The following is a 57671-nucleotide window of genomic DNA, read 5'->3' as shown; positions in this document are numbered from 1 at the left end:
ACTATATTCCTATCCAAGTGCGAAAAGCATAAAAATAATTGATGGTCTCCGAATATTTCCTATGAATTAGTATATAAATGCTAGATTATCCGATTCAATTCATCAAAATCTGCATATCATTTGTCGATATAGTCATAAAGTTCCAGTGGCTATCTCCATGTGATGAATCGGAATCTGCTCAACTCCTCCAGCAGGCTGACCATGGCGCTGGACATTTGCGGATACCTGCGCCAGTGAATGGAGAGCTGCAGGCGGATGGGATCCTGGATGGGCACGCAGGCGATGTCGCGTCCAATGGTCACCATCTCCGGGCGCAGCAAGGCCACAACCTCGTTGTTGCTCAGAAGCCTGCTCAGCGTACTGGCCTGATTGAGGTAGATCTGCCGGGGCGGGGTACAGCCCGCTCTTTCAAACCATCGCTTGATTTCCTGGTTGGGAAAGGCTTTTTCGGAATAATTGGTGGCCAGCGTCTCTTCCTTGAGCATCTGGGGCGTGATGACGCGCTCCTTAGCCAGAGAATGCCGCTTGTTCAGGCACAGGTAAATGCTGTGCTCACAGAGCATCATGCCTTCAAACTGCGCGAAATGCGGATCGTTGAGCACGTTGACCGCCATATCCAGCTGCTTTTCCTGAAGCAGAACGGCGACGTCCTCAGGCCGCTTCTCGCTGATCTGTATATGAATCTGGGGATACTTGCTTTGGAACTGCTTTTCAAAACGCATGAACTCGGGAATCAGGTAGACCGCCGTGATATAGGGAACGCCGATGCGGATGAGCGTCCCCTTTTCGGCGACGCATTGCATCTCCTGCTTGACCTGCTCGATCTGCGCCAGAATACCGCAGGCCTGCGTATAAAAATATTCGCCTTCCTTGGTGGGAACAATGCGGTTGTTCTTTCGTTCAAAAAGCCGAACACGCAGCTCCTCCTCAAGCTCCCGAATCGCCATGGTGACTGTGGGCTGCGCGACGTAGAGCTGTTGGGCGGCCCTGGTGATGCTCCTGTTGATATAGGCCGAACAAAAGTAGCGCATTTGGCTGAATTTCATACGCGATTTCCTCCCGCGCCCACACTTCTTCCCTATACAGAATTCTATCACACATCGCCGCAATTGACAATTCATTGCCTAAGCGCGGAGGGTCGGCGCGCGGCAAGTTTTTATTCTGCGCTTCCCTCAAAGATGGATCCAATATCATTTCTACGGATGCGTAGAAGGCGTTCAAATCCGAATGCAGTATCACTCGCTGCCCGGTCACGGCTCTCGCTCCTCTCGGAAAAACTGCCTATTGACAAAGCTGCCTTCCCGGAATAAAATACGGGTGCGAATGCTTGTTCGGTCGCGCCCGGATTATCGTCAACCCGAGATGCCTGTCAAGAAGGGAGATACTGGGGGTTGAGATGCGGGCCTATGTGAATGTAGACGCTACGTTTGATAGGCGCGGGCGGGTTTTGCCCCGCGCGCTTGTTTGGGAGGATGGTTGACAGGCAGAAGGCAACCTTCGTGAGCGAGCGTTTCTTACCCGCACAAAACAATATTTCAGAATTGTCAAGAGCAAAAGGAATGCGACTGCTTCATCCGGCGTAAATTGGACAGCGGGCGGACCCGATTGACGTCCGGCCCGGACACCCTCTAATGGAATTGCCGATTGGAATCCTCCCGGAAAACGGGTCTGAAAGAGGTGTACACATGGAGAAGAATGGCAAGTTTCTGAAGATTCTGACCGTGGTCGGTACCGTGCTCGTGTGGATCCCTCTGGTGGTGCCCATCCTCTTATCGATCCCCGTAACCGTCTCAACGGGCACGCTGCGCTTTGACTACCTGATGCCCGCGGAGTTGTCCCCCTTCTCACTTTTCGGAGGGTTGATGCTCGCCGTCGCCGCCTTCCTGGCGCGTTCGTACCGAAAGCCCATCCTTTGGAGCCTGCTCATCTCGGTCGTCGCCCTGGTCGGCGGGCAGATTTACGCCGTGGTCAGCGGGCTCGCCTCGGGATCCGTCGCCGCGGAAGGACTGCCCTGGGCAGTGGTACTCACTTCATTGGCTGTCTACGTCGCAGCTTTGCTCGTCCTTGGCCTCGCAGCCCTGCGGTTCACCAGGAGCATGTTCAGGCAACACTGAGGAACGGCTTAAGCAGCATGCGAGATTTGAGTGAAGGCGGCGCGGCATGCGCCGTTTTTCTTTTCGCCGCCTTCGCTGAAAACCAATGCGATATACCTTGTGGGTTCGGGGGCAACGCCCCTGATGGTCGGTTACTGCTCCGGCGTCACGGCACCAGCGGCTTTGCATCTCAAAAGGCGTAATGGGACGATTGGCGGATCCGCAAGGCGTTCGTTGTGGTGTGGAACGGATGCATCTGTGGCCGGGCTTCGGCACAAACGCCGTGCGGATTAGTTGGGAAGGACTTCCGGCACCGAGTCGTAGGGCAACTCCAACCTGGTGCTTCTATGGCGTCGTCATGCCACCGATCCATTTAGGATGGTAAATGGTAGGGAGCGTATTTTCGCACGATTTTTCCCAGATTCCAGAGGTTGCCGACAATGTGATTCTTCAAACAGCAAAGGCCTCATCTTCAAATATTCTATTTTTTAGTGAGATGCCCATGCATCCATCACGGCGCTCAATTGCCTGTATAGGTCCCCGCGGTTGTCCGGAGTGATGGTAAAATTCGCCGCGTTTGGGCGCGCACGCACCGCATTCAGAAAGGGCACATCGAGTCGCGCCTTGACGGCCGCGATCACCGGGATGCGGCCGTCAAGCGCTTCAAAGACCTTTTGCACAAAGAGATCGGCTTTCGCCTCCATGAACCCCAGTTCATCCATCACAATGAGTCCGTCCTCCGGCGCATCCAGATACCGTACGCCCAATGTGTTAAAGACCTCCAGCGAAGCGCCGTGCATTTGGGAATTGCACATGCCGATGCGGTTTCCCGTCGTATAGACGCGCTCCAACGCGCCCGCCGGGTGGATGTAGATCGGGTGGAAGCCCGACGCGTCCGCCTCCATGCGCTGGGTGATGAATCCATAGACTGGGCGCGTCGTATGGGTGAGCAGCCTTTGGATCAGCGTACTCTTGCCCGCGCCGATCTCGCCGGTGATCAGGATGTGCTTTATCATGCCCTCGCCTCCGCCAGCTTTGCCCGATGGAGGATCAACTCCGCCGCGACGCTGATGGCGATCTCCGCCGGCGTCTCCGCCTGAATCTCCAGCCCGATGGGCGTATGGATACGGGGGAGTGCCTCTTCCGGGATGCCCGCGTCGATCAGGCGCTTGCGGGTGACCGCGATCTTGTGACGGCTGCCGATCACGCCGATGTAGCAGGCTTGCGTTCGCAGCGCTTGATTCAGCACTTCGAAATCCGCCTGATGGCCGCGGGTCATGATGACCACGTAGTCGTCCGGCGCAACTGAGACTCTGGAGCCGATGTCTGAAAACCGCCCCATGACGGTCCGGATCGCCGCGGGAAACAGCGCCGGATCGGCGAAGGCCTCCCTGTCTTCGTAGACGACCACATTGAACCCGATGTGGGCGAGGACCGGCACCAGCTCCTGAGATACGTGCCCGCCGCCAAACACGTAGACGTATCCCGCCTGCGTAAGTGGCTCCGCATAAAAGGAAGGCGCATCCTTTTTCAATACACCTCGCGCCTTTAGGAGCGGCAGGATGTCCGCCTCCGGGATGCCGTCCGCGAACAGAAGCCCTTTGCCGCGCTCGTAGACGCCCATGCGACGCGCACCGCCATCGGCGATTTCGGTGACGAGCCAGGTGCTTTTCTGCGTGCTGAACAGTGAGACGATGTATTCGAACAGCCGGAGCGCCGAAGGGCCCGTCCCGGAGAAGAACTGGAAATAGACGGTGACCTGGCCGCCGCAGATCATGCCTATGTCGGCGGTCTGGTTGGGTGCCAGGTTGAAGCCGTACGTGAAGGCGGCCCGTTCGGTCAGCGCTTTTTTCGCCATCAACGTGCTGTGGTATTCCACAGCCCCGCCGCCGACGGTTCCCAAAGTGGAACCGTCAGCGAACACGGCCATCTTCGCGCCGCGGCCGCGGGGGGTAGAGCCGGAGCTGGCGATGATACTGCACAGCACCAGATCTTCCCCGCGGGAGAGCGCGTCACGGATTGCAGTGAACAGTTCTTTCATGCCTTTACGCCGCGGGTGCGAGCGTCGCCTGGGAGCCGAGGGAGTTTATGACGAGCGCGTCATACTGCGCCTGGGTCAGGTCACTGTGGTAGAAGAGCTTGAAGTACTCCTGCACCGCCGGGAACAGGTCGTACTGCGCAGTCTCGGGGTAGAGTAGCTGCGCCATCCACATCATGCCCAGGTAACGCTGCACGGAAGGCGGGAAACCCATCCAGTTGTAGGGACCGAAGGGAACTTCGCAGTACGTCCCGTTCTTGATGGCGGTAATCTGCTGCCAGGCCGGGTCGGAGCCTGCGCTAGAGTAGATGCTGCCCGGCGCAAACAGGATAACGTCCGGGTTCCACTTCAGAATCTGCTCCATGTCCACCTCATTGCCCGAGCCCTTACTGGAAGGCTCGGCTACCTCGGCAAGGTTGTTTGAGAGTAGATCGATGACTTCCGCATGGAAGGACCCCTTGGCAATCACATGAAGACCCTTGTCGCCAGTGATGTAGAGGAGGTTCGCCTTCTTTGCGCCAACCGCGATTTCCTTTGTGCGGGCATAGGTCTTGTCGCAGTAAGCGGCTAGCGCCTCGGCCTCATCCGTCATGCCCAGGAGTTCGCCCAGCTTGCGATAGGCGTCGCCCGTGGCAGCGGTGGTGGCAGTGATGTGCACGAAGGGGATGCCCGTTTGCGCTTGCAGACCGTCAAGGTCTTCCACGATGGTCTTCTTGGGTTCGCCTACGTCGATGACCACCTGCGCGCCGCTGGCCAAGAGCGTCTCCAGGTTCAGTTCACCCTTGCCGCCGTAGAGTTGGCCCAGTTCGGGCATGTTATAGTACTTGGCGTCGATGTACTGCTCGGCAGCCGCGTCCCACTTGGAGGCGACGCCCACCAGCTTGTCCGGACAGAGCGCGAACAGCACGATCTGCGCCAGCGGGCCGGAAATGGCCACTTTGTCGATCTGGGCGGGTAGCGTCACCGTGCGCCCCGCGGAATCGGTGAACTGTTTGGTTGCCGCTTCGCCGAGCGCCGCCGGAGCCAGAAGGGAAACCAACATCAGGACCGCCAGCAGGAAACCAAGGCACCTCTTCATTTCTCTTCCCCCCAATTTCAAGGTTCTATGGAATCGGGAATCGCTTCCGCATCCAGCACGATCAGGCCCGGCGTACAATTGGCCGGCAGGTAATACGGGAACTCCTTTGAATCCGTGCTTTGGAGTCGCCCTATGACATCCTCCGGGTTCACGGATGCTCCCTCCGGGTCCCAGCCATATAGCTGGAAGAACCGCGCTGCGTCCTCAACACATCGGAACGGTTGACCCATGTCCAGCGGGAATGCCTCGGACCAATGGGGCACGCCCAGCGCGTCCAGTTCTTGAAGCGTATCGGAAAAAGTGAACCGCTTGAGCGGTCGGTCTGCAAGCGAAAACCGGTGCGCCGTCCAGTTTTTCTTGATGAGCACTGCCTTCCCTGGACACTGGGCCTTGACCACCCGGAGGATTTCAACCGTTCGGCCGAAGAAACAGAAAACCATCGCGTCGTACCTCTCCGCAGGTTCCATGGAGAACACGTTGCCTTGAAGGATATCCAGATTGGCGATATCCCGGATGCGGGCGTTCTCCCGGAGCACGGAAAGCGCCGCCTCCGACAGGTCCACCGCGGTCACGCGGGCGCAGCGAGCCGCCAGCGCCAGCGAAAGGTACCCCAGTCCGCAGCCCGCGTCGCACACGCGCGCGTTCTTAGGTAAATACGGCGCGATGCGCTCTGCAATCTTTTCTTCAAACCCAGTGTATGCCGCCGCATCGCGGCGGAAGCGAATCACGTCCTCAGTCCAGTCGAACATCACCGGCCCCTCCCGAAAACCACCGGCGCGATCAACGGTCCCGTTTCCGTCTCGATCATCCTTGCACGGACGCCATAGAGCGTTTCGATCAGGCCGGCGTTCACGATATCCTCCGGCGCGCCAAACGCCGCGACCCGGCTGTTCGAAAGCGCAAGCGCTGCGTCCGCGTACCACAGTGCGTGCTGGGGGTTATGGGTCGACATCACGACCGCATACCCTTCATCCGCAAGGCCGCGGACCACCTGCAGCACCCGGTTCTGGTTGCCGTAGTCGAGAGACGCGGTGGGCTCGTCCATGAGAAGCGTCCGGGCGTTCTGCGCCAGCGCCCGTGCGATCAAGACCAGTTGCCGCTCGCCGCCGGATAAATGCGCAAAGGTCGCCTCCGCCAGATGGCCGATCTTCAGCCGCTCCAGTGCCTCACGGGCCGCTTCCGCTTCCCGAAACCCCGGCACCGATACCGGCGATACGCCATGGGAGGTGCCCATCTCGACCATCTCCAGTGCCGAGTAGCCGAAGGCCTGTGCCTGCGCCTGCGGGATGTAGGCAATGCGGTGGGCAAGCGCTCGTGGAGAAAGCGCCCGCGCGTCGGCGCTGTCTACCCGGATGGAACCGTCGTAGTGGCGCAGAATCCCGAGGATACACTTGAACAGCGTGGTCTTGCCAGCGCCGTTGGGGCCCAGCACCGCCAAGAGTCCTCCGTCCGGGGCAGAAAACCCCACATCCCGCAACACGACATGCGCACCGTAGGAAAAATCCAGGTTTCTGACCTCGATACTCACAGCGTCTTCTCCCGCCGCACAATCAGGTACACGAAGAACGGCGCGCCGATGAAGGCCGTCAGAATCCCGATGGGAATCTCAACCGCCAGGAGGTTCCTCGACACATCGTCCACCACCAACAGAAACGCCGCGCCCGCTAAAAACGAGGCGGGCATCAGATACCGGTAGTTGCTGCCGACGAGCTTTCGGCATAGGTGCGGGGTGACCAGTCCAACCCAGCCGATCATGCCGCTAACCGACACGCTGGCCGCAGTGCCCAGCGTCGAGCACACGATAACAAAAAACCTCAGGAGGTTCGTGTTGACTCCGAGAGCGCGGGCCTCCTCGTCTCCCAGCGTCAGCAGGTTGATCTGCCAGCGCAGAAGATACAGCGGAATCAGCCCAAGTGCCATTGGAACGAATATGAATGCCACATCCTTCAGCTTTGCGCCAGAGAGACTGCCCATCAGCCAGTAGGTGATCTGCGGCAACTCGTTGGTGGGATCCGCCACCAGCTTGATGTAGGAGACGCCCGCCGTTAAGAGGGAGCCGATCATGATACCCGCAAGGATCAGGTTCACCACCCTCAGGCCCGGCGCGCGCTGCGCGATCAGGTATACCGCGCATACGGTGACCATGCTCACAATAAAGGCCGCGACCATGATCGTCCGGGTTGAACCTCCCAGGAGGATTGCGAGCGCCGCGCCGAACGCCGCGCCGCTGGATGCCCCCAAGATGTCCGGTGAGGCCATTGGATTGTGAAACACGCCTTGATAGGACGCTCCTGCCGCGGAGAGGCAACAGCCGACCAAGCATGCCATCAGAATGCGCGGCAAACGGACGTTGATAACCGCTATCTCCATCGGGCCGGTCCAGTTCTGCGTCAGCGGGACCACGCGGTCGATCAGAATCCTGGCGACCTGTCCGACGGGCACGCCGTAACGCCCCAGCGAGAAGGAAATAAGAATGACGCCAAACAACACCGCGGAGAGGAGCAAAAGTACCCGCCGCGGGCTTTTCAACCGTTTTGCGTTCACCGTCGCCTTTCGATCGCCCATTTTCCAACCCATACGACGAAATTCGTTATATTTGCGCAAGAATAACGTGGCAGTATTATAGCAGACACGCGGGATCGTTGTCTATACTTTTTGGTACTGTCAGTAATTTTTCGCAAATCCGTCCATGGGAAGGGAACATCGGCCTAAATCGTCCGCCTCCATGCCGGCGTGAGTTCTTTCAATCTCCGCGCCGATTTCAAATGTGCGGGAAAACGCTTCGCGCAGCACATCCTCGCACGTCAGGCCCGAGGCGTCGTTGTCCAGCTGCGCAAATTGGTTTACAGCCGGAGCCTTTATGAAGCTCGCTTGTCACAAAAAAGTCCGTATGCCTTGACATGCGGACTCTTTCTGTGCCCTTTAACTTGGGATGTGTCGTCAAAGGATGCGCAACGTCTTAATCTCGTAGGGGCGCAGGGAGAAGGCCGCGGTTCGGGTATTTTGGGCGACTTCGCCTTGGTCGTCTTCCAGCAGGTTGCATGCGCGAATGGAGGTCGCGTCAAAGCCCAGCGTCAACCGGACATCCGGCGTACGCCGGCCGAAGAACTCGTACAGGCGGATGATTAGGCCCCTGCCGTCCGCCGCCTGTTTGACGACCTCGATCAGCACATTGGGCGCATCCACCGATGCGAACGGGGGCACAACGGAGCGCCGGCCTTCGCAGGCGATCACCGGGATGTTCAGCTTAAGCGCCATGTCCTGCGTGCCCGCCTCGCGCCAGTTGCCTTCGTGGGGCATCAGGCTGTAGGTGAAAACATGCGCGCATTGGTCGGCGTCGGGGTCGGGGTGCGTGCTGCTTTTGAGTAACGTCAGCGCGATGCCCCTGTCGTCCACGCTGTGGCCGTACTTGCAGTCGTTGAGCAGGCTCACGCCGTAACCGTCCTCGGAGGCGTCCACCCACTTGTGGGCGCACACCTCGAAGCGCGCCGCGTCCCAGCTGGTGTTGCGGTGGGTCGCGCGGCGCACATTGCCGTACTGCACGTCGAACGTCGCCTCGTTGTAGAATACGTCGACCGGGAAGTGCGCCTTGAGCAGATACTGCTTCTCCCGCCAGTCGGCCTGTGTGTCGAAGTCGATGCGGCCTAAATCCCGGTAGACGGTGATCCGCTGCTCGATCATGGAACGCATGTAGCGGTAGCGCACTTTTATGCGCGCGCACACCGGCCCGCAGGATACGACTTCCACGCCGTCCACCGCGTCCACATCCCAATGGCGGCGGTCGTAGTAGATGTTGATGTCCCACGCGTCGTAGTTGTGGGGCTTGTTCTCGTAACAGACGATGCGGTTCAGCGCCTCGCCGGCCTTCACCAACTCGCGCCGGGCGCGCCTGTCGTACAGCCGCGCGATGCGCATCGCGCCGTCAAACGCCCCGATGAACGAGGATGTCTCAAAGCCGTCGGCCGAGACCGAGACGGATTCGGACTGCACCTCATCCGCGCACAGCTCGAATGGCGTGATCGAGAAGGGCTCAAGGCCGCGCACAAAGGCGCAGCATTGCCCCTCCACGCGCTGCACCGGGGTGAGCGCGCCGTCCGGCCCGCGCAGCGACCCGACCCATTCGGGCGCGTCGAACCAGACCACGTCGTCGCGGCGGTGGGACAGGGTGTTGACGAAGCTCACGTAGTTTGCGTCCGCCTCGGACAGCGCCCGCAGCGCGTCCGCGCGGATGTCCTTCAGTTCCCGGCCCAGCCGGGCGTAGGTCTCGTCGGAGTCCTCGTAGACCTTCTTGATCGACGAGCCGGGCAGGATGTCGTGGAACTGCAGCGTCAGCGCGTCCTGCCAGATGCCGTGGAGCGCTTCGGCGGGGTAGGGCAGGCCGGCCCGCGCCGCCGCCGCGCACAGGAATTCGGCGTCGCGCAGCGCAAGTTCGGTCTTGCGGTTGCCCAGCTTGTTCTTGGCCACGGCGGTGTAGGTGCCGCGGTGGTATTCCAGGTACAGCTCGCCCGACCACACCGGCAGCCGGGGATCGCCCTTCACCCGCTTCTCCAGCGCCTCGAAGAACTCACGCGGGTGCATTTGTCTCACGACCGGCACGCCGGGCAGCGGGGTTTTCATGCGCCGCGCGTTTTCCAGCATCCAGTCGGTGGGGCCGCCGCCGCCGTCGCCGTAGCCGTAGCTGACCAGGAACTCGCCGTCCAGCCCCTTCTGCTGGAAGCGCTGCCAGCCGCCCCGGATGTTCGAGGGGTCGATCAGCGCGTTATAGGTGGTGTAGTGCGCGAGGCCGTCGTGGATCTGCTCGTTGAACTCGCGCGCCGGCGAGAAGTGGGTCAGCACCTCGCTGCCGTCGATGCCCCGCCACACGAAGGTGTCGTAGGGCAGCAGGTTGTACTCGTTCCAGCTGATCTTGGTGGTCATGAAGTAGTCGATGCCCGCGCCCTTCATGATTTGGGGCAGCGCCGCCGAGTAGCCGAACACGTCGGGCAGCCACAGTACCCTTGAACGCTTTCCGAATTCCCTTTCAAAGAATTCCTGGCCGTGCAGGAACTGCCGCACCAGCGATTCGCCGCTCGTCAGGTTGCAGTCGGCCTCCAGCCACATGCCGCCCTCGGGTTGCCAGCGGCCCGCCGCGATTTGCGCCTTGATGCGCTCGTACAGCTCGGGCTGATCCTCCTTGACGTACTGATAGAGCGCCGGCTGGCTCGACATAAACTTGTATTCCGGGTAGCGGTCCATCAGGTTCAGTACCGTGGCGAAGCTGCGCGCGGCTTTGTGGCGCGTCTGCTCGATGTCCCACAGCCAGGCTACGTCGATGTGGGTATGCCCCACGCAGTCGGCCACCGCCACCGGCTGAAGCGCGGCGCGCGCGTCATAGTATTCTGTTTTCAGGTAGGCGCGCGCCTCCCCGACCGACCGCTCAAACGCCTCGCTCCAGGGCTCGCGCAGGTCGAGCCGGTCGAGCGCGCGGGCGAGCACCTCCAGCGTCACCTCGCGCTCACGCTCGCCCTCGGGCATCATGATCGCGGCGGCATAGGGGTTCTCGATGTCGTAGCACAGCTGCTCGAGCGCCCAGTCGGTGTCGCACAGGCGCACGTCCAGCACCGGGTAGACCTGCCCTTTCTCGGGCGGCTGGGCATAGGCCTCGAACCGCACGTCGAAAGCCGCGCCGGGCTGCGCTCGCTCCTGCAGCACGATCGACGGATGGCGCGTGTCGAACGCCGACTCGACCCGCCCGTTGATGGCGACCAGGATTTGCGGGTTGACCGCCTCCCACAGCCCTTCGCGCCCGGTCTTGACGCACAGCTTGACCCGGCCCCGGAAGCCTTGCGGCACGCGCGCCGTAAAGCGGAACACCTGCCAGGGATCGTCCTTCGACCACTCGGAGCCGTTGTCAAACGCCCGGAAGTCCCCGGAGCCGCGCGGAGCGGTTTCGATACCTTCGACCGCCACGCTCTCCCGCGCGATCAGCCCCTTGAGTTCCGAGAGCATGCGTCTTACCCGCGCGTCCAGTTGGTGCAACATCATATAGGTGGTTCCTCCTTTGATCGGCCCTTTACCCGTATAATTCGGCTACCCCTTTACCGCCCCGGCCGTCAGGCCGCGGATGAACTGCTTGGACATGGTCAGGTACAGCAGGATGACCGGCAGCGCCGACAGAGACAGCAGCGCCAGCAGCTTCGGCCAGTCGGTGGTGTATTGGCCCTGCAGCTTGGTCACGGCCAGCAGCACCGTCTTCTGGCTCTCGAGGTTGATGAAGATCAGCGGGAACCACAAATCGTTCCAGATGGGCACGAGGTTGTAGATGGCGACCGTCGCCAGCGCCGGGCGGATCAGCGGCATTACGATCTTCCAATAGATCTTGAAGCGGCTGGCGCCATCCATGTAACCCGCGTCGTACAGTTCGCCGGGCAAGCCGCGGATGAACTCGGTCAGGATAAAGATGGCCGTCGGGATGCCCATGGCGGTGTACACCGGGAACAGGCTCCAGAGCATGTTGAGCAACCCGAATGCCTTCATCATTTCCAGCAGCCGGATCGTGGCGATCTTGATGGGCAGCATCATGCCGATGATGATGGCGAAGTAGATGACGCGGGATGTCCGCGTCCGCCAGTGGGCGAGCGCAAAGGCGCACAGCGAGCCCAGCATCAGAATCAGCGCGAGTGAGACGACCACCACCAGCAAGCTGTTGCGGAAGTAATTGAAAAAGTTGCTGTCCGACGTAACCGACCGGTAGTTTTCGAGCGTCCAGCTGGTCGGGATGCCGAAGGGGTTGCCGTAAATGTCCTTGCGGGTCTTGAAGGTGTTAATCAGCAGGATCCACACCGGGAACATCGCGATCAGCGACCAGATGACCAGCACGATGTGCGAGGGGATGTGCAGGTTCTCGATCCGCATGGACCGGAACTTTTTTTCGCTTTTCATGTCATTCCCTCCCCTGCGTCAGGCTCAGCGTGGGGATGACGCCCAAGAGCAGCATTGCGAAGACCGAGGTGGCGATCGCAGCGCCCACGCCGGGCTCCGGGATGCCCACCGGGTGCTGCCCCGCGACGCCGTAACGGTAGAACAGCGTGCCGATGAGGTCGGTGGTGTAGTTGGGCGCGCCGTCGGGCGTCTCCATCGAGTACACCGCGTCGAAGGCGTTGAAGTTGGCGACGAAGGTCAATACGGCGATCATGCCCACCACCGGCAGGATCAGCGGCAGCTTGATCCGGGTAAACTGCTGCCAGGTGTTTGCGCCCTCGATGGACGCGGCCTCGATCAGGTCGTCCGAGATGTTCTGGAATCCGGCGACGAACATCATCGTCGGGATGCCGACCCACTGCCAGACCGACACCAGCGACACCACCGACAGCGCCGTTCCCGTTTCGCCCAGCCAGGAGCGCACCAGGAACCCCAGCCCTATCTTCTTGAGCGTCGCGCCGGCCCAGATCGGGTTCAGCATCAGTTTGAACAGGTAGCCCGTAACCAGGACCGCGATCGTGCAGGGGATGAAGATCACCGCTTGATAGAACGAACGGCCCCGCATCGTGCGGTTGGTGAGGATGACCGCGAACAGAATGCCCAGCGCATTTTGCAAAATCATGTGATAGGCGAAAAACACCCAGGTATTCTTGAACGCCGTCCAGAACCTGAGCGAAACCACGGGATCGGTGAACAGCCGCACGTAGTTGGCGAAACCCACGAATTCGCGTGCGCCGGTGGTACCCGAATAAAGCGAAAGGCGCACCGAGTCCAGCAACGGATACGCCATAAACACCAGGTATACCGTGAGTGCGGGCAGGATGTAGCGCATCCAGTATCCCCCGCTGGGGTTGATGCTGCCGCCTCCCCGGCCCAGCGCGGTGTAAGACTTCGCCGTCATCAGCATCCCTCCTATAAAAATAAGAGAGGCGAGGCGTGAGCCCGCCCCTCTCATATGTACGACCCTATTGCAGCGCTGCCAGGGTGTCGGCGGCGGCCTGCGGGGTGGTCTCGCCGCGGCAGATGGCGTTGAGCTGCTCAACCATCGGCGTGTAGTAGTCCATCATCTTGGGCCAGATGAAGCGGGCGTCGAGCGTCTTGCCCTGGTTGAGGGCCAGGATGTCGGTCACGCGCTCGTTCTTAAAGGTGATGGGGGCGTTTATCATCGGGAAGAAGCCGGCGGGCAGGTAGTCCGCGGTGATCTGCGCGCCTTCGGGCGTGGCCAGCCAGGCGAGGAAGGCCTTGACTTCCTCGGGGTGCTTGGTGGCGTTGTTGCCGGTGATGCCCATGTCGGGGTGGAAGCACACGCCGGCCGTCTTGCCCGCGGGCGCGGGGAAGGTCATGGTGCCCCAGTCGGTGTCGTATTCGTCCTTGAGCGGGCCGCAGCTCCAAGAACCGTCGATCAGCATCGCGGCGTTGCCCATGCCGAAGTACACGTTGGCATTGTCGTTATCGATCGCCTCAAAGCTCTCGGGCAGGAACGGAACCAGCTTCGCGAAATCCTCGAGAATCTCGACGAACTGGGGATCGTTGAACTTCTTTTCCTTGGTTTCGTAGGCGACACGACCCTTGGAGTCGATGTAGTTGGGGATCATGCCCAGCAGCACACACTCCAGGATGTCCCAGTTGGAGGCGATGCCGTTGGCGAACACCGTCACGCCGTTGTCCTTGAGCTTCTGGCACATGGCGATGAATTCCTCATACGTCTGAGGCAGTTCGGTGATGCCGTTGTCGGCGAAGATCGTCTTGTTGTAATAGATCGGCTGGGACACAGCCGCGAAAGGCACCGCGAACAGCTTGCCGTCGGCGGCGGTCCAGGGCTCGAGGCTGGTGGCCGCGAAGTTGTCCTTCACGCCCGCGACGTCCGAGCAATCCATTGAGAAGCCCGCGGTATAGAGCTCCTCGCCGGTGGCGTAGGAGCGGGAATAGTAGAGGTCCGGGCCGGTGCCCGAGTCGAGCTGCAGGCGCAGCACCGAGTTGTACTGGGAGGACTGAGTGGGCTCGAACACGATCGTCACGCCGGTGAGTTCCTTGTATTTGGCGAGCAGGGCGTCGACCATGGCGGCGTCGGTGTTGCGCCAGGAGCCCATGGTCAGCGTGACGCCCTCCGCCAAGACAGTAAAGGGCGCAATCGCGAGCAAGACCGCCAGCAGGAGCACGACCAGTTTCTTCATAAAAACAACCTCCTTCAAACTCTTGATACAAACGCGCAAACGCGCAGTTGCGCGCGATATCCCGCAAAGTCCCGGACAAAACGCTACTGTTGGCAGAAACTTTATTTTTTCACGCATAACAATAATATCACGGCCGCAGGAAATTTGCAAGGGGTTTTCTCAAGCGCTCGAGGTGCGTTAGCAAAGGGGGCAACGCAAGGCCCGCGCAAGACCCGCGCAAGGCGATGGGGACTCGGGCCTGAGCCCCGGCGGGGCTTGGGGCCCTCAAGAGTCCCTCCATCGCACACGCGGAAAATGCGGGGGCCTTGGCTTTATTCCTCCAGCAGGAATTCGGTCATCGCCTTCAGGTTCTTTTCGCGGTTGGGCACGTACACCGCCATGCCCGAGATGCGCTTGGCCTTGAACGAGTTGTCGATCGGGATGCGCAGCTGGCGCACCTCGCTGTCCTTGAGCTGGAAGGCGGCCGGGGCCAGCGCCATCATGTCTATGATCGACATGTCGGTCTCGACCTTGTCCATGTTGTTCATCGCCAATTGCGCCAGTTCCATCATCGACTTGCCCTTGATCTTCTCCATGCACTTGAGGATGACCTCGCGCTGGCGCACCGTGCGCCCGGCGTCGCCGTTGGGATCGCCGTAGCGGTAGCGGGCGTAGGCCTGCGCCTGCTTGCCGGTCATCAGTTGCTCGCCCGCTTCTTGGAGCAGCCCGTCCTTGGTCGGCAGGCCCAGCACCTTGTTGTCCCACTTGATGATGGCGTTCACCCGGGGCACGTACTTCTTCTCCACGGTCAGCGTCAGCCCGCCCAGTTGGTCGATCACGCTGGCCAACGCCGAGAAATCGACCGCCACGTAGTGATCGACGTCCACGCCGAAGTTGAGCTTAAGCGTCTTAATCAGCAACTCCGGCCCGCCGAACACGTAGGCGGCGTTGAGCCGGTTGTTCTTTTTCCCGGGGATCTCGACGTACAGGTCACGCTGGAACGAGGTCATCTTGATGCAGTTGTGCTCGGCGTCCAGCGTCATGAGGATCATCGTATCCGAGCGTCCGGTCTTTTCCTTGGGACGGCGGTCGAGCCCGATCAGCAGGATGTTGGTCATGCCGCCCACCGCCGCGAGCGCGTCCTGCTGCTGCGCAATGCCGTCGGCCACATCTTCCAGCGCGACCTCCTCGTCCGGGTCGTGGTTGACGTCGTCGTTTTCGTCGGGCTGATCCATATCGTACTCGTCCCCCAGGTATTCGCCCTCGACGCTGATCGGTGCGGGCGCAATCGGCACGGCCAGCGCGGCCGCGCACCCGAGCGTCAACACCACCGCAACGAGCAGCGCCACAACGCGCCGCCAACCGCTCAACTGCCTGTTCATCTGCCTTCTCCTCGCTTCTCTCGTGTGGTTTTAGCTATAAGACGCATCAAAACGCGGAGAAGTTGCGCCTGCCGCGCGCGCCGTGATGAGTTTGCGTTGAGTTTTTGCGTCCCGTCACCGCGCGTAGATCTGCGCGTCGGTGGGCACCTGGTCACTCATCGTGCCGTCCAGGTAGCTGCCGTAGGCCGTCATGTCAAAGTAGCCGGTGCCGGTCAGGCCGAACAGGATGATCTTGGCCTCGCCCGATTCTCGGCAGAAAATGGCCTCGTCCATAGCGCAGCGGATCGCGTGCGCCGACTCGGGCGCGGGCAGCACGGTCTCGAGCCGCGCGAACGTGACCGCCGCGTCGAATACCTGCGTCTGCTCGTAGGCCACCGCCTCCATGTGCCCGTCGTGATACAGCTTCGACAGGATCGGCGACATGCCGTGATAGCGCAGCCCGCCCGCATGGTTGGCCGACGGGATGAAGCCCGAGCCCAGCGTGTACATCTTGGCCATCGGCGTGATCTTGCCGGTGTCGCAGAAGTCGTACTCGTACCGGCCGCGCGTGAGCGAGGGGCAGGAGGCGGGCTCGACCGCGATGAAGCGCGTGTCGCGGCGCCGTCCGATCAGCTTGTCGCGCATGAACGGTGCGATCAGCCCGCCCAGGTTGCTGCCGCCGCCCGCGCAGCCGATCACGATGTCCGGGTACTCGCCGAACTCCTCGAGCGCCGTATAGCTTTCCAGGCCGATGATCGACTGGTGCAGCAGCACCTGGTTCAACACCGAGCCCAGCACGTAGCGGCACTCGGGCGTAGACACCGCCGCCTCCACCGCCTCGGAGATCGCGCAGCCGAGGCTGCCCGTGGTGTCCGGGTCTGCGGCCAGGATGCCGCGCCCGGCGTTGGTCGTGCCGCTGGGGCTGGCGATCACCTTTGCTCCGAAGGTGCGCATGACCTCCTTACGGTAGGGCTTCTGATTGTACGAGCCCTTGACCATGTAGACGGTGAGATCGAGCCCGAACGCCGCGCAGGCCTCCGACAGCGCCGTGCCCCACTGGCCCGCGCCGGTCTCGGTGGTGAGCGACTTCATGCCCTGCTCCTTGGCGTAGTAGGCCTGCGCCAGCGCCGAGTTGAGCTTGTGGCTGCCGGAGGTGTTGTTGCCCTCGAACTTGTAGTAGATGTGCGCGGGCGTGTTCAGCGCCTGCTCCAGCCGGTAGGCGCGCACGATGGGCGAGGGCCTGTAGATCCGATACATGTCGGCCACCTGTCCCGGGATCTCGAATTCGGCCGTGTCGTCGTCGAGCTCCTGGCGGATCAGCTCGTCGCAAAACACCAACCTGAGGTCGTCAAACGTCATCGGCCGGCGGGTGCCGGGGTTCATCAGCGGCGCGGGCTTCTCGGGCATGTCGGCGCGCAGGTTGTACCAGGCGCGGGGCAGCTTGTCCTCCGGCAGGTAGTAGCGATAGGGGATGCGCTTCATGATGTCGTCCTCCTCGTAAAGTATTTGCCGGTCGCGAGCGACAAAAATAGTCTGTCCCAATCTCATGGGACAGACTAGAAGTCTGCGGTGCCACCCGTGTTGCCGAAAATCGGCCGCTCGCTTTCGCATACCAGCATATGCGCTTCGATGATAACGGATGAAGCTCCCGTCGGATACTAGCGGGGGAATCGCCGACCAAGGCACGCGCGCGGTGACGAGCCGATTTTCGTCAGATTGGGCCTTGAGAAACCGAAGGCGCAGCAGCGCTGCGTCGAGGATTCGAAAGGCCCGAGATGGCGGAAATGCAGCCGCCATCGTGCGTGGGATTTGATCGGTGGTTCCCTTACGTTCGCTCCGCCCTCAGCGGTCCATTCGGCGCTCATCCGGTTGCCGCACTCACACCGCCGGCGGCTCTCTGGGAATCGGACGCTGCGCGTACTACTCCGCATCACAGGTTTGCGCATAATTATACCGATGCGCGGCGCGCCGTCAAGCCCTGTGCCGAAAATTTACATAAGTACTACCGCGCGTTCTCCTGTTCGAGCGCCCGTTTCATGGCCTCGATCGGGGCTTCCTGGCCGGTCCACAGCTTGAAGCCGATCGCGCCCTGGTAGACCAGCATACTCAGCCCGTCGAGCGTGTGCGCGCCGCGCAAACGCGCCGCCTGCAAAAACGGCGTGTCGGCGGGGTTCGGGATCACGTCCTGCACGATCATGCCCTCGCCGATGTCCTCGTAGCGGATATCGGGGCGGCCTGAATCAGGGTACAGCCCGACCGAGGTGGCGTTGATTAAGATGTCGCACGCCGGGATGGGCACGGTGCCGATCCAGGGGATGAACGAGGCCCGGCACTCGGTCTTTTCGTTGACGAGCCGCGCCAGCGCCTCGCCCTTGTCTACGTCGCGGTTAATCAGAATGATCTCGCGCACGCCCGCCAGCGCGCACTCCACGCAGATCGCGCGCGATGCGCCGCCCGCGCCGAGCACCGTAATCCGCTTGCCGTCAAGCGTCACGCCGTTCCGCTCGATGCCCGCGACGAAGCCCTTGCCGTCGGTGTTGTGGGCGATCAGCCGGCCCCCTTCATTGACCACCGTGTTGGTCGCGCCGATCAGCTTGACCTCGCTTTCCTGCTCGTCGACGTAGCGCAGCGCCTCGATCTTGTGCGGCACGGTCAGGTTGATGCCCGCAAAGTTCATCGCGCGCATGCCCCTGAACGCGTCCTCGAGGTCTTGCGGCCTCACCAGCAGCGTCAAGTAGCGAAAATTGAGGTTCCGTTCGCGAAACGCCGCCTCCTGCATTGCGATGGTCGGGTTCTCGTCCACCGGACACCCGAACACGCCCACCAGCTGCGCGCGATAATTCTTTTCCATAAGGCGGCTCCTTTCCTTGTCATGAAGATAAAAGGGGCGGGCGACCGCAGGCCGCCCCTACGCAATCGCGCGGATCGTTTGCAGACAGGCCCCCGCCCGGTTCAGGGCGTCGTCGGTCACACAGTAGAACACGATCTCATAGAAATGCTCGTCCCCGTCCATGAACACCGCGCCCAACTCGCCCTCGGCGCGGTACTTCAGGTATTCGACGCCGTTCTGCTCGCAAATCTCCACCCCGTCGAGAAACTCATCGTCGCGGTACTCGTCGTACAACTCGTCCTTGGTTCGCCCGTCGGTCGCGAACGTGCGCACATACAGTTCGAGCTCGTCGTCGATGGCGGCGTACACCATGCCCTCCGCGACGTCGTCCGCGGTCAGCTCCTGCGCCTCGAGCGACGCCGGGCGGTCGAGCAAGAACGCACCGCCGAACTCGACGCCCAAATCCTCCTGCGCCATCGCGCGCACCCCGAAGCACATCGTCAGCGCCAGCGCGAGCAAAAGCGCTCCCCATCGCCTCATGGATCCACCTCCAGCCTGCATTTCCGATTCAAAAGCAGTATACCACAACCGTGCGAAAAAGAAAACCTCCCTTGACACCCCTTTTGCGGAAGGGTAAAATGGGGTATCATAGGATGTCATCGCTTAAGGAGGACGCCGTCATGGAGAGAAAGACGCCCCTGTTCGATCGGCACGTGGCCGCAAACGCGAAGATCGTGCCGTTCGCCGGCTACCTGATGCCGGTGCAGTACGAGGCGGGCGTGATTGCCGAACACATGGCCGTGCGCAAACAGGCCGGGCTGTTCGATGTGTCGCACATGGGCGAGTTCATGCTCGAGGGCCCGGACGCGCTCATGAACCTGAACCACTGGCTGACCAACGACTTTACCGGCATGGCGGACGGCCAGGTGCGTTACTCGCCGATGTGCAACGAGGCGGGCGGCATCGTGGACGACCTGATCGTGTACCGGTTTGGCGAAGAGCGCTACATGATCGTGGTCAACGCCTCGGGGCGCGAGAAGGACTATGCCTGGATGAGCGCGCGCCTGAAGGGCGACGCGCGGCTGACCGACCGCTCGGACGCGCTGTGCGAACTGGCGCTGCAGGGGCCGGCCGCCAGGGAAATCCTGTCAGAGCTGACCGATCCCGATCTGCTGGCGCAGAAGTACTACTATTTCACGCCCGAGGTTGCCGTGGGCGGCATCCGCTGCCTGATCTCGCGCACCGGCTACACCGGCGAGTTCGGCTACGAGCTGTACGCCGATGCCGATCAGGCCGAGCGCCTGTGGGATATACTACTTGAAGCCGGCCGCGCACACGGGCTGATCCCCTGCGGGCTGGGCGCGCGCGACACGCTGCGGCTCGAGGCTTCGATGCCGCTGTACGGGCACGAGATGACCGATGAGATCACGCCGTTCGAGGCCGGGCTCGGCTGGGCGGTGAAGCTGGCCAAGGACGACTTCATCGGCAAGTCGGCGCTCGTGGAGAAACCCGTCCTGCGCACGCGCGTGGGGCTCAAGGTCACCGGCAAGGGCATTGTGCGCGAGCGCCAGGCGCTGTACATGGGCGAGCGCCAGGTGGGGTTGACCACCTCGGGCACGCACCTGCCGCTGCTCGGCGGAGCCTATGCGATGGCGCTCATCTCGCCCGAGGCGGCCGAGGTCGGCACGGCGCTCGAAGCCGACGTGCGCGGGCGCAGGGTGGCCTGCGAGGTGGTCGCGCTGCCATTCTACAAGCGCGAGAAGAAATAGCATCATGAATTGCATTGAGGAGGACATGCCCTATGAACATCCCCGCGAATTTGATGTACGCCAAGTCGCACGAGTGGGTGGAATTCCTGACCGAAACGACCTGCCGGGTGGGCATATCGGACTACGCGCAGCACGCGATGGGCGACATCGTGTTCGTCAACCTGCCGGCGGCGGGCGACGAGGCCACGGCAGGCGAGGCGCTGTGCGACCTTGAATCGGTCAAGGCGGTGGCCGACGTGTACAGCCCGGTCAGCGGCACGATCGCCGAGGTGAACGGCGAGCTCGACGATCAGCCCGAGTTGCTCAACACCGCGCCCTATGGCGCCTGGATCGCCGAGATCCACAATGTAACCGGCCGCGACGGGCTGATGGATGCCGAAGCCTACCGCGCGCACTGCCAAGCGGAGGAGCACGCGTAATGGGTAGCTATGTGCCGAGCACCGACCGCGAGCGCGCGCTGATGCTCGAGAAGGTCGGCGTTTCCGGGGTGGACGCGCTGTTCGCGGACGTGCCGCGCGAGGTGCGCTCGGGCAAGCTTCACCTGCCCGAGGGGCTCAGCGAGATGGAAGTGGCGGCGAAGGTTTCCGCGATGGCCGCGAAGAACACGGTGTTCCGCTCGATCTTCCGCGGCGCGGGCGCGTACCACCACTACATCCCCTCAATCGTTAACTCGGTGACCGGCAAGGAGACCTTCATGACCGCCTACACGCCCTACCAGGCCGAGATCAGCCAGGGCGTGCTGCAGTCGATCTTTGAATACCAGACCATGATCTGCGAACTGCTTGGCATGGACGCGGCCAACGCCTCGGTATACGACGGCGCGAGCGCGGCCGCCGAGGCCGTGCATATGTGCGTGGACAGGAAGCGGCCGGTGGCGCTGGTCGCCGCAAGCGCCAAGCCGCAGGCGATCGCCACGATATCGACCTACTGCGAGGGCTCGGACACCGAGCTGGTCCTGATCCCCGAGCGCGACGGTCGGCTGGACGAAGCCGCGCTCGCCGCCGCGCTGGGCGCGCGCGCGGCCTGCCTGTACCTGGAATCGCCCAACTTTTTCGGGCTGATCGAGGACGCGCAGCGCATCGCCGGGCAGGTGCACGCGGCGGGCGCAAAGCTGATCCTGGGCGTGAACCCGATCGCCTGCGCGCTGTACAAGACGCCGGGCGAACTGGGCGCGGACGTGGCGGTGGGCGAGGGCCAGCCGCTGGGCATGCCGCTGTCGTTCGGCGGGCCGTACCTCGGCATCATGGCCGCGACCCATGCGATGACGCGCAAGCTGCCCGGCCGGATCGCAGGCGAGACCACCGACGCGGACGGCAACCGCGCGTTCGTGCTGACGCTGCAGGCGCGCGAGCAGCACATCCGCCGCGAGAAGGCGTCCAGCAACATCTGCACCAATCAGGCGCTGTGCGCGATGACCGCGGCCTGCTACATGGCCGCGATGGGCGCGGCCGGCATGCGCGAGGCGGCGCGCCATTGCCACGCCAAGGCCCATTACCTGATGGAGCAACTGGGCGGCATCCCCGGCTTTGAACGGGTGCACGGGGGCGCGTTCTTCCACGAATTCGTCACGCGCTGCCCGATCGACGCGGACGCGCTGGCAGAGCGCCTGGCCGCGCAGGGCATCCTGGCCGGGCTTCCGGTCGCGGACGGCATCCTGTGGTGCGCGACCGAGTTGAACACCAAAGATCAGATCGACGAGCTCATCTTGGCGGTAAAGGGGGCGGTGCAATGAAGCTGTTGTTCGAGAAGGGCGCGATCGGCCGGGGCCTGGACCTGATCGGCAAGCTGGACGTGCCGGACGCCCCGCTGCCCGATACCCTTGTACGTGCGCGCGCGCCGCGCCTGCCGGCGCTGTCGGAGACCGAGCTCAGCCGCCACTACCGCGCGCTCGAGAAGCGTACGCACGGCGTCAACGACGGGTTCTACCCGCTGGGCTCCTGCACGATGAAGTACAATCCGAAGATCAACGACGAGATGGCGGCGCTGCCCGGCTTCCGCGCGGTACATCCGCTGCAGCCGGTCGGCACGGTGCAGGGCTGCCTCGAGGTGCTGACGACCGCGGAGGCGCTGCTCGGCGAGGTCACCGGCATGGACCGGATGACGTTCCAGGGCGCGGCGGGCGCGCACGGCGAGCTGCTGGGCCTGCTCATAATCAAGGCCTACCACAAGTCGCGGGGCGATGCCGCGCGCAAGAAGATCATCGTGCCCGACGCGGCGCACGGCACCAACCCGGCCTCGGCCTCGATGGCCGGCTTCGACGTTACGTCGATCGCGTCGAACGCCGACGGATGTGTCGACCTCGACGCGCTGCGCGAAGCGGTCGGGCCGGACACCGCCGCTCTGATGCTGACCAACCCCAACACGGTGGGCGTGTTCGACCGAAACATCCTCGAGATCACCAGGATCGTACACGAGGCGGGCGGGCTCAGCTACTACGACGGCGCGAACCTGAACGCCATCATGGGCGTGGTGCGCCCGGGCGATATGGGCTTCGACGTGATCCACCTGAACCTGCACAAGACCTTCTCCACGCCGCACGGCGGCGGCGGCCCCGGCAGCGGCCCGGTGGGCGTGAAGGCCTTCCTCGCGCCGTTCCTGCCGAACAATCAAGCGGTGAAGACGGCGGACGGCTATGCCTTCGAGATGCCCGCGCGGTCGGTCGGGGCGATCAAGGCGTTCTACGGCAACTTCCTGGTCGTGGTGCGCGCGCTGACCTACGTGCTGTCGCTGGGCGCGGAGGGAATCCGCGAAGCCGCTCAAAACGCGGTGCTGAACGCGAATTATCTGGCGGCGCTGCTCAAGGATACCTACGATCTGGCGGTCGACGGGCTATGTATGCACGAGTTCGTACTGACGCTTGCGAAGCTCAAGCACGAGACCTCCGTGTCGGCGCTCGACGTGGCGAAGGGGCTGATCGACCGGGGCATCCACCCGCCCACGATGTACTTCCCGCTGATCGTGCCCGAGGCGCTGATGTTCGAGCCCACCGAGACCGAGCCGATCGAGGTGCTCGACGAGGCCGCGCAGGCGATGAAGGAGCTGTGGACGCTGGCGCATGAGGACCCCGACGCGCTGCACGCCGCTCCGGTGACGGCGCCCATCCGCCGGCCCGACGAGGTGGGCGCGGCGCGCAACCCGAAGCTCAGGTACCAGTTCCCGGAATAGAGAACGAGGTTTTACGAAGCCGGGACGGACAAGTCCCGAACAACAAGGTGCCGCCCGCCGGGCGGCACCTTGTGTTATGACCGCTCACGCGGGAGATGGCGTTTACTCTGCACTCACCCTCGCCCTGGCCTCTTCCGCCAGGCCGAGATCCCAGAGCATGCTGCAGCACAGGTATTTGTCGCGAATCTCGCGCGCACCGGTGTAGGCGTTTTTGGCATCTTGATCGCTGATGCCGAGCGCGGCGGGCGTCATCGGCGCGCCCATGCCGCGCATCAAGTCGGCGATGTGGGCGGTATCGGGCAGCTCATCCTCGATAAAGCCGAGGATCCGGTCCCAGTGATCGACGATCTTATCCAATCGCGCCGCGTGCCTGGCCGGGTCGTTCTTGCGCGTCTTTTCCTCGATCTCCAGGATTTGCGGCGCGATCGTGCCGAACACGCGCCGGACCATGTCCGCCCACGCGGCCTCGTCGAACGCGGCCATGGCGGCCATACCCCGCTCGCGGTCGGGCACGATGGTCCTGATCCAGTCGTACAGCTTCAATGTGACCAGCGTGCCCACGCCCACCTGGATGCCGTGCAGGTCGGCGTGCTCATGCCGCTCCATGGCCATCATCTCCCACAGATGGGAGAAGTAATGCTCGAGCCCCGACGCCGGGCGCGATGTGCCCGCGAACGACATCGCCACGCCCGACAGCACCAGTCCCTCGGTAATCGCCTGTACGACCTGCGGGTCGCGGCTCGTGATCTTATCGGCATTGTCGACGATGCTCTTGACCGAGCGCCGCACCAGCCGCGCGACCTCCTCGCAGTAATACTCGCCCGTGACCAGGTTCGAGATGCGCCACTCGCACAGCGACACGTACTTGGCGATCATGTCGCCAAACCCCGCCCACAGCATGCGCATGGGCGCCTCCGCCAGGATGTCGGTGTCGGCGATGATCGCGGCCGGGCAGGCGTTGTACACCGTGGTCTTGACCTCGTTCACGTGCATCGACGACGAGGATGAGGCGTAACCGTCCATCGACGGCGCGGTGGCCACCACCGCTTGCGGCTTGCCGGCCGCGAAGGCCACCACCTTGCACAGGTCGTTAATAACGCCCGAGCCCACCGCCAGCACCAGGTCGCACGCGGGGTCCAGCGCCATCGTAATCGCGCCGACCGCCCATTCGTCGGGCTCGACCGCCTCGCGCGGGATGATAAACAGCTTGTACGGGATGTTCGCGGCCCTCAGCAGCGCTTCCACCCGCTCGCCCGCCGCGCGATGGGTGTTACGGTCGCACACCACGAACGGATGCACCGCGCCCAGCGCCGCAAGCGTCTCGGGGAGCTTCTTGATCGCACCCGCGCCCGAATGGAAGACGCGCAGTTCCGACGCGTGGCGATGTCCGCACGCGCATTCAAAACCCTTGGGGTCGAGCATATCCTCGATGGACAATTTTGAGAACTCTGTCATCTGCCTGCCTCCTTGACGTCTCTTCCCATTCCCCTCAGCGGAGGGAAATGAGGGGTTCGCGGTCTACCCGATCACGCCCTTGATCCGCCGCACGCCCGCCGAGGACGACTCCTCTTTTTGCAGCTTGAACCGCTTAAGGTCGCCGGTGTTGGCGGCGTGAGGGCCGCCGCAAATCTCCTTCGAGAACGCGCCCATCGAGTACACCTTGACGCGCTCGCCGTAGCGGCTCTCGAACAGGCCGATCGCGCCCTGCGCCTTGGCCTCCTCGACGGTCATCTCCTCGACGGTCACCGGCGCATTCGCCTCGATGTAATCATTGACCAGCCGCTCGACCTCCTTCTTCTCCTCGTCGGTCATCTTGCGCGAGAATGAGAAGTCGAACCGCAGCCGCTCGGCGGTGATGTTGGAGCCCTTTTGCTTGACCTCGTCGCCCAGCACCGCACGCAGCGCCGCCTGCAGCAGGTGCGTCGCGGTGTGCAGCTTGGCGGTTTCCTCGGTGGAATCGGCCAGGCCGCCCTTGAAGCGCTGCTCCGCGCCCGCCTGCGACAGCGCTTGGTGCTGCTTGAAGCGCTCGGCGAAACCTTCCTCGTCCACGGTAAGCGCGCGCTCGGCGGCCAACTCCTTGGTGATCTCGATCGGGAAGCCGTAGGTGTCGTACAGCTTGAACGCGCTTGCGCCGTCGATCACAGAGCCCGTAAGCCGCGCAACCGCCTTCTCAAACTCGCGCAGGCCCTGCTTGAGCGTGCGCTGGAAGCGCTCCTCCTCGAGGTTCAGTTGCTCGACGATGTGCGCCTCGTGGCGCTGGAGTTCGGGGTATACGTCCTGGTACTGGCGGATGACGACCAGCGCGATCTGCGCGCACGCGCCCTCGGGCAGGCCGATCGTCATGCCGTGGCGCACCGCGCGGCGGATCAGCCGGCGCAGTACATAGCCCTGATCGACATTGGACGGGGTCACGCCGCGATCGTCGCCCAGAATGATCGTGGCCGTGCGCAGGTGGTCGGCGACGATGCGCATCGAGCGGGTGATTTCCTCGCTCGCGCCGTATGATTTGCCCGACAGCTCCGCGATCTTTGAGACGATGTCCGAGAACAAATCGGTCTCGTACACCGATTTCACGCCCATCAGCACGCCGATCGTACGCTCGAGGCCCATGCCGGTATCGACGTTCTTCTGCTCGAGCGGCGGGAAGCTGCCGTCGGCCTGCTTGTTGTACTGCATGAACACGTCGTTCCAGATCTCGAGGTACCGCCCGCAGTCGCAGGCCGGCGAGCAGTCGGGCCCGCAGGGGGCTTTATCCGTAATCACGAACATCTCTGTGTCGGGGCCGCAGGGGCCGGTCGTGCCGGCGGGGCCCCACCAGTTGTTCTTCTTGGGCAGGAAAAAGATGTGGTCGTCGCGGACGCCGACCGAGCGCCAGAGGTCGGCCGCCTCGTCGTCGCGCGGCGCGTCCGCGTCTCCCGCGAACACCGAGAACGCCAGCCGGTCCTGATCGAGCCCCAGCCAGTCGGGGCTGGTCAAAAACTCCCAGCTCCACTCGATCGCCTCTTTTTTGAAGTAGTCGCCGAGCGACCAGTTGCCCAGCATTTCGAAGAAGGTGCAGTGGCTCTCGTCGCCCACCTCGTCGATGTCGCCGGTGCGGATGCACTTTTGCACGTCGGTCAGGCGCGTGCCCATCGGGTGCTTCGCGCCCAGCAGGTAGGGCACCAGCGGATGCATGCCCGCGGTAGTGAACAGCACGGTCGGGTCGTTCTCGGGGATCACCGAGGCGCTGGGGATCACGGCGTGCCCCTTCTCCTCGAAGAATTTCAGAAACAGACTGCGCAGCTCTTTACTGCTACGGATGTTCATGGTCGGTTGCCCCCTTCAAAAAATAGACGCCCCGCCCCGCCTCATGCAAGGACAGAAGGCGCGTTTTCGCGTCTTGCAATTCGCTTCCGATTATACCCACCCACCGCGAGCTCTGTCAAATTAAGTTTGTCCCAGCGATGTGCCCCGTCGCGTCGGCAAAAATCGAAATGCAGGAACCGAAGGGTTAAAAATTCATTTCTTGCGTTAAAACCCGGTAACCATGGCAGGATATCGCGGTTTTTCATAGAATGCTTTATCCCACGCTGCAAAACGGCGCAGGTAACGATGTTTAAAGGGGAGAACAACCATATGCCTCTGACGCTATCCGAGCGATGCCTGCGCATCGCGCCCTCCGCCACGCTGGTCATCGACGCCAAGGCCAAGGCCATGATCGCCGCGGGCGAGGACGTAATCAGCTTCGGCGCGGGCGAGCCTGATTTCGACACCCCCGAGTACATCCGCGACGCCGCCAAGGACGCGCTCAACCGGGGCGTGACGCGCTACACCGCGTCGGCGGGCACACTTACGCTGCGCAAGGAGATCTGCGAGAAGCTTATGCGCGACAACGGCCTTACCTATGACCCGGCGGATATCGTGGTCTCGAACGGCGCGAAGCAGTCGCTGTTCAACGCGCTGTCGGCCCTCGTGAATCCGGGCGACGAGGTGCTGCTGCCCGCACCCTGTTGGGTAAGCTACCCCGAGATGGTTCACATGGCCGGCGGCACAGGGGTCCCGGTGCCGGGCGAGGAGAAGGACGGCTTCGTGGTCACCGCCGCGCAGTTGCGCCCCTATGTCACCGAGCGCACCAAGGCGCTGATTCTGAACTCCCCGAACAACCCCAACGGCTGCGTCTGGCCGCGCGCGCTGCTTTCAGGCATCGCCGAGCTGGCGGTCGAAAAGGGCTTCTACGTGATCTCGGATGAAATTTACGAGAAGCTGATCTACGGCGGGCAGGAGCATGTCTCGATCGCGTCGTTGGGCGAGGCGATCAAGCGGCAAAGCATCGTGGTCAACGGCGTGTCGAAGGCGTTCGCGATGACCGGCTGGCGCATCGGCTACGCGGCCGCCCCGCGCGCGGTCGCCAAGGCGATGGACGCGTTCCAGAGCCACTCCACCAGCGCGCCCAATTCGATGGCGCAGTACGCGGCGGCGGTCGCGTTAACAAACGGCGAACAGCAGATCGAGGACATGCGCCGGGAGTTTGACATCCGGCGGCATCTGATGTACAATGCTGTGAGCCGTATCTCCGGCCTGAGCACGCACATGCCCGAAGGCGCGTTCTACATGATGCTGAACATCTCGAAATTGCTCGGCAAGCGCCTGAACGGCCGGGAGATCACCGGCGCGGACGATTTCGCGGAGCTTCTGCTGGCCGAGGAAAAGGTGGCGGTGGTACCGGGCACCGCGTTCGGCGCGCGCGACCACGTGCGCGTAAGCTACGCCACCGCGCAAGAGACCATTCGATTGGGCCTTGAACGCATCGCGCGCTTCGTCAAGAGACTCGAATAAGGGGAACGCAGATGAGACTAGCCGTTTTTTCCGACATGCACGCCAACGAAATCGCCCTCGCGACCTGCCTATCCTATGCCGACCATGTCGGCGTCGACGGCTATGTTTTCCTGGGCGACCACCTGACCGACTGCCCCTACCCGCGCCGCACGCTCGACCTGATGCGCGCCGCCGCGCGGCGGCTGCCCACCTGGATGCTGCGCGGCAACCGCGAGGACTACCTGCTGGGGCACCACGACGATCCGGACGACGGCTGGAAGATGTCCTCGAATACCGGATCGCTGCTGTACACCTACCAGAACCTGACCGAAGAGGATTTGCAGTTCCTGCGCGCCATGCCGATCACCGACGTGATCGCTCTCAAGGATTGCCCGCCGCTGGCGATCGCCCACGCCACGCCGATGAGCAACAACGTGCTGATCTATCCGGGCACGGAGGCGCTCGAAAGCGTGCTGCGCGAGTGCCCCCAGCAGACGATCCTGTCGGGGCACAGCCACTTCCAGTTCCGCTACGAGTCGGGCGGCAGGCAGCTGGTCAACCCGGGCGCGGTGGGCATGCCGACGTACGGCCAGCCCAAGGCGCAATTCGCGCTGGTGACCTGCCTGGGCGGGCGCTGGAGCGCGCGGCTGATGAACGTGGACTACGACAAGGAGGCCGAGCTCAGGCAGTTCGAGGAGAGCGGCCTTATGGACATGGCGCGCGTGTGGGCGCTGGCGGTGATGAAGACCATCCGCCAAGGCGGCTCCTGGCCGACCGACTGCCTGGCGCTCGCCCGCAAGCTCTGCCCCGGCGACCAGGAAATCCCCGAAGTCTGCTGGGAGGAAGCGGCGTCGCAGCTGGGGATTGGGCGGTGACAAATCATAAAAGGTAAAAGGGCTGTGGCGTCATGACGCCGCAGCCCTTCTTGCTACCCCTCCAACCACCCTACGCCCACGCTGCCGGTACCCAGGTGCGCGCCGAGGACGGGACCTACGCGGCGCTGCTGAACGCGGTAGCCGGCGGATTCGAGCTGGGCGGTCAGCTGGGCGGCTTCGTCGTCGGCGAGGAAGCGCTCGACGAGCAGCCCGCCCTTGGCCTCCTTGACGAACTGGCGCAGCTTCTTCATCTGCTCGACGCGGCCGCGCGCGACGCCGCAGGACACGATCGAGCCGTCGGTGACGGTCAGGATCGGCCGGATGTTGAGGATGGTCGAGATCGACAGCCTCACGTTGCCGAGGCGGCCGCTGCGCCGAAGCGGCTCCATGTCGTCGACCGAGAAGGCGGTGTGCACGCGTTCGCGCAGCGCCTCCAGATGCCGCGCGGTCTCGAACAGCTGCGCGCCCGCGTGGATCACCTCGCGCGCCTCGCGGATCAGCAGGTACAGCCCGCCGGCGACGGACAACGAGTCGACCACGGCGATATGGTGGCCGTCCATCTCGCGCGCGGCCAGCACCGCGTTGGCGTAGGTGCCGCTCAGCCGCGAAGAGATGGTCACGCACAGGATGTCGTAGCCGGCCTTGCGCAGCCGGGCGAACGCGTTCATGAACGCGGGCAGCGTGGCCTGGGAGGTGTGCATCGTTGAGATGTGCCTCGCCACCAGCCGCTCGGCGTCGTCGCTGTCCTCGATGAAGCCCTCGCTCACGCCCTGTTCCCCGCCGACCGTGTAGCTCATGGGCACCATCACCACGCCCAACTGAGCCGCCTCTTCGCGCGTCAGATAGGCCGTGGAGTCGGTCACAATGGCGATCATAGCGCGTCCCCTCCGATCCTGCGGAACTTGTGGTAGCGGCGGTCGAGCAGCGCCTCCGCCGGCATCGCCCGATAGCGCTCGAATGTCTCGATGATCTCGCGTTTGAGCAGCGCCGCGCGCGCCTCAAACGCGCCCTCTTCGGGCAAGATGCGCTCGATCACGCCGAAGCCCCTGAGATCCTCGGCGGTCAGCTTCAGCTGCTCGGCGGCTTGCGGCGCGCGCGCGGCGTCCTTCCACAGGATGCTGGCCGCGCCTTCGGGCGAGATCACGGAATAGTAGGCGTTTTCCATCATCCACACCTCGTCGGCCACCGCGAGGCCCAGCGCGCCGCCGCTGCCGCCCTCGCCGATCACGATCGACAGGATCGGCGTCTTGAGGCCCATCATCTCGCACAGGTTCTCGGCGATCGCCTGGCCCTGGCCGCGCTCCTCCGCGCCGATGCCGCAGAACGCGCCCGCGGTGTCGACGAGGCACAGCACCGGCCGACGGAACTTCTCGGCCAGCTTCATCTGGCGCAGCGCCTTGCGGTAGCCCTCGGGATGCGCGGAACCGAAGTTGCGGCGAATCTTATCCTGTATCTCGCCGCCCTTTTCTATGCCGATCACGGTGACCGGCATCGGCCCGAGCCAGCCGAGGCCCGCGACCACCGCCGGATCGTCCTGATAGCGCCGGTCGCCGTGCAACTCGATGAAGCCGTCGATCAAGGCGGCGATGTACGAAAGCGCGGTCGGCCGCTCCTTGGCGCGCGAGCGCTGTACGCGGTCGTATGGCTTCATGGCGCATCCCCCTCTGTGTGCAGCCTGAGCAGCGAGCCCAGCATTTCCTTCATGTGACGGCGGTCGGCGATCGCGTCGACGAAGCCCTTCTCGCGCAGAAACTCGGCGGTCTGGAAGCCCACGGGCAGCTTCTGCCGGATCGTCTGCTCGATCACGCGGGGGCCTGCAAAGCCAATCAGCGCGCCCGGCTCGGAGAGCGTGATGTCGGCCTCCATGGCGAAGCTGGCGGTGACGCCGCCGGTGGTGGGGTCGGTCAGCACCGCGATGTACAGTTGTCCCGCCTGCGCGTGGCGCATGACCGCGCCGCTGGTCTTGGCCATCTGCATCAGCGACAGGATGCCCTCCTGCATGCGCGCGCCGCCCGATACGGTGAAACCGACGACCGGCAGTTGGCGTTCGGTCGCGTGCTCGAACAGCCGCGCGATCTTCTCGCCCACCACCGTGCCCATCGAGCCCATCATGAACAGATGGTCCATCGCGAACAGCGCGCAGCGCCGGCCCCCGACCTTCGCAAGGCCGGTCAGAACGCCCTCGCTCTCGCCGCTTAGCGCGCGCGCCTTGGCGAGCTTATCCTCGTAGCCGGGGAAGCCCAGCGGGTTGGCGGACTTAAGCTCGGCGTTTGTTTCTTCAAACGAGCCGGGATCGACCGTCAGCGCGATGCGCGCGCGCGCGCCCAGCCGGAAGTGGTGCCCGCATTGGGGGCACACGTCCGCAGACTCGCGCAGCTCCGCCGCCGGCATCATCTTGCGGCATACGGGGCAGGAGGCGTACAGTTCGCCCGGCACCGCGGGCTCGGTCCGCGGCGCGTCGCCGCCCTCCAAGGTATTCCCGGGCCTGCGGAAGCGAAACAGGTTTTTTGGCGGCATGCGTTCTACCTCCCGTTCAGATGGCCGGTCGTGTAGCTGCCGTCCTCAAAGGCGGCCTCCTCGAGCAGGTCGGACTGCAAAAAACCGGTGTGATCGACGCCCTCGATCACCATCTCGCACAGCGCCGCGCGCATCTTGCGGATGGCCTCGGGCCGGGTGGGCGCGTGCACGATCAGCTTGGCGATCATCGAGTCGTAGAACGGCGGTACCTCATAGCCCTGGTAGAGCGCCGTCTCGAAGCGCACCTGCGGCCCGCCGGGCACATGCAAAATCCCGATGCGCCCGGCGCAGGGCCGGAAGTTCAGCGCCGGGTTCTCGGCGTTGATGCGGCATTCGATCGCGTGGCCGGCGAGCGCGATGTCCTCCTGAACAAACGGCAGCGCCTGACCCGCCGCCGCGCGGATCTGCCACTTGACCAGGTCGATGCCGGTGACCATCTCGGTGACCGGGTGCTCGACCTGCAGCCGCGTGTTCATCTCCATGAAGTAGAACTGCCCGTCTTTCGTCAGCAGGAACTCGACCGTGCCTACGCCCTCGTAGCCGACGGCCAGGGCGGCGCGGACGGCGGCGTCCTGCATCCGCGCGCGCAGCTTCGCGTCCACCGCCGGGGAGGGGCTCTCCTCGATCAGCTTTTGGTTCTTGCGCTGCATCGAGCACTCGCGCTCGCCCAGCGCGACGGCGCGGCCCTGCCGGTCGCACAGCAGCTGCACCTCGACGTGCTTGACGTCCTCAAGCAGCTTTTCGAGGTACACCTTGCCGTCGCCGAAGGCCGCCTGCGCCTCGTTCGACGCGGTGAGATACGCCGCCGTAAGTTCCTCCGGCCCGTCTACGCGCCGGATGCCGCGCCCGCCGCCGCCGGAGCGCGCCTTAATCAGGAGCGGATAACCGATGCGCGAAGCCTCTTCTTTCAGCGCCTCGACCGATAAAACGACGTCGCTGCCCGGCACCACGGGCACGCCCGCGGCCACCATCGTGCGGCGCGCCTCGTCCTTGTCGCCCATGCGGCGGATGACGTCGGCGGACGGGCCGATGAACTGGGTCCCGCACTGGCCGCACAGCTCGGCAAAGCGCGCGTTCTCGGACAGGAAGCCGTAACCCGGGTGGATGGCCTGCGCGCCGGTCACGGTCGCCGCCGACAGGATCGCGGCCATGTTGAGGTAGCTGAGCTGCGCGGCGGCCGGGCCGATGCACACGCTCTCGTCGGCCAGCGCCACGTGCAGCGCGCTCCGGTCGGCCTCGGAGAACACCGACACCGTGCTCACACCCATCTCCTTGCAGGCGCGGATCACCCGGATGGCAATTTCGCCCCGGTTGGCAATCAAGATCTTGGGAAACATGATTGTTCCCCCTTCACGGAATGATGAAGGAGAACTCGCCGGAGGCGCACAGCTCGCCGTCCACCGAAGCTTCCCCCTTGACCACATACAGGTTCATCTTGGAGCGCAGCAATGCGGCCGACACCGTGAGCGTCTCGCCCGGCCGAACCACGCGCCTGAAGCGCGCCTTGTCGATTCCGGCGTAGTAGGCCGTTCGGCCCGCCAGCTGATCCTTGAGCAGCACGCAGCTGGCCTGCGCGATGACCTCGCACGTTACGACGCCCGGCACCACCGGGTTGCCGGGGAAGTGGCCGTCCAGGAACCACTCGTCGCCGCGTATGCGGTAGCTGCCGCGCGCCGTACCGTCCTCGGCGAGCAGGGCCTCGTCGAGCAGCAGCATCGCCCCGCGATGGGGCAGGATGTTCATGATCTCGTCTCGGTTCATGGCTCTACCTCAACACAATTTGAATAAAGTCTGGCCGAACTCGACCACGTCGCCGTTGCCGACGCACACATCGACCACCTCGCCGCCGCGGTCGGATGTAATCTCGTTCATCAGCTTCATGGCCTCGATGATGCACAGCACGTCGCCCTTCTTCACATGGCTGCCCACCTTGACGAAGGGTTCCGCCCCCGGCGCGCCCGCGGCGTAAAACACGCCCACCAACGGCGATTCCACCTCGTAGGTGTGGTTGAAATCGACGGCCGAACCCTTCGGCTCGTCGGGTAGGGGGAGCACGGGCGCGACCGACTGAACGGTCTCAACGGCCGGGGCGGCGCCGGCGACGGCCTGACCGCGCTCAATGCGGACGGTGGTCTCGCCCTCGCTGACCTCGAGCGCGGTCAGGCCGTGCTCCTGAGCGATGCGCGCCAGTTCCCGAATCTGCTTGATGTTCATGGCGTCCTCCTGAGCGCAATCGCGCCGTTGTGGCCGCCGAAGCCCAGCGACACCGACAGCGCCGCGCCGAGCTGCGCCTTGCGGGCTACGTTCGGCACGTAGTCGAGGTCGCAGGCCGGGTCGGGCTCATTCAGGTTGATCGTCGGGGGCACGACGCCCTTGCCCAGCGCCAGCGCGCTCACGATCAGTTCGATCGCGCCCGCCGCGCCCAGCATGTGGCCGGTCATCGACTTGGTGGAGCTGATAAGCGCGCGCCGCGCCGCGTCCTCGCCCAGCGCTTTCTTGATCGCCAGCGTCTCGCTCGCGTCGTTGAGCGGCGTGCCGGTGCCGTGGGCGTTGATGTAGAGCTGGCCCTCGTATCCGCCCGCTTCCGTAAGCGCCAGCCTCATCGCACGCGCGCCCTGCGCGGCGTCCGGGTCGGGCGCGGTGATGTGGTGGGCGTCGCAGGTGTTGCCGTAGCCGACCACCTCGGCGTAGATTGTTGCGCCCCGCGCGCGGGCGTGTTCGTATTCTTCGAGCACGACGATGCCCGCGCCCTCGCCCATGACGAATCCGGCGCGGCGGCGGTCAAACGGCAGGGACGCCTGCTCGGGGTCGCGCGTCTCGCTCAGCGCCTTGCAGTTGGTGAACCCCGCCACGGCCAACGGGTTGATCGTGGCCTCGCTGCCGCCGGCCATGACCGCGTCGGCGTAACCGTGCGCAATCTGGCGGAAGGCCTCGCCGACGGCGTGGGTGGAGGTGGCGCAGGCGGTGACCACCGGCAGGCAGGGCCCCTGACAACCGTAACGGATGGCGATGTTGCCGGCGGCGATGTTGCCGATCATCATCGGGATGTACAGCGGCGACACGCGCGAGGGCCCGCGCTCGAGCAATTTCTGATGCTCGGCCATGAAGGTGCCCATGCCGCCGATGCCGCTGCCCACGCAGACGCCGAGCCGCTCGGAGTCGACCGCGCCCACAATCCCGCTGTCCTCGGCGGCTTCGGCGGCGGCCGCCATCGCGTACTGGGTAAACAGGTCCATCCTGCGCGCGTCGCCGCGCTCGATGCCGTGCCGCTCGGGGTCGAAGTCCTTGACCTCGGCGGCCACACCCACCTTGAAGGCCGCGCTGTCAAAGCGCGTGATGGCGGCAATGCCGTGAACGCCGCGCGCCAAATTGTCCCATAGCGTCGCCACGTCGTTGCCGACGGGCGATATCGCGCCCATGCCGGTGATGACCACTCGCCTCATTCTACACACTTCCTCCGAATTGGTTCTCTCCCCTTCCCCTCCTCGGATGGGAAGGGGGTTCGCCCTTACATCGATAATCCGCCGTCCACAGGCAGTACCACACCGGTGATGTAGGCGGCATCCGGCCCCGCGAGGAACGCGACCGCCGCGGCGATTTCCGCGGGATCGGCCATGCGCCGGGCGGGCACATCCGCAAGCGCCTGCGAAAGCACTTCGCCGTCCATCGCGCCCGTCATGTCGGTTTCGACGAAACCGGGCGCGACCGCGTTGACGGTGATGCCGCGCGAGGCCACCTCGCGCGCCACCGACTTGGTGAGCCCGATCATGCCGGCCTTGGCGGCGGCGTAGTTGGCCTGACCGGCGTTGCCGATCAGCCCCGACACCGAGGTGATGTTGACGATTCTTCCCGAGCGCCGCCGCACGAAGTCGGGCAGCAGCGCGCGGATCAGGTGGAACGCGCCGTTCAGGTTGACGTCCACCACCCGCCTGAATTCATCCGCGCTCATGCGCATGGCCAGCTTGTCGAGCGTCACGCCCGCGTTGTTGACCAGAATCTCGGGCAGGCCCAGTTCGTCCTTGACCCGCTTGACGGCCGCCTCGACCTGGGCGTAGTCGGCCACGTCGCAGCGAAGCGCCAGCGCGCGCGTTCCCTGCGCCTCGATCGCCTGCACGGCCTCCTCGGCGGCCGCGGCGTTGCCCGCGTAGAGGATCGCGACGTCCGCGCCCCCGGACGCCAGTTTCAGCGCGATCGCGCGGCCGATCCCGCGCGAACCGCCGGTGACCAGCGCAACTCGTCCCTTCATGCGTTCAATCCCTCCATGCAGGCGCGCAGGCTCTGCTCGTCCTCCACATTGAACACGCGCGCGGTAAGCGTCCTGCGCGTAAGGCCGCCGAGCGTCGTGCCCGGGCCCACCTCAATGAAGGTGGTAACGCCCGCCTCGGCCATCGCGCGCACGCTGTCCTCGAAGCGCACCGGCGAGGCCACCTGGCGCGAAAGCAACGCCTTCAAATCGCCCGCGTAGGGCCTGCCGGTCGCGTTGGCGTAGAGCGGGATATCGGGCGCCTTCAAATCGACACCCGCGAGGTACTCGGCCAACCCGGCCTCGGCTTCGCGCATCCACGGCGAATGGAACGCGCCGCTGACGTTCAGCCGCATCACACGGCCGCGCTGCGCCGTGACGGCGGCGGCCAGCGCGTCGAACCGGTCCTCCAAGCAGGCCACGACGATCTGACCGGGGCAGTTGTAGTTGACGGGATAAGCCTCGCCCACCTGCGCGCAGACGGCCTCCACCTGCCCGGCGGAAAGCCTGAGCACCGCGCCCATCGCACCCGGATGGCGCGTGGCCGCCGCCTGCATCAGCTCGGCGCGCCGGATCACCAGCCGGAACGCGGCCTCAAACGGCAGCATGCCCGCAAACGCCGCCGCCGCCACCTCGCCCAGCGAGAACCCGGCCGCGCAGTCGGGGGCCACCCCGGCCTCGCGCGCGGCCAGCGCGCAGGCGTAATCGACCAGCATCAGGCAGGGCTGGGTGTTGACCGTCTGCCTGAGCGCTTCGTCCGGGCCCTCGAAGCACTGCGCGAGCGTGCCCGGGCGGATCGATTCGGCCTCGTCCATCGCCTTGCGCGCGGCGGTGCTGGCTTCGTAGATCGAGCGGCCCATGCCCGCCTTCTGCGCGCCCTGTCCGGCGAACAAGAATGCTATCTTACCCATTTGCTCGCCCCCAGCAGGATTGCCTCGGCCTCGGAGAACATCTCGCGGATGATCTCGGCAGCGGGCTGCTCCTTCTTTACCATACCCGCGGCCTGGCCCGCCATGAAGCTGCCCTGCTCGAGATCGCCCTCCACGCTGGCCTTGCGCAGCGAGCCCGCGCCCATCTGCTCCAACTGCTCGTTGGTCACGCCCGCGTCGTACTCCTTCTCGCCGAAGGCAAAGGCGAACGGGCTCTTGAGCGAACGCACCGGGTGGCCCAGCCGGCGGCCGGTCACGATGGTGTCGATCTCGCGCGCGGCGACGACCTTCTTCTTGTAGTTGTCGTGGATGCGGCACTCGTGCGCGACCAGGAACCGCGTGCCGCACTGCACGCCCTCGGCGCCCAGCATAAAGGCCGCCGCCACGCCGCGCCCGTCGGCGATGCCTCCCGCCGCGATCACCGGAATATCAACCGCGTCGGCGACTTGCGGCACCAGCGTCATCGTGGTCAGCTCCCCGATGTGCCCGCCGGCCTCGCAGCCCTCGGCGATCACGGCCGCCGCGCCGTCGCGCGCCACGCGTTTGGCGATGGCGATCGAGGGCACCACCGGCACCACCTTGATGCCGGCGGGCACCCATTCCTTCATGTAGATGCCGGGCAGCCCCGCGCCGGTGGTGACCACCGGCACGCGTTCCTCGAGGACGATCCTTGAAACCTCCCGCGCGTGCGGGCTCATCAGCATCACGTTCACGCCGAACGGCCTGTCGGTCATCGAGCGGCACAGCCGGATCTGCTCACGCAGGTACTCACCCGGCGCGCTCATCGCCGAGATCAGACCCAGGCCCCCGGCGTTGGACACCGCGGCGGCGAGGTACGCCTCCGACACCCAGGCCATGCCGCCCTGGAAGATCGGGTACTCGATGCCGATGATGTCGCAGATTTTGCCCGAAATCATGCGTTCTTCGCCTCGTCGATCACGCGAACCAGGTCGGCCATCGTCTTGATGCTCGGGCTGAGCTCGATCGTCACGCTGAATTCGTCCTCGAGGTTCATCGCGAGGTCGGCGAGGTCGAGCGAGTCCAGCTTCATCTCCGGGAAGGTGCTCTCCGGCTTGATGGCAGAGCGCTCGATGCCCTTGTAGTCCGCGACCATGGTCGCAACCTTGTCAAACGTCATGGTGATGTCCTCCATAAAAATTGTTGTTTCTATCTGGAAAAGGTCATGCCTTTGTCCATTCGATGACGCAGGCGCCGGTGGTCAGCCCCGCGCCGAACGCGGCCAGCGCCAGGCGGTCGCCCGCCTTGAACCGGCCCGCGCGGTTCAGTTCGTCCAGCAGGATGGGGATGCTGGCCGAGGAGGTGTTGCCGCGGCGCTCGATGTTGGTGGGGAACTTGTCTTCCGGCTGCCTGAGCCTCGCGCGCACCGCCTCGACGATGCGCTTGTTGGCCTGGTGCAGCACGAAGCAGTCGATGTCATCGGGCGTCAGGCCGGCCTGGCCGATCACCGTCTCCAAATCGCGCAGGCAGCTCGACACCGCGAACCTGTAGACCTCCTGCCCCTCCATGTGGATGCCCGCGAACGCGCGCGCCTTTGTGCCGAAGGGGCTGCCGCCCGGCTCGGCGTCGGCGTACAGAATCTGCTTCGCGCCGGCGCTGGTCAGCTTGAGCGCCTTGAGCGCCTCGCCCGGCCCGCACAGCACCGCGCCCGCGCCGTCGCCGAACAGCACGCAGGTGGAGCGGTCGGTCCAGTTGGCCAGCCGCGACAGCCCCTCCGCCGCAACGACGAGCACCGCGCGCGCCTTGCCCGACGCAATGAAGGCGTCGGCCGCGTTCAGCGCGTAGGGAAAGCCCGAGCAGGCGGCGTTCAGATCGAACGCCGGGCAGGGAAGTCCCATCTGCGCCTGCAAGAGGCTGGCCAGCGAGGGGGTGATGGTGTCGCCCTGCAGGGTCGCGCAGATCAGCAAATCGACGTCCGCCGGCGAAACCCCCGCGTCCTCGAGCGCGCGTGCGCCCGCCTGCGCGCCGAGGCCCAGCAGCGTTTCATCCGCGCCCAGGATGCGCCGTTCGCAGATGCCGGTCCGGCTGCGGATCCACTCGTCGCTGGTGTCCAGAAATTTGGTCAGGCGTTCATTGTCAACGCTCAAGGCCGGCAGCGCGCTGCCGGTGCCCCATATGTTCAAAGAGAGTCTCCCCTTTCGGCGTCCTCGATCTTTCCGCGCAGGAACAGATCCAGCTTGCGCACGCCGGCGATCAGCGCGCGCCGCTCGTTTTCGTCAAGCTCCCCGGCCACGGCGCGCACCATCTGGCGGTGGAAGTAGCGGTGCGCGATCTCGGCGCGCAGCCCTTCCCCGGTCAGCCTGACGCGCACCCGCCGGCCATCCTCTGAGCATCGGTTCTTGGTGACGTAGCCCTTTTTCTCCAGGCGCTTGAGCGCCACGGTGACCGAGGGCAAGGTGATGTCGAGCTCCTGCGCCAGGTCGGTCACGGTGCGCCCAAGCGTGCGATCCGCGCCGATGCGCTCGAGCAGGTGCATCTCGCTGATCGTGAGCCGCGTATCGCTGAGGTCGCGCAACATGACCTCCTCGACCTTGACGATCGACCGGTAGGCCCGCACCAACAGCTCGTTGAGCTCCGCCAGATAAGGATCCATACGCGCCGCTTCCCATCATTTAATTAGCTTAACTAATTATAGGGAGGGCAGGTAGGGTTGTCAAGTGAAATTTGGCCTGCGAACAGGTAGACTGCCGCGCGGCTGCGTAAAATGTGCCGAGACACACAGGAGGGGCCGGAACCCCCTTATGTACCTCGGCACATTCACATCGGCGCGGCCGATGGCAGACCATTAAGTTATGATGCACACCGGCGCAGCCGGGCGCGCTTCCCGTCCGCCTGCCGCCCGGAGGCCCTCAGGCCGACAGGCAAGCGGCCTCTCCCCCACGGCCCAAAGCATTTTGCCCGCAGGCAAAAAGACGTCGAGCTTATTCTCCGTAGTACGCCTGCCGATAGATCTCCATCAGCTCGGCCACCAGCGGGTAGCGGGGGTTGGCGGTGGTGCATTGATCCTCGAAGGCGCGCTCGGCCAAGCCGGGCAGCGCGTGCAGGAACGCCTGCTCGTCCACGCCGCAGTCGCGGATGCTCAGCGGCATGTTGAGCCGCTTCATCAGCGCGCGCACCGCCTCCACGAGCGCCTTGATCTGGTCTTGCTGGCTGTCCTTTAGATCCGCGAGGTCCAGCCGCCGGGCGATTTGCGCGTAGCGGTAGTCGGCCACGAACTCGCCGTACTTCGGGAAGGTGGGGAACTTGGTGGGCTTCCCAGCGTTGTAGGCGATCACGTAGGGCAGCAGCACCGCGTTGGCGCGGCCGTGCGGGATGTGGTATTCGCCGCCCAGCTTATGCGCCAGTGAGTGGTTGATGCCCAGGAACGCGTTCGAGAACGCCATGCCCGCGATGCAGCTGGCATTGTGCATCTTTTCCCGCGCCACCAGGTCGTTTGGATCCTCGTAGCTGCGCGGCAGGTACTTGAAGGTAAGCTCGATCGCCTTGATCGCCAGGCCGTTGGTGTAATCGCTGGCCATGACCGATACGTAGGCCTCAATCGCGTGGGTCAGCACGTCCAGGCCGGTATCGGCCACGATCGACTTGGGCAGGGTGTCGGTGAACTGCGGGTCGATGATCGCCACGTCGGGCGTCAGCTCGTAGTCGGCCAGCGGGTACTTGATGTTGCCGTTCTTCTTGTCGGTGATGACCGAGAAGCTGGTCACCTCCGAGCCGGTGCCCGAGGTGGTGGGGATGGCGACGAACTGCGCCTTCTTGCCGAGGTTCGGGTAATGGAACGCGCGCTTGCGGATGTCGATGAATTTCAGCTTCATTCCGTCGAAGCTGGTGTCCGGCTGCTCGTAGAACAGCCACATGCCCTTGGCCGCGTCGATGGCCGAGCCGCCGCCCAGCGCGACGATCACGTCGGGCTGGAACAGGTTCATCGCGCGCACACCCCGCTCGATGGTCTCGACCGACGGATCGGGCTCCACCTCGGAGAATATCTCGTAGTGCACGTTGCCGCGCTTCTTGAGGTAGTAGGTCAGTTTGTCGATGTAGCCCAGTTTGACCATCGCCGGGTCGGTCACGATGAACGCGCGGCTGATGCCCGGCATGTCCTGCATGTATTGGATGGCGCCCCTCTCAAAGTAAATCTTCGGCGGGATCTTAAACCACTGCATGTTCGCCCTCCGCTTCGCCATGCGCTTTTTGTTGATGAGGTTGACCGACGAGATGTTGGCCGTGGTGCTGTTGTGCCCGTAGGAGCCGCAGCCCAGCGTCAGCGAGGGCGTGTTGGTGTTGTAGATGTCGCCGATCGCGCCTTGGGACGAGGGCGCGTTGGCGATTACGCGGCCCACCTTCATCGCCTCGGAGTAGCGCACACACAGCGCCTCGTCGTCCGAGTGGATGACCGCCGAATGCCCGAGCCCGCCGAGCTCGAGCATGCGCCGCGCGTACTCGAAGCCCTGCTGTTCGTCGCGGCACACGAAATAGGCCAGGATCGGCGACAGCTTCTCCAGCGACAGCGGGTACTCGGTCGAGGGCTCCGGGAGGCGCGCCAGCAGGATCTTGGTCCCCTTGGGCACGGCGAGCCCGGCGTTTTCCGCGATCCATTCGGCCGACTGGCCCACGATCGCGGGGTTGACCGCCATCTTCTCGAGGTTGATCGCGTAGCGGGTCAGTTTGTCGATTTCATCCTCCTTGAGGAAGTAGCAGTTGTTTTCGGTCATAAAGCGCTCGAATTCCTCATGGATGGCCTCGTCCACGATCGCCGCCTGCTCGGAGGCGCAGATCATGCCGTTGTCGAAGGTCTTCGAGATCATCAGGTCGGTGCAGGCGCGCCGGACGTTGACCTTTCGGTTGATGTAGCAGGGCACGTTGCCCGGCCCTACGCCCAGCGCCGGCTTGCCCGCGGAGTAGGCGCTCTTGACCATGGCCGAGCCGCCGGTGGCCAGGATCATCGAAATGCCCGGGTGGTTCATCAGCGCCGTGGTGGCCGCGACCGAGGGCGTCTCGATCCACTGAATCGCATGCTCCGGCGCGCCGTTCGCAACCGCCGCGTCCCGCAGGATGCGCGCGGCTTCCATCGAACACTTTTGCGCCGACGGGTGGAAACCGAAGATGATCGGGTTGCGCGTCTTGGCGCAAATGAGCGCCTTGAACATCGTGGTCGAGGTGGGGTTGGTCACCGGAGTGACGCCCGCCACCACGCCGACCGGCTCGGCGATCTCGACGTAGCCCTCGAGGTCATTTTCCTCCACCGCGCCCACCGTCTTGAGGTCCTTGATCGAGTGCCAGATGTACTCGGTGGAAAACAGGTTCTTGATGACCTTATCCTCGAACACGCCGCGCCCGGTCTCGTCGCGCGCCATGCGCGCGAGCCCCATGTGGTTCTCGATGCCCTTGAGCGTCATGGCGTGCACCGCCTTGTCCACCTGCGCCTGATCCATTCGGAGGTACTCGTCCTGCGCCTGGATCGCCCGCTCCACCAGAGCGTCGATCATCTGCTTAACATCCGCCTGTGTCTGAATATCTGGGGTCTTTTCCTGCTTCGACATGCCGCGCCTCCCCATCGGATAATGTTTTATCGATTTTCAATTATCCATTGGCATTCTACGTGATTGTGAAATGTTTATCAATATGAATTATGAGAATATCCGGTGAACTCTTTGTTGCGCGGCGGCGGGCATGTCCCGGGGGTGTTTCCCTCCGGTGGCGGGGGAATTGAAAGGGGAGCGACCGTCCGCCGGTCTTCGCCTCCCCCGCGGGGCGCATCCATTCCCCTCTTGGGAGGGGCGGCGCGCAGCGACGGGGTGGTGAGCCTGATGGCAGGGCTTGAAAAGCGGGTACGAAGACCTGGGCTACGCCCCGCGGGGGCCACCACCCCGCCTGCGGGCACCCCTCCTGGGAGGGGAATGGGTGGCCATTCCCCTCCTCGGAGGGGCGGCGCGAAGCGACGGGGTGGTGAGCCTGATGGCAGGGCTTGAAGAAGCAGGTACGGAGGCTTGGGGTTACGCCCTGCGGGCACCCCTCCGAGGAGGGGAATAGGTGGCCATTCCCCTCCTCGGAGGGGTGGCGCGAAGCGACGGGGTGGTGAACCTGATGGCAGGACTCGAAAAGCGGGTACGGAGGTTGGTTACGCCCTGCGGGGGCTACCACCCCGCCTGCGGGCACCCCTCCTGGGAGGGGAATGGGAAAGACCGCCCGCATAGCACGTTTGCCCGACGGCGGGCGCGAAGCGCTTCGCCGTTCGTTCCCTCATTCCTTCGTTCCCTTGTTTCTTCGTTGCTTCGCTCCCTTGTTTCTTCGCTCCCTTGTTCCTTCGTTCCCTTGTTTCCTCGTTCCCTCGCTTTTTCGTTCCCCCGTTCCCCTTCCCGGGGGAATGGGGGGCCGAAGCCCCCGTCACCGCGCGCCCACGGGCATGTACCGGGGGCGTGAATGCGATTGCGACCAAGGGAGGCCGCAGCCGACCGACTCGCAATCGCTTCCCGTCCGCCTGCCGCCCGGGAGGCCCCGCAGGGCCGAGAGGCAGGCGGCCCCGTCACCCCATCGTTCCCCCGTCTTCCGCCCGGAATTTCCCGCAGGAAATTCAGGAAGGCGGCCCCGTTCCCTCGTAACCCAAACGGCCTCGAAAGCTTTCCGCCCGGCCGCCCGGAGCCCGCAAAGCGGGCGAACGGGCAACCGGGCGGAAAGCTCTCGAGGCCTCGCCCTCAGGCGACCCCTACTTTATCCGCTACCATCGCGATGAACTCGCCGTTGGTGGGCTTATCGTCGGGCGAGAATACCTTGTAGCCGTACATGCGGTTGATCGAGTCGAGCCGGCCCCGGTTCCAGGCCACCTCGATCGCGTGGCGCATCGCGCGCTCCACCTTGCTGGCGGTGGTGCTGTAGCGGCGCGCGATGCCGGGGTAAAGCTCCTTGGTGATGCGGCCGAGCATCTCGTGGTTCTCGATCACCATCTTGACCGCCTCGCGCAGGTACTGGTAGCCCTTGATGTGGGCGGGAATGCCGATGGTCAAAAACAGGTTGGTCACCTGCTCGTCGGCGGTGTGGCGGGGCGCGCGGTGCATTTCGCCCGAGGTGACCATCTGCGGGTCGATGCCGTTGACTTCCTTGATGCGGCTGTAGAGCACCGTGAGGTCGATGGGCTTGACCATGTAGTAGCTGGCCCCGAGCTGCATGGCGCGCACGATGAAGTCGTCGCGCGACAGCCCGGTGACCATGACGACGCGCGGCGGGTCGGGCATCTCGCGCAGCGCGTCGAGCACGGCAAACCCGTCGAGCTTGGGCATGATAACGTCGAGCAACATCACATCGGGCCGCGCCGTGCGCAGCATCTTCAGCGCCTGATCCCCGTCGCACGCGCTACCCACGAGCTCGATGTCCGGCTTGTCCTGAAAGAAATCGCTCAACTGCTTTAGTATGGCCGGGTTGTCGTCTACCGGCAGAATGCGAATCTTTTCGTCCATCTCATCAGCTCCTTCGCGGTATATCTATGTGGAGCAAACGAGGCATATGACAAGTTTTAACCTAGAAAAACGGCGAAATCAAAGAAATTTGCCGCATACAGGGGCGGACGTAGCGGCAGACCTATAACAACCCCCGTATCTTGCCCTGGCGCGACGCTTCGACCAGGCACAAATAGGTGGCGACCGTGTCAAAGCGCGCGTCGTGCAGCGCGCCGCCGCCGCCGAACCACTCGGCCGACTTCTCGGCGATAAGCTCCCCGGTCACCCCGAAGAACTCGGCCAACTCGCTGAGCTTGGGCGGCTTGGGCCGGCCGGTGTTGACCTTGCGCTTCAATTGGGTGTCGCCGGTGAAGTAGTTCATCGTGCAAAAGGTCTTGAGCTTCTTGAGGTTCATCCCGCACCGCTCAAGCTCCACCCTGAGGTACCGGTCGTCGGCCGACACGTTGTGGCCCACCAGCATGTCGCAGCCGGAAAAATCTTCGAAGATCTCCTCGGCGCGGTCCTCGAAGCGCGCCCCGCCCGACAGCCCTAAGCAGTCCTCGATGCTCATGCCGTGCACCTGCTGCGCGCCCTCGCTCATCTCGTCGACGGCAAAGAACATGTTCTTGCCGCAAACCGCTTCCCCGTCCGCGCACAGGTAGGACAGCTGGCATATCTGGCCCGGCGTCAAATCGGTGGCCTCGGTGTCAAATACGATCAGCTTCATCGGTGCATTCGCTTTCTGTAGATTAGTAACCCCAACGATTATAGGGCAAAACCGGCAAAGCGTCAATATATATCGAAGCAAAATCCCCGGCGGCGCCTAATCTTTGCTTGACATCGTTTGTCCCGAAGTGTAAACTAATTCCGATAACCACGTCGCTTTGCCATTGTGATCAGTTGAAACATGCAGCCGGGCGACCGGTTTCCATCAAATTATTGTAAGAAAGGGGGAACATGTTCTTTGAATGTATTCGTTGCCATCATCCTCGCGCTCGTCGCGCTGGCCGTAGGCGCGGCAGCCGGTTTTTTGTATCGTCAGAACATCATGGAAAAGAAAATCGGCCGCACCGAAGAATTTGCCAAAAACCTGTACGACGAGGCGACGCGCAGAGCCGAAGAGCAGAAGAAGGAAAAACTGCTCGAGGCCAAGGAAGAGATCATCCGGCTCAAGTCGGAACTGGATAAAGAAGTCAAGGACCGTCGGAACGAAGTCACCCGCCTCGAGCGCCGGGTCAGCCAGCGCGAAGAGACGCTCGACAAGAAGCTGGACAACTTGGAAGTGCGCGAAGAGCACCTGAACCAGAAGTACAAGGACGCCGAGCGGCTTGAAGCCGAGGCGCAGCAATTGCACGATCAACAGCAGTCCGAGCTCGAGCGCATCTCCAACATGACGCTCGAGGAGGCGCGCCAGCTGCTGATCGGCCGCATCCAGAAGGACGCCTACCACGACGCCGCCGTGATGGTGCGCGAAATCGAGGCCAAGGCCAAGGAAGAGGCCGACAAGAAAGCGCGCAACCTGATCGCGCTGGCCATCCAGAAGTGCGCCGCCGACCACGTCGCCGAAACCACGGTGTCGGTGGTGGCGCTGCCCAACGACGACATGAAGGGCCGCATCATTGGGCGCGAAGGGCGCAACATCCGCACCCTCGAGACCGCGACCGGCGTGGATCTGATCATCGACGACACGCCCGAAGCGGTCATCATCTCCGGCTTCGACCCGGTGCGCCGCGAGGTGGCGCGCATCGCGCTCGAGAAGCTGATCGCCGACGGGCGCATCCACCCCGCGCGCATCGAGGAAATGGTCGAGAAGGCCAGGCGGGACGTGGACAACCAGATCCGCGAGGCCGGCGAACAGGCCATCTTCGAGACCAACCTGCACTCGATTCACCACGAACTGGTCCGGCTGCTGGGCCGGATGAAGTACCGCACCAGTTACGGCCAGAACGTGCTCAAGCATTCGATTGAGGTCAGCCACCTGGCGGGCGTCATGGCGGCGGAACTGGGCGCGGACGTCCAGTTGGCCAAGCGCGCGGGCCTCTTGCACGACATCGGCAAGGCGATCGACCACGAGGTCGAGGGTACGCACGTCACGATCGGCGCGGATCTGGCCCGCAAGTTCCACGAGTCGGAGGCGGTGATTAACGCCATCATGGCGCACCACAACGACGTGGAACCTCAAACGGTCGAAGCCGTGCTGGTCCAGGCCGCGGACGCCATCTCGGCGGCGCGTCCGGGCGCGCGGCGCGAGTCGCTGGAGAATTACATCAAGCGTCTGCAGAAGCTCGAGGAGATCGCCAACTCGTTCGACGGCGTGGAGAAATCGTTCGCCATCCAGTCGGGGCGCGAGGTGCGCATCATCGTCAAGCCCGAGGATGTGAACGACATCGGCACGCTGATCCTGGCCAAGGAAGTCGTCAAGCGCATCGAGCGCGAGATGGAGTACCCCGGCCAGATCAAGGTCAACGTGATCCGAGAAACCCGCGCGATCGATTTCGCGAAGTAATTGAGATATGGAATCAATTCCCCGTCAGGCAAGCTCGCCCGGCGGGGAATCCGTTTTCGATGTCACGAAAGAGAGGCCCACATGAACAGCTACCCCTACGGCTATTGCGGGATGCCCTGCGCACTGTGTACGCGCTACAGGACCGAGGGCAAGAGCCGCTGCCCCGGCTGCTCGCATGACGGGTACTATACCGAGCCGTGCAAGGTGCATCATTGCTGCGTGGCAAGACCGCTCGCCCACTGCGGGCTGTGCGGCGAGTTCCCGTGCGCGCGGCTCGGGAAGATGGGCGAGTTCAGCGATTTGAAAACCGATCACGCGAAGGAGCGGAACTGCGCCGCCGTCGCTGCGTCGGGCTTTGAACATTGGTATCGGGACTATGCGGAGCGCGCAGACCTGCTCACCGTCGCCTTGGCGAAGTACAACAACGGGCGGATGAAGCGGTTTTTGTGCGAGCTCTTCATCCAGCGAGACCTGAACTCGCTGAAGGAGATCATGCGCCGGGCCGAGGCGCTGTCGGGCAGCCCTAAGGAGGTCGGCGTGGCCTTCCAGGCAATCGCGCGGGATGTCTATTCCGCCGCGTCGATGTAATTGTACAGCGTGTATTTGGAGATGCCGAAGTACCGGCTCACCTTGTCGCCCGACTTGGTGATTAGAAACGCGCCGGTGCTCGACAGGAATTGGATGGCGCGGATCTTGTCCTCCTTGTTCATCAGCGCGACCGGCTTGCCCACCAGCGCGACCGACTGCTCGATCAGTTCGTCCAGCAGGTCGCTCACGTTCTGCACGATCTTCTCGGGCTCGTCCTTCTCGGCCTGGTCGGGGGTGATCAGCGGGCGCAGCGCGCCTTCGATCGCGAGCAGGTTGGTGATGTCGTAGTTGATCGCAAAGATGCCGTTTACCCTGTCCTGATCGTCCCGGATGTAGATCGTGCTGGACTTGAGGATGCGCCCGTCGCGCGAGCGCGTGAGGTAGTTCAGGTGGTCGTTGAGCTCGCCCTGCCCCGAGCGCAGCGCGTTCAGCACCGCCCGCGACGGCCCGTCGCCCAGCGAACGGTGCGTCACATGGCTGTTCTCGATCGCCACGATCGTATGCTCGGGGTCTGCCCCGTCCATCTCGTGCACCACCACCTCGCAGTTTTCGCCGAACTGCGCCGCAATGCCTTTCGCCAGCCGCTTTAAGAATTTCAGCTGCCCCTCGTCCATCGCCCGGCCTCCCAATCACTCGCGTAGGGGCGGCCCGTGGCCGCCCGCACCTGTTTTTAGTATACCCCAAGCGCCCCCACATTGCAATCCCCACGTACCTAAAAATTTTTTAGCAATAAAGAATATTTGTTGACAACGCCGGAAAAGCTGGTATAATGGAGCCATACGGGAGAAAGCCACCGAAAATGAAGACATCATGGGAGGAATCGGCCGTGGAGCAGATCAAGTGGACCCGCAATCAGATGCCTCAGACGTCCGATGGGCAGCTCAAGGTGATGGCGCTCGAGGAGATCAAAAAAGCGCGCGCATTCCACATGAGCTTTCCGCAGTACTCGGTAACGCCGCTCAGGCGGCTTTCCGGCATGGCGGGGCGGTTGAAGCTCAAGGAGCTGTTCGTGAAGGATGAGTCCTATCGCTTCGGCCTGAACGCGTTCAAGGTGCTGGGCGGCTCGTTCGCCATGGCGCGCTACATCGCCGGCGAGCTCGGCAAGGACGTGTCCGAGGTCACCTACGGCTACCTGACGAGCGAGAAGCTGAAGAACGAGTTCGGCCAGGCCACCTTCTTCACCGCGACCGACGGCAACCACGGCCGGGGCGTGGCGTGGGCGGCGAACAAGCTGGGGCAGAAGGCCGTGGTGCACATGCCCAAGGGGACCGTTTCAATCCGCTACGACAACATCGCCGCGGAAGGCGCGCAGGTGACGATCGAAGAGGTCAACTACGACGAGTGCGTGCGCATGGCCGCCAGGGAAGCCGCCGAGACTGAGCGCGGCGTGGTGGTGCAGGACACCGCCTGGGACGGCTACGAAGAGATTCCTGCCTGGATCATGCAAGGCTACGGCACGATGGCGATGGAGGCCGCCGAGCAATTGAAGGCGGCGGGCGCCGAGCGCCCCACTCACGTGTTCGTGCAGGCGGGCGTGGGCTCGCTGGCGGGTGCGGTGATCGGCTTCTTCGCGAACCTCTTCCCCGACAATCCGCCCGCGATGGTGGTCATGGAGGCGCAGGCCGCCGACTGCCTGTATCAGGGCGCGCTGGCCGCCGACGGCGGCATCCGCTTTGTGACCGGCGACCTGCAAACGATCATGGCCGGGCTGGCCTGCGGCGAGCCCAACACGATCTCCTGGGACATCCTGAAGAACCACGCCGCGGCGTTCGTGTCCTGCCCCGATTGGGTGGCGGCCAAGGGCATGCGCATGCTGGCGGCGCCCGTCAAGGGCGATCCGCAGGTGATCTCGGGCGAGTCGGGCGCGGTGGGCATGGGCCTGGTCTCGACGCTGATGACGGATGAGCGCTACGCCGCGCTCAAGGCCGCGCTCAAGCTCGATCAGGATTCAAAGGTGCTGATGTTCTCCACCGAAGGCGACACCGATCCGGAAAACTTTCAGCGCGTGGTATGGGACGGCGCGCATCGAAGCGTTTAAGATTCAATCATTCCTATGGGCGAAAGGGGCGTTTCACGATGGATTTCCAGAAGATCAAGGCGGCGGCCGAGGGCCATGAGCCGGCGATGACCAAGTTTCTGCGCGACCTGGTGCAAATTCCGGGCGAGAGCTGCGGCGAGGAGGGCGTCATCCGCCGCATCGCCGAGGAGATGAAGTCGGTCGGGTTCGACAAGGTCGAGATCGATTCGATGGGCAATGTGCTGGGCTACATGGGACACGGAGCGAAGCTGATCGCCTACGACGCGCACATCGACACCGTGGGCATCGGCAACCGCGACAACTGGACGTTCGATCCCTACGAGGGCTTCGAGACCGAGACCGAGATCGGCGGGCGCGGCGCCTCCGACCAGCTGGGCGGCATCGTGTCGGGCGTTTACGGCGCGAAGATCATGAAGGACTTAGGGCTTTTGAGCGATAAATACACCGTGCTCGTGACCGGCACCGTGCAGGAGGAAGACTGCGACGGGCTGTGCTGGCAGTACATCATCAATGAAGACAAGATCAAGCCGGAGTTCGTGGTCATCACCGAGCCGACCGACGGCAACATCTACCGGGGGCAGCGCGGGCGCATGGAAATCCGCGTGGACGTCAAGGGCGTGTCCTGCCACGGCAGCGCCCCCGAGCGCGGCGACAACGCCATCTACAAGATGGCCGAAATCCTCATGGAGGTCAAAGAGCTCAACAACCACCTGCACGTCGATCCCTTCCTCGGCAAGGGCACCGTGACGACCAGCGAAATCTTCTACACCTCGCCCAGCCGCTGCGCGGTGGCCGACAGCTGCTCGGTGTCGCTCGACCGCCGGCTGACCTTTGGCGAGACCTACGAGATGGCGCTCGAGGAAATCAGGAACCTGCCCTCGGCGAAGAAGTACGGCGCGGTCGTGTCGATGTACAAGTACGACCGTCCGTCCTGGACGGGCCTCACCTACCCCACCGACTGCTACTTTCCGACCTGGGTCATCCCGGAGGACCACCCGGCGACGCTGGCGATGGTCGAGGCGTTCAAGGGCATGTACGGCGAGCCCAAGGTGGACAAGTGGACGTTCTCGACCAACGGCGTGTCGATCATGGGCCGCTACGGCATCCCCTGCATCGGCTTCGGCCCCGGCAAGGAGGCGCAGGCCCACGCGCCCAATGAGAAGACCTGGAAGCAGGACCTCGTCAAGTGCGCCGCGGTCTATGCCGCGATGCCCACGCTGTACGTGAAATAGGCCGTCCCATTCCCCTCCCTCCAAGGGGCCACCACCCCGCCCTCTGGCACCCCTCCCGGGGCCACCACCCCGCCCGCGGGCACCCCTCCTAGGAGGGGAATGGGGAATGGGATGGGCTGACCGCGACACGAAGACAACAAAACAGTGAAGGAGCACACCCACCATGAGCAAGCTGAACAAGTACCTCGATACCCTGAAGAAGCTGGATGCCAAGGGTATGTACGACGGCGATTTCTTCCTCACCTGGGAAAAGTCGGACGACGAGATCCAGGCGGTGTTCACCGTGGCGAACGCGCTGCGCGACCTGCGCGAACGCAACATCTCCACCAAGATCTTCGATAGCGGCCTGGGCGTATCGCTGTTTCGCGACAACTCGACGCGCACCCGCTTCTCGTTCGCCTCGGCGTGCAACCTGCTGGGCCTGACCGTATCCGACCTGGATGAGGGCAAGAGCCAAATCGCCCACGGCGAGACCGTGCGCGAGACCGCCAACATGATCTCGTTCATGGCCGACGTGATCGGCATCCGCGACGACATGTACATCGGCAAGGGCAATGCCTACATGCACGAGGTCGTGGACGCGGTGACGCAGGGCCATGAGGACGGCGTGCTCGAGCAGAAACCTACGCTGGTCAACCTGCAGTGCGACATCGACCATCCCACCCAAGCCATGGCGGACGCGCTGCACCTGATCGAGCACTTCGGCGGCGTCGAGAACCTCAAGGGTAAGAAGGTCGCGATGAGCTGGGCCTACTCGCCGTCGTACGGCAAGCCGCTGTCGGTGCCGCAGGGCATCATCGGCCTCTTGACCCGCTTCGGGGCGGACGTGGTGCTGGCGCATCCCGAGGGGTACGAGGTCATGCCGGAGGTTGAGGAAGTCGCGAAGCGGAACGCGAAGAAGTCGGGCGGCAGCTTCAAGCGCACGAACAGTATGGCGGAGGCGTTCAAGGACGCCGACATCGTGTACCCCAAGAGTTGGGCGCCGTTCGCCGCGATGGAGAAGCGCACCGAGCTGTACGGCAATGGCGACAGCGACGGGATTAAGGCGCTGGAGAAGGAACTGCTCAAGCAGAACGCGGAGCATAAGGACTGGGAATGCACCGAGGACATGATGAAGCTGACCCGTGACGGCAAGGCGCTGTACCTGCACTGCCTGCCGGCGGATATCTCAGGCGTCAATTGCAAGGAGGGCGAGGTCGAGGCGAGCGTGTTCGACCGCTACCGCACCCCGCTGTATAAGGAAGCCTCGTTCAAGCCCTACATCATCGCCGCGATGATCTTCCTGGCGAAGGTCAAGAACCCCGCCAAGAAGCTGGGAGAGCTGGAAAAGGCCGCCGAGAAGCGCTGGAACGCCTAACCCCGCGTGAACGGTGAAAAGTCCGGAGGGCAAAGCCCTTTGGCGTGGCTGGGGGGTGCGCAGGGGCGCGGCCAGTGGCCGGCGAAGCGGCCGGAGCGGCCATTGCGAATTGAGCGAGGAGCCCCAACGTCTCCCGCGCAATCCCCGCGCCGTATCCCGTTCCCGGGCACGGGGAACGCGCGGCCGGTTTTGTTCCGCGGCGGCGCGGCCGTCCCCGATGCGACCGCAGGGAGCGAGTCCCCGCCGCGTAAAACATCCTGACCAAAAAGGGGGCTGTCGCCACAAATCGGCAGCCTCCCTGTGTATTGAATGGAGGAAAACCACATGGGCCAGAAAATCGTGATCGCGCTGGGCGGCAACGCGCTGGGCAGTAACCTGCCCGAGCAGATGATCGCCGTCAAGCGCACCGCCAAGACGATCGCGGGCTTGATCGAGCAGGGCCACGAGGTCATCATCTCGCACGGCAACGGCCCGCAGGTGGGCTTGATCCAGAACGCAATGGCCGAGTATAGCCGCGCGCACGGCGAGCCGCTCGCGCCGCTGTCGGTGTGCGTGGCGATGAGCCAGGGCTACATCGGCTACGATTTGCAAAACGCGCTCAGGGCAGAGTTGCTCGAGCGCGGAATCAAAAAGCCGGTCTCGACCGTGCTGACGCAGGTGCGCGTCGATCCCGAGGACCCGGCGTTTTTGAAGCCGACCAAGCCGATCGGCGCGTTCATGACCAAGGCGGAGGCCGACCGGCTCGCCGCGGAAAAGGGCTTCACGATGGTCGAGGACGCCGGGCGCGGCTACCGCCGCGTGGTGGCTTCGCCGAAGCCCTTGGAGATCGTGGAGATCGACACCGTGCGCGACCTGATCGCGGCCGGCCAGGTGGTCATCGCGGCGGGCGGCGGCGGCATTCCGGTGATCGCCCAGGGCCACCATCTGAAGGGCGTCGGCGCGGTCATCGACAAGGACCTCGCGTCCTGCTGCATGGCCAAGATGCTGGACGCCGACTGCCTGATCATTCTGACCGCCGTGGAAAAGGTGGCCGTCAACTTCGGCAAGCCCGACCAGCGGTGGCTCAGCGAAATGACGCCCGACGAGGCGCGCAAGCACATCGCGGACAACCAGTTCGCGCCCGGCTCGATGCTCCCCAAGGTGCAGGCCGCGCTCGACTTTGCCGAGAGCGCCCCCCGGCGCTACGCGCTGATTACGCTGCTGGAAAAGGCGGCGCAGGGCATCGCAGGCCAAACCGGAACGGTGATCCGGCAAATCGGCTGAACCGCTACGAAACGGACTCTGTGGCGCAAAGAAAGCGCGCCGCGGCCCTCCCTCTCCTCTCTCTGACGGCCCATCCTCCGGACGGACGCGTCAGAGGGAGCCAAAGAGGGGCGCGCGCCCTAAGCTACAGCCCCCGCGCCATATCACCGGGCTTCGTTCATGCGGATGTGCCCCTCTATGATCGGCGTGTAGGCTTCGGGTACCTGCCCCAGCAGCGTGCCGGCGTACGGCGGAATCCACCGGAACACATGACCGCGGGGGATGCCGGAAACCTGGCAGTACCGGTCCAGGTAATACTCGGCGAGCTCCCGCGACGCAAAGCCGTACGATACGTAGGAACAGGCGGCGTCCGCCGCCGGATCGCCCTTGCAGATTTGCAGCAGGTCGATGATCGTGTACGTCGTCCCGTCAAAGAAGACGTTGTCGGCGTGAAAGTCGCAGTGGCACAGCGCCCGACCGTCCGGCAACACGTCGAGATCCGCAAGCAGCCGCCGCTTGAGCTCGCCTGAGAGCCTGTCGTTGCGCTCAAGGTCGTTCCGAAAGCGCGCCTTGATGTCCGGCGCCCATGTACCGGCGTTGACGCTGCGCTGCAGACGGCATTGGAGGTCCACCAGCGCATCCATCGCCTGCTTGCGCCTGGCCGGGTCGGTCACCGCCCCCGACAACACTTCGCCCTTCACCCGATCCATGCGGATGCCGTAGCGCCCGTCTACGAGCAGCACCTCGTACACCCTCGGGCCGGGGAAATGCTCCCGCTCCAGGTTCGCCATGATGTACGCTTCGGAAAACACGTTACACTTCGGATAGCCTTCGCGGTACAGCTTGACCGCGTAATCATCCCGCGCGTACACGGTGGCCTGGGCGCCCCGCCCCACAACTTCCCCAAACAACTCTTCAAACGAACGGCCCACGCGGATCCCCTCCCATTGCTGACGGTATAAACCTTCATTCATGCCCTATTCGAACGCGCTGTCCGGCAGCGTCTGGCTAAACGGCGCGCTATACTTCTTGACCTTGCCCAGCACCCCTGCGCGCGCCGTGCCCGACAGGCGCTGGGTGCGGGCGTCGTTGACCTTGGGGTTGCTGCTCGTCGAGCAGGCGATCAGCTTGACCGATTCCTCCTCGACCTGGCCGGGGTCCGACCCGACCCGGAAGGTCTGCTGGAACACGATGTTGTCCATGTCGTTGGGCGTCAGGATGGCCGACGACAGCGTGCCCAGGCCGTAGGCGATGTACTTGCCCTTGTACTTCTCCACGCCGCTGACCACATGCGAGTGGTGGCCCACGACCAGGTCGGCCCCGGCCAGCACCGCCGCGCGGCCGATGTTGCGCTGCGCGGGCGAAGCGCCGTACACCCACTCCTTGCCCCAGTGGAACGACACCACCACCAGGCCGCACGTTTTGTTCAGCTGCGCGATCATATTCTTGGCCGACGTCGGCAGCGAGCGCGCGTTCAGCGCGTTGAACGCCAGAAGGCCCACCCGGACGCCGTTCACGTCCACGATCGCTTGGGTGCCTCCGGACGCGTACCGCATGTTGTGCGCCGTGACGGCGCTGCGGGTGTCGCGCGCGCCGACCGCGCCCAGATCCATCGAGTGGTTGTTGGCGTGGCCCACGACGTCCACGCCCGCGCGGAGCAGGATATCGGCGTAGGCCGGCTTGCCCCGGAACACGTAGCTTTTGGAGGCGTACCGCGTCGCGGTGCTCAGGTTGCTCTCCAGGTTGACCAGCGTGACCTCGTGATCCGCATTGAACGCACCCTTCAGCTCCCCGAGGAAGTCGCCCTTGTACTTGGCGTACAGACCGTCGTAGTACCGTTCGGTCGCGGGCGCCACTTGATGCGGGCGCGGGTCGCCGCCGATCGTGATATCGCCGGTCGCGGTGATGGTCACGAGCCGCCCTTCCTTCCCCATGCCGACGCGCACGAGACAGGTGGCCTTCGCCGCGCCCGCGGTGGCGGTGATCGTGGTGGTGCCCTTCGACAGCGCGGTCACCTTGCCCGCCGCATCGGCCGCCTCGACCGTCGCCACCGTCGGGTCGCTGCTCGTCCACGCAACCGCGCTGCTGGCGTTCGCGGGCTTGAGGCTGTATGGCAGCATGGCCACTTCGCCGACCTCCATGCTGCGCTGCATGGGCAACGAGATCGACTGGGCGGCGATCGCCTTCACGGTGATCTGGCAGGCGGCGACGCGCCCGTTGCCGCTGGTGGCGGTGATCTTGCATCGGCCGCTCTTCCCGCCCGCCGTCACGCGTCCCTGCTCGTCTACGGTGGCGATCCGCGGATCGGAGCTCTCCCAGCTGATCGCATGGTCTTCGGCCGGCGAGGACGCGGGCACCACGGTCGCCTTCAGTTGGAACGAGCGGTTCGCGGCCAGCACCTTGGCCGTCACGTTGAGCTTGACGGCCAGCGCGCGCGGATCGCCCGTCACCTTCACCACGCACACGGCGGTCTTGCCGTTGTGCGACCGGGCCACGATCCGGGTCTTGGCGGGGTTGACGCCCCTGACGAGACCGGTCGCGGGATCGACGCTGGCGGTGGTGGGGTTCTGGCTCGACCAGGCGAGCGACTTGTTGTAGGCGTAGGCGGGCAAGAAGCTCGCCCCGGACAGCTGGAAGGTCTCGCCCACGCCCAGCGCGATCTCCTGATGATCCAGCCGGAACGACTGAACCGGCGCGGCCTTGACGGTCACCATGCAGCGCGCCGACTTTTGCCCGGCGCCGCTGCCCGCCGCGGCCGTGATCCAGGCGCTGCCGGGCGCGCGCCCGGTCACCGCGCCCTTCTCGTCCACCGCAGCCACCGCCTCGTTCCCGCTCGTCCAGGTCACCTTCGCGCCGGACGGCGAGACGGCGGCGCTCAGGGTGATCTGCGTGCCCGCGAACAGCTTAGCCGCAGAGCGATTCAGCCGGATCGCCCGAACGGCGGGCTCGGCCCCCCCCGGCTCGGCCCAGCCGGGCACCGGGGACAAAGCCAGCACCAGCGCCAGCGCCAGCAGCATCCATCGTTTCATCATGTAGACACCCCTCTTGGCAACGCGTGGCGTGGCCGCATCCACGGCGCGCCGTCCGTACCCACGCATTCTTCTCTCTATTATATAATGACACAGCAACCACCCAAAATGTATCACTTGATCCTAAATTTAACAATTTATCTGGGTTCCGCCTCCCGCACCACCAACGGATCGCACGTCATGCGCCCGATATCCAACCGACAGAACCGGGGCGCTCCGTCTTCTGATCTGGTCGCGAGGATCCGGACAGGCGAAAGCGTGGTGCGGGAACGAGGCCGTCAAGATGCGGGAACCAGGCTCATGAGGTCATGCTCAAATTCGACAGGGGTACGGTTTCCACTTCATAATCGTGTTCTCGTGAACCCCGTACTCGTTCGCCACGCTCAGTACCGTCCGGCCTCCATCCGTCGAGCCGTACCGCGGCGATCTTCTCCTCCCGGCTGAACTCGCTTTTCCTGCCCATAGGTACATCTCCTCCGTGTGTCTTATTCTACCACACTCTGGAGTCGTCCGTTCGGCCGGGGCCAGGTCAGTTTGATTGTCATTCCCTCCCCTCCAGCCAAACAAGCAATGGCGCATATCGCTTCGGCATTGCGGCACCCTCTCTCTATGTAATGACACGGCAGGGGCCTGAAGCGTATCATTTGAGGCGAAATTTAACAAAAACCGTGTCAACGCACCTGGGCAAGCCGCCCGGCGTCGATTTCGTATACGGTCGAGCACAGCTCCGCGATGTCCAGCGGGTTATGACTGGCGATCAGCGCGGTGATGCCCGAGTCCCGCAGCTCGCGTAAGAGTGCGTACATATCCCTCAGGCCGTTTTTATCCAGGCCGTTGAATGGTTCATCGAGCAGCAAAATACTGGGGTTTTCCATCAGCGCCTGCGCGATGCCGAGCCGCTGCTTCATGCCCATGGAGTACTTGCCGACACGCTTTTTGTTATGAGGGTCCAGCCCCACGCGCCGCATGGCCTCGGGAACGGCGGTCAGCGGCACGCGCTTGTTCAGCCCCCACAGCGCCTTCAAATTCGCGTAACCGCTGCGCTGCGGGAGGAAACCGGGCGCTTCGATCACCGCGCCCAACTCGGGCGCGGTGCCGATGTCCTTGCCCAACTGCTTTCCGTTGATTTGCACGGTGCCCGACGAGGGGATCAGCAATCCGCACATGCACTTGAGCAGCACCGACTTCCCGGAGCCGTTGTTGCCCACCAGTCCGACCGTCTGCCCCTTGGGGATATCGAATGTCACGCCGTCCAGCACCGGATGGCGGCCAAATCGCTTGCTGAGCTCAACGACTTGGATGGCATTGTCTGGCATAAAAAAACCTCCCGCTTCTCTAAACATTCCGGCCGGGCACCAGGAAGTCCACGCGATTGGCGCGCAAAAGGCTCAAAAATAGGCTCTAAACTATTCGTAGGGGTAAAGCCAGA

At 63.9% G+C, this 57671-nt stretch carries 50 protein-coding genes; 13 read left to right on the top strand and 37 right to left on the bottom strand.

The window, feature by feature from the left end; translation table 11 throughout:
- Positions 1–149 precede the first annotated feature (149 nt).
- Positions 150–1046, bottom strand: coding sequence for a LysR family transcriptional regulator (locus tag ACH6CV_RS10665; protein ID WP_456358177.1), 897 nt, complete (start codon positions 1044–1046; stop codon positions 150–152).
- 639 nt (positions 1047–1685) lie between these two features.
- Between ACH6CV_RS10665 and ACH6CV_RS10660 the strand changes: the two genes are divergently transcribed.
- Entirely contained in the window at positions 1686–2114 is a 429-nt protein-coding gene (locus tag ACH6CV_RS10660) for a hypothetical protein (protein ID WP_456358176.1), read from the top strand.
- Positions 2115–2581: 467 nt separating this feature from the next.
- On the opposite strand, the gene ACH6CV_RS10655 is transcribed toward ACH6CV_RS10660, so the two are convergent.
- The 14 genes from ACH6CV_RS10655 to ACH6CV_RS10590 all read right to left on the bottom strand — a co-directional run bounded on the left by ACH6CV_RS10655 (position 2582) and on the right by ACH6CV_RS10590 (position 19053).
- Positions 2582–3109 carry a nucleoside-triphosphatase gene (locus ACH6CV_RS10655; protein WP_456358175.1) on the bottom strand — a complete coding sequence of 176 codons (528 nt, stop codon included), beginning with the start codon at positions 3107–3109 and terminating at the stop codon, positions 2582–2584.
- A complete protein-coding gene (locus tag ACH6CV_RS10650; RefSeq protein ID WP_456358174.1) occupies positions 3106–4134 on the bottom strand; it encodes an XdhC family protein in 1029 nt (342 codons plus the stop codon). Before ACH6CV_RS10650 ends, ACH6CV_RS10655 begins: the two co-directional genes overlap by 4 nt.
- 4 nt (positions 4135–4138) lie before the next feature.
- Positions 4139–5209 (bottom strand): ABC transporter substrate-binding protein, encoded by a 1071-nt coding sequence (locus tag ACH6CV_RS10645; RefSeq protein ID WP_456358173.1) that lies wholly within the window; start codon positions 5207–5209, stop codon positions 4139–4141.
- A 17-nt stretch (positions 5210–5226) separates the two neighbouring features.
- Positions 5227–5958 carry a class I SAM-dependent methyltransferase gene (locus ACH6CV_RS10640; protein WP_456358172.1) on the bottom strand — a complete coding sequence of 244 codons (732 nt, stop codon included), beginning with the start codon at positions 5956–5958 and terminating at the stop codon, positions 5227–5229.
- A complete protein-coding gene (locus ACH6CV_RS10635) occupies positions 5958–6737 on the bottom strand; it encodes an ABC transporter ATP-binding protein (RefSeq protein WP_456358171.1) in 780 nt (259 codons plus the stop codon). The genes ACH6CV_RS10640 and ACH6CV_RS10635 overlap by 1 nt, the downstream gene beginning before the upstream one ends.
- Entirely contained in the window at positions 6734–7774 is a 1041-nt protein-coding gene (locus ACH6CV_RS10630; protein WP_456358170.1) for a FecCD family ABC transporter permease, read from the bottom strand. Before ACH6CV_RS10630 ends, ACH6CV_RS10635 begins: the two co-directional genes overlap by 4 nt.
- A 375-nt stretch (positions 7775–8149) precedes the next feature.
- Positions 8150–11233: an alpha-mannosidase gene (locus tag ACH6CV_RS10625; protein WP_456358169.1), complete on the bottom strand. Its 3084-nt coding sequence runs from the start codon at positions 11231–11233 to the stop codon at positions 8150–8152.
- Positions 11234–11278: 45 nt separating this feature from the next.
- Positions 11279–12130 (bottom strand): carbohydrate ABC transporter permease, encoded by an 852-nt coding sequence (locus ACH6CV_RS10620; RefSeq protein WP_456358168.1) that lies wholly within the window; start codon positions 12128–12130, stop codon positions 11279–11281.
- 1 nt (position 12131) lies between these two features.
- On the bottom strand, positions 12132–13070 hold the full coding sequence (locus tag ACH6CV_RS10615; protein ID WP_456358167.1) for a carbohydrate ABC transporter permease: 939 nt from the start codon (positions 13068–13070) through the stop codon (positions 12132–12134).
- Between the two features lie 64 nt (positions 13071–13134).
- Positions 13135–14343: an ABC transporter substrate-binding protein gene (locus ACH6CV_RS10610; RefSeq protein WP_456358166.1), complete on the bottom strand. Its 1209-nt coding sequence runs from the start codon at positions 14341–14343 to the stop codon at positions 13135–13137.
- A 311-nt stretch (positions 14344–14654) separates the two neighbouring features.
- Positions 14655–15704, bottom strand: a complete 1050-nt coding sequence (locus ACH6CV_RS10605) for an LCP family protein (RefSeq protein ID WP_456358165.1) — start codon at positions 15702–15704, stop codon at positions 14655–14657.
- Between the two features lie 114 nt (positions 15705–15818).
- Positions 15819–17165, bottom strand: a complete 1347-nt coding sequence (locus tag ACH6CV_RS10600) for a TrpB-like pyridoxal phosphate-dependent enzyme (RefSeq protein WP_456358164.1) — start codon at positions 17163–17165, stop codon at positions 15819–15821.
- A 520-nt stretch (positions 17166–17685) separates the two neighbouring features.
- The gene (gene aroE / locus ACH6CV_RS10595; RefSeq protein ID WP_456358163.1) at positions 17686–18534 is read right to left on the bottom strand and encodes a shikimate dehydrogenase; all 849 of its coding nucleotides are present in this window, start codon (positions 18532–18534) and stop codon (positions 17686–17688) included.
- Between the two features lie 57 nt (positions 18535–18591).
- Positions 18592–19053 (bottom strand): hypothetical protein, encoded by a 462-nt coding sequence (locus tag ACH6CV_RS10590; protein ID WP_456358162.1) that lies wholly within the window; start codon positions 19051–19053, stop codon positions 18592–18594.
- 140 nt (positions 19054–19193) lie between these two features.
- On the opposite strand from ACH6CV_RS10590, the gene gcvT reads away from it, so the two are divergent.
- The 4 genes from gcvT to gcvPB are packed head-to-tail and all read left to right on the top strand — an operon-like array spanning position 19194 to position 23447.
- Positions 19194–20282, top strand: coding sequence for a glycine cleavage system aminomethyltransferase GcvT (gene gcvT / locus ACH6CV_RS10585; protein WP_456358161.1), 1089 nt, complete (start codon positions 19194–19196; stop codon positions 20280–20282).
- A gap of 32 nt (positions 20283–20314) precedes the next feature.
- Positions 20315–20701, top strand: coding sequence for a glycine cleavage system protein GcvH (gcvH, locus tag ACH6CV_RS10580; RefSeq protein ID WP_456358160.1), 387 nt, complete (start codon positions 20315–20317; stop codon positions 20699–20701).
- Positions 20701–22014, top strand: coding sequence for an aminomethyl-transferring glycine dehydrogenase subunit GcvPA (gene gcvPA / locus ACH6CV_RS10575; protein ID WP_456358159.1), 1314 nt, complete (start codon positions 20701–20703; stop codon positions 22012–22014). The genes gcvH and gcvPA overlap by 1 nt, the downstream gene beginning before the upstream one ends.
- Complete coding sequence (gene gcvPB / locus ACH6CV_RS10570; protein ID WP_456358158.1) at positions 22011–23447, top strand: aminomethyl-transferring glycine dehydrogenase subunit GcvPB; 1437 nt, start codon at positions 22011–22013, stop codon at positions 23445–23447. The genes gcvPA and gcvPB overlap by 4 nt, the downstream gene beginning before the upstream one ends.
- Before the next feature lie 102 nt (positions 23448–23549).
- Here the strand turns inward: gcvPB and ACH6CV_RS10565 are convergent, their stop codons facing one another.
- Together ACH6CV_RS10565 and ACH6CV_RS10560 are read right to left on the bottom strand one after the other, a co-directional pair.
- Positions 23550–24902 (bottom strand): sn-glycerol-1-phosphate dehydrogenase, encoded by a 1353-nt coding sequence (locus ACH6CV_RS10565; RefSeq protein WP_456358157.1) that lies wholly within the window; start codon positions 24900–24902, stop codon positions 23550–23552.
- 63 nt (positions 24903–24965) lie between these two features.
- The gene (locus ACH6CV_RS10560; protein ID WP_456358156.1) at positions 24966–26753 is read right to left on the bottom strand and encodes an alanine--tRNA ligase; all 1788 of its coding nucleotides are present in this window, start codon (positions 26751–26753) and stop codon (positions 24966–24968) included.
- Positions 26754–27068: 315 nt separating this feature from the next.
- Between ACH6CV_RS10560 and ACH6CV_RS10555 the strand changes: the two genes are divergently transcribed.
- Complete coding sequence (locus ACH6CV_RS10555) at positions 27069–28262, top strand: pyridoxal phosphate-dependent aminotransferase (protein WP_456358188.1); 1194 nt, start codon at positions 27069–27071, stop codon at positions 28260–28262.
- 11 nt (positions 28263–28273) lie between these two features.
- Positions 28274–29116: a metallophosphoesterase family protein gene (locus ACH6CV_RS10550; protein WP_456358155.1), complete on the top strand. Its 843-nt coding sequence runs from the start codon at positions 28274–28276 to the stop codon at positions 29114–29116.
- Between the two features lie 53 nt (positions 29117–29169).
- On the opposite strand, the gene ACH6CV_RS10545 is transcribed toward ACH6CV_RS10550, so the two are convergent.
- From ACH6CV_RS10545 to ACH6CV_RS10470, 16 genes are all read right to left on the bottom strand, one after another.
- Entirely contained in the window at positions 29170–29991 is an 822-nt protein-coding gene (locus ACH6CV_RS10545) for a DegV family protein (protein ID WP_456358154.1), read from the bottom strand.
- The gene (accA, locus tag ACH6CV_RS10540; protein WP_456358153.1) at positions 29988–30767 is read right to left on the bottom strand and encodes an acetyl-CoA carboxylase carboxyl transferase subunit alpha; all 780 of its coding nucleotides are present in this window, start codon (positions 30765–30767) and stop codon (positions 29988–29990) included. The genes ACH6CV_RS10545 and accA overlap by 4 nt, the downstream gene beginning before the upstream one ends.
- A complete protein-coding gene (gene accD / locus ACH6CV_RS10535; protein WP_456358152.1) occupies positions 30764–31633 on the bottom strand; it encodes an acetyl-CoA carboxylase, carboxyltransferase subunit beta in 870 nt (289 codons plus the stop codon). The genes accA and accD overlap by 4 nt, the downstream gene beginning before the upstream one ends.
- A 5-nt stretch (positions 31634–31638) precedes the next feature.
- The gene (gene accC / locus ACH6CV_RS10530; protein ID WP_456358151.1) at positions 31639–32970 is read right to left on the bottom strand and encodes an acetyl-CoA carboxylase biotin carboxylase subunit; all 1332 of its coding nucleotides are present in this window, start codon (positions 32968–32970) and stop codon (positions 31639–31641) included.
- A 13-nt stretch (positions 32971–32983) separates the two neighbouring features.
- Positions 32984–33394, bottom strand: coding sequence for a 3-hydroxyacyl-ACP dehydratase FabZ (gene fabZ / locus ACH6CV_RS10525; protein WP_456358150.1), 411 nt, complete (start codon positions 33392–33394; stop codon positions 32984–32986).
- 9 nt (positions 33395–33403) lie between these two features.
- A complete protein-coding gene (accB, locus tag ACH6CV_RS10520; protein ID WP_456358149.1) occupies positions 33404–33847 on the bottom strand; it encodes an acetyl-CoA carboxylase biotin carboxyl carrier protein in 444 nt (147 codons plus the stop codon).
- The gene (gene fabF, locus ACH6CV_RS10515) at positions 33844–35076 is read right to left on the bottom strand and encodes a beta-ketoacyl-ACP synthase II (protein WP_456358148.1); all 1233 of its coding nucleotides are present in this window, start codon (positions 35074–35076) and stop codon (positions 33844–33846) included. Before fabF ends, accB begins: the two co-directional genes overlap by 4 nt.
- Positions 35077–35141: 65 nt before the next feature.
- On the bottom strand, positions 35142–35879 hold the full coding sequence (gene fabG / locus ACH6CV_RS10510; protein ID WP_456358147.1) for a 3-oxoacyl-[acyl-carrier-protein] reductase: 738 nt from the start codon (positions 35877–35879) through the stop codon (positions 35142–35144).
- Positions 35876–36787, bottom strand: a complete 912-nt coding sequence (locus ACH6CV_RS10505; protein WP_456358146.1) for an ACP S-malonyltransferase — start codon at positions 36785–36787, stop codon at positions 35876–35878. Before ACH6CV_RS10505 ends, fabG begins: the two co-directional genes overlap by 4 nt.
- Positions 36775–37722 carry an enoyl-[acyl-carrier-protein] reductase FabK gene (gene fabK / locus ACH6CV_RS10500; protein WP_456358145.1) on the bottom strand — a complete coding sequence of 316 codons (948 nt, stop codon included), beginning with the start codon at positions 37720–37722 and terminating at the stop codon, positions 36775–36777. Before fabK ends, ACH6CV_RS10505 begins: the two co-directional genes overlap by 13 nt.
- Positions 37719–37943 carry a phosphopantetheine-binding protein gene (locus ACH6CV_RS10495; protein ID WP_456358144.1) on the bottom strand — a complete coding sequence of 75 codons (225 nt, stop codon included), beginning with the start codon at positions 37941–37943 and terminating at the stop codon, positions 37719–37721. Before ACH6CV_RS10495 ends, fabK begins: the two co-directional genes overlap by 4 nt.
- A 43-nt stretch (positions 37944–37986) precedes the next feature.
- Positions 37987–38946 (bottom strand): beta-ketoacyl-ACP synthase III, encoded by a 960-nt coding sequence (locus ACH6CV_RS10490; RefSeq protein ID WP_456358143.1) that lies wholly within the window; start codon positions 38944–38946, stop codon positions 37987–37989.
- Positions 38943–39416 carry a MarR family winged helix-turn-helix transcriptional regulator gene (locus tag ACH6CV_RS10485; protein WP_456358142.1) on the bottom strand — a complete coding sequence of 158 codons (474 nt, stop codon included), beginning with the start codon at positions 39414–39416 and terminating at the stop codon, positions 38943–38945. Before ACH6CV_RS10485 ends, ACH6CV_RS10490 begins: the two co-directional genes overlap by 4 nt.
- A 328-nt stretch (positions 39417–39744) precedes the next feature.
- Positions 39745–42360 (bottom strand): bifunctional acetaldehyde-CoA/alcohol dehydrogenase, encoded by a 2616-nt coding sequence (gene adhE / locus ACH6CV_RS10480; protein WP_456358141.1) that lies wholly within the window; start codon positions 42358–42360, stop codon positions 39745–39747.
- Between the two features lie 1152 nt (positions 42361–43512).
- Positions 43513–44271: a sporulation transcription factor Spo0A gene (spo0A, locus tag ACH6CV_RS10475; protein ID WP_456358140.1), complete on the bottom strand. Its 759-nt coding sequence runs from the start codon at positions 44269–44271 to the stop codon at positions 43513–43515.
- 121 nt (positions 44272–44392) lie between these two features.
- On the bottom strand, positions 44393–44977 hold the full coding sequence (locus ACH6CV_RS10470) for a 3'-5' exonuclease (RefSeq protein WP_456358139.1): 585 nt from the start codon (positions 44975–44977) through the stop codon (positions 44393–44395).
- A gap of 180 nt (positions 44978–45157) precedes the next feature.
- Between ACH6CV_RS10470 and rny the strand changes: the two genes are divergently transcribed.
- Positions 45158–46756, top strand: coding sequence for a ribonuclease Y (rny, locus tag ACH6CV_RS10465; RefSeq protein ID WP_456358138.1), 1599 nt, complete (start codon positions 45158–45160; stop codon positions 46754–46756).
- Positions 46757–46837: 81 nt separating this feature from the next.
- A complete protein-coding gene (locus ACH6CV_RS10460) occupies positions 46838–47344 on the top strand; it encodes a DUF3795 domain-containing protein (RefSeq protein WP_456358137.1) in 507 nt (168 codons plus the stop codon).
- Here ACH6CV_RS10460 and ACH6CV_RS10455 read toward each other — a convergent pair.
- Entirely contained in the window at positions 47323–47958 is a 636-nt protein-coding gene (locus tag ACH6CV_RS10455) for a helix-turn-helix transcriptional regulator (RefSeq protein ID WP_456358136.1), read from the bottom strand. The genes ACH6CV_RS10460 and ACH6CV_RS10455 overlap by 22 nt on opposite strands.
- Before the next feature lie 185 nt (positions 47959–48143).
- Between ACH6CV_RS10455 and dpaL the strand changes: the two genes are divergently transcribed.
- From dpaL to arcC, 4 genes are all read left to right on the top strand, one after another.
- Positions 48144–49382, top strand: a complete 1239-nt coding sequence (gene dpaL / locus ACH6CV_RS10450; protein WP_456358135.1) for a diaminopropionate ammonia-lyase — start codon at positions 48144–48146, stop codon at positions 49380–49382.
- Positions 49383–49420: 38 nt separating this feature from the next.
- Positions 49421–50614, top strand: a complete 1194-nt coding sequence (locus tag ACH6CV_RS10445; RefSeq protein WP_456358134.1) for a YgeY family selenium metabolism-linked hydrolase — start codon at positions 49421–49423, stop codon at positions 50612–50614.
- 163 nt (positions 50615–50777) lie between these two features.
- The gene (gene ygeW / locus ACH6CV_RS10440; protein ID WP_456358133.1) at positions 50778–51971 is read left to right on the top strand and encodes a knotted carbamoyltransferase YgeW; all 1194 of its coding nucleotides are present in this window, start codon (positions 50778–50780) and stop codon (positions 51969–51971) included.
- Between the two features lie 324 nt (positions 51972–52295).
- Positions 52296–53234: a carbamate kinase gene (gene arcC, locus ACH6CV_RS10435; RefSeq protein ID WP_456358132.1), complete on the top strand. Its 939-nt coding sequence runs from the start codon at positions 52296–52298 to the stop codon at positions 53232–53234.
- Between the two features lie 143 nt (positions 53235–53377).
- Here the strand turns inward: arcC and ACH6CV_RS10430 are convergent, their stop codons facing one another.
- The 3 genes from ACH6CV_RS10430 to ACH6CV_RS10420 form a co-directional block, all read right to left on the bottom strand.
- Complete coding sequence (locus ACH6CV_RS10430) at positions 53378–54145, bottom strand: phosphotransferase family protein (RefSeq protein ID WP_456358131.1); 768 nt, start codon at positions 54143–54145, stop codon at positions 53378–53380.
- Between the two features lie 45 nt (positions 54146–54190).
- Positions 54191–56245, bottom strand: coding sequence for an Ig-like domain-containing protein (locus ACH6CV_RS10425; protein ID WP_456358130.1), 2055 nt, complete (start codon positions 56243–56245; stop codon positions 54191–54193).
- Between the two features lie 668 nt (positions 56246–56913).
- Positions 56914–57558 carry an ABC transporter ATP-binding protein gene (locus tag ACH6CV_RS10420; RefSeq protein WP_456358129.1) on the bottom strand — a complete coding sequence of 215 codons (645 nt, stop codon included), beginning with the start codon at positions 57556–57558 and terminating at the stop codon, positions 56914–56916.
- Positions 57559–57671 lie beyond the last annotated feature (113 nt).

This window comes from Anaerozeibacter quisquiliarum, assembly GCF_051162045.1.
GTDB lineage: Bacteria > Bacillota > Clostridia > Christensenellales > Aristaeellaceae > Anaerozeibacter > Anaerozeibacter quisquiliarum.
This window is presented reverse-complemented; position numbering and strand designations above follow the sequence as displayed.

Bases quoted from the DNA above. Each gene is read 5' to 3' on its own strand.
- ACH6CV_RS10665 (WP_456358177.1), bottom strand. From the start codon at position 1,046: ATGAAATTCAGCCAAATGCGCTACTTTTGTTCGGCCTATATCAACAGG.
- ACH6CV_RS10660 (WP_456358176.1), top strand. From the start codon at position 1,686: ATGGAGAAGAATGGCAAGTTTCTGAAGATTCTGACCGTGGTCGGTACC.
- ACH6CV_RS10655 (WP_456358175.1), bottom strand. From the start codon at position 3,109: ATGATAAAGCACATCCTGATCACCGGCGAGATCGGCGCGGGCAAGAGT.
- ACH6CV_RS10650 (WP_456358174.1), bottom strand. From the start codon at position 4,134: ATGAAAGAACTGTTCACTGCAATCCGTGACGCGCTCTCCCGCGGGGAA.
- ACH6CV_RS10645 (WP_456358173.1), bottom strand. From the start codon at position 5,209: ATGAAGAGGTGCCTTGGTTTCCTGCTGGCGGTCCTGATGTTGGTTTCC.
- ACH6CV_RS10640 (WP_456358172.1), bottom strand. From the start codon at position 5,958: ATGTTCGACTGGACTGAGGACGTGATTCGCTTCCGCCGCGATGCGGCG.
- ACH6CV_RS10630 (WP_456358170.1), bottom strand. From the start codon at position 7,774: ATGGGCGATCGAAAGGCGACGGTGAACGCAAAACGGTTGAAAAGCCCG.
- ACH6CV_RS10625 (WP_456358169.1), bottom strand. From the start codon at position 11,233: ATGATGTTGCACCAACTGGACGCGCGGGTAAGACGCATGCTCTCGGAA.
- ACH6CV_RS10620 (WP_456358168.1), bottom strand. From the start codon at position 12,130: ATGAAAAGCGAAAAAAAGTTCCGGTCCATGCGGATCGAGAACCTGCAC.
- ACH6CV_RS10615 (WP_456358167.1), bottom strand. From the start codon at position 13,070: ATGACGGCGAAGTCTTACACCGCGCTGGGCCGGGGAGGCGGCAGCATC.
- ACH6CV_RS10610 (WP_456358166.1), bottom strand. From the start codon at position 14,343: ATGAAGAAACTGGTCGTGCTCCTGCTGGCGGTCTTGCTCGCGATTGCG.
- ACH6CV_RS10605 (WP_456358165.1), bottom strand. From the start codon at position 15,704: ATGAACAGGCAGTTGAGCGGTTGGCGGCGCGTTGTGGCGCTGCTCGTT.
- ACH6CV_RS10600 (WP_456358164.1), bottom strand. From the start codon at position 17,165: ATGAAGCGCATCCCCTATCGCTACTACCTGCCGGAGGACAAGCTGCCC.
- aroE (WP_456358163.1), bottom strand. From the start codon at position 18,534: ATGGAAAAGAATTATCGCGCGCAGCTGGTGGGCGTGTTCGGGTGTCCG.
- ACH6CV_RS10590 (WP_456358162.1), bottom strand. From the start codon at position 19,053: ATGAGGCGATGGGGAGCGCTTTTGCTCGCGCTGGCGCTGACGATGTGC.
- gcvT (WP_456358161.1), top strand. From the start codon at position 19,194: ATGGAGAGAAAGACGCCCCTGTTCGATCGGCACGTGGCCGCAAACGCG.
- gcvH (WP_456358160.1), top strand. From the start codon at position 20,315: ATGAACATCCCCGCGAATTTGATGTACGCCAAGTCGCACGAGTGGGTG.
- gcvPA (WP_456358159.1), top strand. From the start codon at position 20,701: ATGGGTAGCTATGTGCCGAGCACCGACCGCGAGCGCGCGCTGATGCTC.
- gcvPB (WP_456358158.1), top strand. From the start codon at position 22,011: ATGAAGCTGTTGTTCGAGAAGGGCGCGATCGGCCGGGGCCTGGACCTG.
- ACH6CV_RS10565 (WP_456358157.1), bottom strand. From the start codon at position 24,902: ATGACAGAGTTCTCAAAATTGTCCATCGAGGATATGCTCGACCCCAAG.
- ACH6CV_RS10560 (WP_456358156.1), bottom strand. From the start codon at position 26,753: ATGAACATCCGTAGCAGTAAAGAGCTGCGCAGTCTGTTTCTGAAATTC.
- ACH6CV_RS10550 (WP_456358155.1), top strand. From the start codon at position 28,274: ATGAGACTAGCCGTTTTTTCCGACATGCACGCCAACGAAATCGCCCTC.
- ACH6CV_RS10545 (WP_456358154.1), bottom strand. From the start codon at position 29,991: ATGATCGCCATTGTGACCGACTCCACGGCCTATCTGACGCGCGAAGAG.
- accA (WP_456358153.1), bottom strand. From the start codon at position 30,767: ATGAAGCCATACGACCGCGTACAGCGCTCGCGCGCCAAGGAGCGGCCG.
- accD (WP_456358152.1), bottom strand. From the start codon at position 31,633: ATGCCGCCAAAAAACCTGTTTCGCTTCCGCAGGCCCGGGAATACCTTG.
- accC (WP_456358151.1), bottom strand. From the start codon at position 32,970: ATGTTTCCCAAGATCTTGATTGCCAACCGGGGCGAAATTGCCATCCGG.
- fabZ (WP_456358150.1), bottom strand. From the start codon at position 33,394: ATGAACCGAGACGAGATCATGAACATCCTGCCCCATCGCGGGGCGATG.
- accB (WP_456358149.1), bottom strand. From the start codon at position 33,847: ATGAACATCAAGCAGATTCGGGAACTGGCGCGCATCGCTCAGGAGCAC.
- fabF (WP_456358148.1), bottom strand. From the start codon at position 35,076: ATGAGGCGAGTGGTCATCACCGGCATGGGCGCGATATCGCCCGTCGGC.
- fabG (WP_456358147.1), bottom strand. From the start codon at position 35,879: ATGAAGGGACGAGTTGCGCTGGTCACCGGCGGTTCGCGCGGGATCGGC.
- ACH6CV_RS10505 (WP_456358146.1), bottom strand. From the start codon at position 36,787: ATGGGTAAGATAGCATTCTTGTTCGCCGGACAGGGCGCGCAGAAGGCG.
- fabK (WP_456358145.1), bottom strand. From the start codon at position 37,722: ATGATTTCGGGCAAAATCTGCGACATCATCGGCATCGAGTACCCGATC.
- ACH6CV_RS10495 (WP_456358144.1), bottom strand. From the start codon at position 37,943: ATGACGTTTGACAAGGTTGCGACCATGGTCGCGGACTACAAGGGCATC.
- ACH6CV_RS10485 (WP_456358142.1), bottom strand. From the start codon at position 39,416: ATGGATCCTTATCTGGCGGAGCTCAACGAGCTGTTGGTGCGGGCCTAC.
- adhE (WP_456358141.1), bottom strand. From the start codon at position 42,360: ATGTCGAAGCAGGAAAAGACCCCAGATATTCAGACACAGGCGGATGTT.
- spo0A (WP_456358140.1), bottom strand. From the start codon at position 44,271: ATGGACGAAAAGATTCGCATTCTGCCGGTAGACGACAACCCGGCCATA.
- ACH6CV_RS10470 (WP_456358139.1), bottom strand. From the start codon at position 44,977: ATGAAGCTGATCGTATTTGACACCGAGGCCACCGATTTGACGCCGGGC.
- rny (WP_456358138.1), top strand. From the start codon at position 45,158: ATGCAGCCGGGCGACCGGTTTCCATCAAATTATTGTAAGAAAGGGGGA.
- ACH6CV_RS10460 (WP_456358137.1), top strand. From the start codon at position 46,838: ATGAACAGCTACCCCTACGGCTATTGCGGGATGCCCTGCGCACTGTGT.
- ACH6CV_RS10455 (WP_456358136.1), bottom strand. From the start codon at position 47,958: ATGGACGAGGGGCAGCTGAAATTCTTAAAGCGGCTGGCGAAAGGCATT.
- dpaL (WP_456358135.1), top strand. From the start codon at position 48,144: ATGAAGACATCATGGGAGGAATCGGCCGTGGAGCAGATCAAGTGGACC.
- ACH6CV_RS10445 (WP_456358134.1), top strand. From the start codon at position 49,421: ATGGATTTCCAGAAGATCAAGGCGGCGGCCGAGGGCCATGAGCCGGCG.
- ygeW (WP_456358133.1), top strand. From the start codon at position 50,778: ATGAGCAAGCTGAACAAGTACCTCGATACCCTGAAGAAGCTGGATGCC.
- arcC (WP_456358132.1), top strand. From the start codon at position 52,296: ATGGGCCAGAAAATCGTGATCGCGCTGGGCGGCAACGCGCTGGGCAGT.
- ACH6CV_RS10425 (WP_456358130.1), bottom strand. From the start codon at position 56,245: ATGATGAAACGATGGATGCTGCTGGCGCTGGCGCTGGTGCTGGCTTTG.
- ACH6CV_RS10420 (WP_456358129.1), bottom strand. From the start codon at position 57,558: ATGCCAGACAATGCCATCCAAGTCGTTGAGCTCAGCAAGCGATTTGGC.